The 57671-nt window shown below is 69.0% G+C and carries 44 protein-coding genes and 2 pseudogenes (1 of these 46 running past the window's edge); 22 read left to right on the forward strand and 24 right to left on the reverse strand.

Features of this window, described 5'->3' with window-relative positions; genetic code table 11:
- Positions 1-261: hypothetical protein (locus R3F55_13650; GenBank protein ID MEZ5668457.1), on the forward strand; the 261-nt coding region annotated here is incomplete at its 5' end.
- Positions 262-272: 11 nt separating this feature from the next.
- On the opposite strand, the gene ada is transcribed toward R3F55_13650, so the two are convergent.
- Positions 273-1361: a bifunctional DNA-binding transcriptional regulator/O6-methylguanine-DNA methyltransferase Ada gene (ada, locus tag R3F55_13655; GenBank protein MEZ5668458.1), complete on the reverse strand. Its 1089-nt coding sequence runs from the start codon at positions 1359-1361 to the stop codon at positions 273-275.
- A 174-nt stretch (positions 1362-1535) separates the two neighbouring features.
- On the opposite strand from ada, the pseudogene R3F55_13660 reads away from it, so the two are divergent.
- Positions 1536-2297 (forward strand): annotated as a pseudogene (locus R3F55_13660) (SDR family oxidoreductase).
- An 8-nt stretch (positions 2298-2305) separates the two neighbouring features.
- Here the strand turns inward: R3F55_13660 and R3F55_13665 are convergent.
- From R3F55_13665 to R3F55_13685, 5 genes and pseudogenes are all read right to left on the reverse strand, one after another.
- A pseudogene (locus R3F55_13665) lies at positions 2306-3396 on the reverse strand (Gfo/Idh/MocA family oxidoreductase).
- 179 nt (positions 3397-3575) lie between these two features.
- Positions 3576-4742, reverse strand: coding sequence for an ABC transporter substrate-binding protein (locus tag R3F55_13670; GenBank protein ID MEZ5668459.1), 1167 nt, complete (start codon positions 4740-4742; stop codon positions 3576-3578).
- A gap of 67 nt (positions 4743-4809) precedes the next feature.
- A complete protein-coding gene (locus R3F55_13675) occupies positions 4810-5667 on the reverse strand; it encodes an ABC transporter permease (GenBank protein ID MEZ5668460.1) in 858 nt (285 codons plus the stop codon).
- Positions 5660-6484 carry an ABC transporter ATP-binding protein gene (locus R3F55_13680; protein MEZ5668461.1) on the reverse strand — a complete coding sequence of 275 codons (825 nt, stop codon included), beginning with the start codon at positions 6482-6484 and terminating at the stop codon, positions 5660-5662. Before R3F55_13680 ends, R3F55_13675 begins: the two co-directional genes overlap by 8 nt.
- Positions 6485-6603: 119 nt before the next feature.
- Positions 6604-6951 (reverse strand): carboxymuconolactone decarboxylase family protein, encoded by a 348-nt coding sequence (locus R3F55_13685; protein MEZ5668462.1) that lies wholly within the window; start codon positions 6949-6951, stop codon positions 6604-6606.
- 176 nt (positions 6952-7127) lie between these two features.
- Between R3F55_13685 and R3F55_13690 the strand changes: the two genes are divergently transcribed.
- Positions 7128-7628: a DinB family protein gene (locus R3F55_13690; GenBank protein MEZ5668463.1), complete on the forward strand. Its 501-nt coding sequence runs from the start codon at positions 7128-7130 to the stop codon at positions 7626-7628.
- Positions 7629-7637: 9 nt separating this feature from the next.
- Here R3F55_13690 and R3F55_13695 read toward each other — a convergent pair whose 3' ends face one another.
- Entirely contained in the window at positions 7638-8156 is a 519-nt protein-coding gene (locus R3F55_13695; protein ID MEZ5668464.1) for an invasion associated locus B family protein, read from the reverse strand.
- 340 nt (positions 8157-8496) lie between these two features.
- On the opposite strand from R3F55_13695, the gene R3F55_13700 reads away from it, so the two are divergent.
- Together R3F55_13700 and R3F55_13705 are read left to right on the forward strand one after the other, a co-directional pair.
- Positions 8497-9024 carry a sigma-70 family RNA polymerase sigma factor gene (locus R3F55_13700; protein MEZ5668465.1) on the forward strand — a complete coding sequence of 176 codons (528 nt, stop codon included), beginning with the start codon at positions 8497-8499 and terminating at the stop codon, positions 9022-9024.
- The gene (locus R3F55_13705; protein MEZ5668466.1) at positions 9021-9653 is read left to right on the forward strand and encodes a ChrR family anti-sigma-E factor; all 633 of its coding nucleotides are present in this window, start codon (positions 9021-9023) and stop codon (positions 9651-9653) included. Before R3F55_13700 ends, R3F55_13705 begins: the two co-directional genes overlap by 4 nt.
- A gap of 22 nt (positions 9654-9675) precedes the next feature.
- On the opposite strand, the gene R3F55_13710 is transcribed toward R3F55_13705, so the two are convergent.
- Positions 9676-10236: an RNA methyltransferase gene (locus R3F55_13710; protein ID MEZ5668467.1), complete on the reverse strand. Its 561-nt coding sequence runs from the start codon at positions 10234-10236 to the stop codon at positions 9676-9678.
- Positions 10237-10307: 71 nt separating this feature from the next.
- On the opposite strand from R3F55_13710, the gene R3F55_13715 reads away from it, so the two are divergent.
- The 5 genes from R3F55_13715 (at position 10308) to R3F55_13735 (ending at position 17109) form a co-directional block, all read left to right on the forward strand.
- Positions 10308-11360 (forward strand): asparaginase, encoded by a 1053-nt coding sequence (locus tag R3F55_13715; protein ID MEZ5668468.1) that lies wholly within the window; start codon positions 10308-10310, stop codon positions 11358-11360.
- Positions 11357-13183, forward strand: a complete 1827-nt coding sequence (locus R3F55_13720; GenBank protein MEZ5668469.1) for a class I SAM-dependent methyltransferase — start codon at positions 11357-11359, stop codon at positions 13181-13183. Before R3F55_13715 ends, R3F55_13720 begins: the two co-directional genes overlap by 4 nt.
- Before the next feature lie 88 nt (positions 13184-13271).
- Positions 13272-13991: a glutathione S-transferase family protein gene (locus R3F55_13725; GenBank protein MEZ5668470.1), complete on the forward strand. Its 720-nt coding sequence runs from the start codon at positions 13272-13274 to the stop codon at positions 13989-13991.
- 89 nt (positions 13992-14080) lie between these two features.
- Entirely contained in the window at positions 14081-15694 is a 1614-nt protein-coding gene (locus R3F55_13730; protein MEZ5668471.1) for a long-chain fatty acid--CoA ligase, read from the forward strand.
- Between the two features lie 119 nt (positions 15695-15813).
- Complete coding sequence (locus tag R3F55_13735; protein ID MEZ5668472.1) at positions 15814-17109, forward strand: MFS transporter; 1296 nt, start codon at positions 15814-15816, stop codon at positions 17107-17109.
- 10 nt (positions 17110-17119) lie between these two features.
- On the opposite strand, the gene R3F55_13740 is transcribed toward R3F55_13735, so the two are convergent.
- Both R3F55_13740 and R3F55_13745 read right to left on the reverse strand, forming a co-directional pair.
- Entirely contained in the window at positions 17120-18208 is a 1089-nt protein-coding gene (locus tag R3F55_13740) for an aromatic ring-hydroxylating dioxygenase subunit alpha (GenBank protein MEZ5668473.1), read from the reverse strand.
- A gap of 40 nt (positions 18209-18248) precedes the next feature.
- Positions 18249-19217 (reverse strand): DMT family transporter, encoded by a 969-nt coding sequence (locus R3F55_13745; GenBank protein ID MEZ5668474.1) that lies wholly within the window; start codon positions 19215-19217, stop codon positions 18249-18251.
- Positions 19218-19344: 127 nt separating this feature from the next.
- Between R3F55_13745 and R3F55_13750 the strand changes: the two genes are divergently transcribed.
- Both R3F55_13750 and R3F55_13755 read left to right on the forward strand, forming a co-directional pair.
- Complete coding sequence (locus R3F55_13750; protein ID MEZ5668475.1) at positions 19345-21315, forward strand: acetoacetate--CoA ligase; 1971 nt, start codon at positions 19345-19347, stop codon at positions 21313-21315.
- Positions 21316-21621: 306 nt separating this feature from the next.
- Positions 21622-33273: a filamentous hemagglutinin N-terminal domain-containing protein gene (locus R3F55_13755; GenBank protein ID MEZ5668476.1), complete on the forward strand. Its 11652-nt coding sequence runs from the start codon at positions 21622-21624 to the stop codon at positions 33271-33273.
- Positions 33274-33471: 198 nt separating this feature from the next.
- Here the strand turns inward: R3F55_13755 and R3F55_13760 are convergent, their stop codons facing one another.
- The 3 genes from R3F55_13760 to R3F55_13770 all read right to left on the reverse strand — a co-directional run bounded on the left by R3F55_13760 (position 33472) and on the right by R3F55_13770 (position 36809).
- Positions 33472-34740, reverse strand: coding sequence for a HupE/UreJ family protein (locus R3F55_13760; GenBank protein ID MEZ5668477.1), 1269 nt, complete (start codon positions 34738-34740; stop codon positions 33472-33474).
- Between the two features lie 316 nt (positions 34741-35056).
- On the reverse strand, positions 35057-35818 hold the full coding sequence (locus R3F55_13765) for an SDR family NAD(P)-dependent oxidoreductase (GenBank protein MEZ5668478.1): 762 nt from the start codon (positions 35816-35818) through the stop codon (positions 35057-35059).
- Positions 35819-35846: 28 nt separating this feature from the next.
- Positions 35847-36809 (reverse strand): acetamidase/formamidase family protein, encoded by a 963-nt coding sequence (locus tag R3F55_13770; GenBank protein ID MEZ5668479.1) that lies wholly within the window; start codon positions 36807-36809, stop codon positions 35847-35849.
- 309 nt (positions 36810-37118) lie between these two features.
- On the opposite strand from R3F55_13770, the gene R3F55_13775 reads away from it, so the two are divergent.
- The 4 genes from R3F55_13775 to R3F55_13790 all read left to right on the forward strand — a co-directional run bounded on the left by R3F55_13775 (position 37119) and on the right by R3F55_13790 (position 41179).
- On the forward strand, positions 37119-38033 hold the full coding sequence (locus R3F55_13775; GenBank protein ID MEZ5668480.1) for a substrate-binding domain-containing protein: 915 nt from the start codon (positions 37119-37121) through the stop codon (positions 38031-38033).
- Between the two features lie 139 nt (positions 38034-38172).
- Positions 38173-39219, forward strand: coding sequence for an ABC transporter permease (locus tag R3F55_13780; GenBank protein ID MEZ5668481.1), 1047 nt, complete (start codon positions 38173-38175; stop codon positions 39217-39219).
- Positions 39220-39270: 51 nt separating this feature from the next.
- Complete coding sequence (locus tag R3F55_13785) at positions 39271-40362, forward strand: ABC transporter permease (protein MEZ5668482.1); 1092 nt, start codon at positions 39271-39273, stop codon at positions 40360-40362.
- A gap of 28 nt (positions 40363-40390) precedes the next feature.
- Positions 40391-41179, forward strand: coding sequence for an ATP-binding cassette domain-containing protein (locus R3F55_13790; GenBank protein MEZ5668483.1), 789 nt, complete (start codon positions 40391-40393; stop codon positions 41177-41179).
- Between the two features lie 43 nt (positions 41180-41222).
- Here R3F55_13790 and R3F55_13795 read toward each other — a convergent pair whose 3' ends face one another.
- On the reverse strand, positions 41223-42035 hold the full coding sequence (locus R3F55_13795; protein ID MEZ5668484.1) for a hypothetical protein: 813 nt from the start codon (positions 42033-42035) through the stop codon (positions 41223-41225).
- A 232-nt stretch (positions 42036-42267) separates the two neighbouring features.
- Between R3F55_13795 and R3F55_13800 the strand changes: the two genes are divergently transcribed.
- Entirely contained in the window at positions 42268-43539 is a 1272-nt protein-coding gene (locus R3F55_13800; protein MEZ5668485.1) for a hypothetical protein, read from the forward strand.
- A 90-nt stretch (positions 43540-43629) separates the two neighbouring features.
- Positions 43630-44220: a transglutaminase-like cysteine peptidase gene (locus tag R3F55_13805; protein ID MEZ5668486.1), complete on the forward strand. Its 591-nt coding sequence runs from the start codon at positions 43630-43632 to the stop codon at positions 44218-44220.
- Between the two features lie 18 nt (positions 44221-44238).
- On the opposite strand, the gene R3F55_13810 is transcribed toward R3F55_13805, so the two are convergent.
- From R3F55_13810 to R3F55_13840, 7 genes are all read right to left on the reverse strand, one after another.
- A complete protein-coding gene (locus tag R3F55_13810) occupies positions 44239-45261 on the reverse strand; it encodes a TAXI family TRAP transporter solute-binding subunit (GenBank protein ID MEZ5668487.1) in 1023 nt (340 codons plus the stop codon).
- A gap of 141 nt (positions 45262-45402) precedes the next feature.
- Positions 45403-46497: an exo-alpha-sialidase gene (locus R3F55_13815; protein MEZ5668488.1), complete on the reverse strand. Its 1095-nt coding sequence runs from the start codon at positions 46495-46497 to the stop codon at positions 45403-45405.
- A gap of 25 nt (positions 46498-46522) precedes the next feature.
- Positions 46523-46792: a MoaD/ThiS family protein gene (locus R3F55_13820; protein ID MEZ5668489.1), complete on the reverse strand. Its 270-nt coding sequence runs from the start codon at positions 46790-46792 to the stop codon at positions 46523-46525.
- Positions 46793-46915: 123 nt separating this feature from the next.
- Positions 46916-48067, reverse strand: a complete 1152-nt coding sequence (locus tag R3F55_13825; GenBank protein ID MEZ5668490.1) for an enolase C-terminal domain-like protein — start codon at positions 48065-48067, stop codon at positions 46916-46918.
- Positions 48068-48376: 309 nt separating this feature from the next.
- Positions 48377-48619, reverse strand: coding sequence for a hypothetical protein (locus tag R3F55_13830; protein MEZ5668491.1), 243 nt, complete (start codon positions 48617-48619; stop codon positions 48377-48379).
- Between the two features lie 230 nt (positions 48620-48849).
- The gene (locus R3F55_13835; GenBank protein ID MEZ5668492.1) at positions 48850-49683 is read right to left on the reverse strand and encodes a phytanoyl-CoA dioxygenase family protein; all 834 of its coding nucleotides are present in this window, start codon (positions 49681-49683) and stop codon (positions 48850-48852) included.
- Between the two features lie 8 nt (positions 49684-49691).
- Complete coding sequence (locus R3F55_13840; protein MEZ5668493.1) at positions 49692-50651, reverse strand: phytanoyl-CoA dioxygenase family protein; 960 nt, start codon at positions 50649-50651, stop codon at positions 49692-49694.
- 565 nt (positions 50652-51216) lie between these two features.
- On the opposite strand from R3F55_13840, the gene R3F55_13845 reads away from it, so the two are divergent.
- The 3 genes from R3F55_13845 to R3F55_13855 all read left to right on the forward strand — a co-directional run bounded on the left by R3F55_13845 (position 51217) and on the right by R3F55_13855 (position 53852).
- Positions 51217-51558: a hypothetical protein gene (locus R3F55_13845; GenBank protein ID MEZ5668494.1), complete on the forward strand. Its 342-nt coding sequence runs from the start codon at positions 51217-51219 to the stop codon at positions 51556-51558.
- Positions 51555-52745 carry a hypothetical protein gene (locus tag R3F55_13850; GenBank protein ID MEZ5668495.1) on the forward strand — a complete coding sequence of 397 codons (1191 nt, stop codon included), beginning with the start codon at positions 51555-51557 and terminating at the stop codon, positions 52743-52745. Before R3F55_13845 ends, R3F55_13850 begins: the two co-directional genes overlap by 4 nt.
- Positions 52746-53315: 570 nt before the next feature.
- A complete protein-coding gene (locus tag R3F55_13855) occupies positions 53316-53852 on the forward strand; it encodes a HEAT repeat domain-containing protein (protein ID MEZ5668496.1) in 537 nt (178 codons plus the stop codon).
- Positions 53853-53967: 115 nt separating this feature from the next.
- On the opposite strand, the gene R3F55_13860 is transcribed toward R3F55_13855, so the two are convergent.
- Positions 53968-54102, reverse strand: a complete 135-nt coding sequence (locus tag R3F55_13860) for a hypothetical protein (GenBank protein ID MEZ5668497.1) — start codon at positions 54100-54102, stop codon at positions 53968-53970.
- Complete coding sequence (locus R3F55_13865) at positions 54099-54947, reverse strand: hypothetical protein (GenBank protein ID MEZ5668498.1); 849 nt, start codon at positions 54945-54947, stop codon at positions 54099-54101. The genes R3F55_13860 and R3F55_13865 overlap by 4 nt, the downstream gene beginning before the upstream one ends.
- Positions 54948-55255: 308 nt before the next feature.
- Here R3F55_13865 and R3F55_13870 point away from each other — a divergent pair, with 308 nt between their 5' ends.
- Positions 55256-56821 (forward strand): FGGY family carbohydrate kinase, encoded by a 1566-nt coding sequence (locus R3F55_13870; GenBank protein MEZ5668499.1) that lies wholly within the window; start codon positions 55256-55258, stop codon positions 56819-56821.
- A 23-nt stretch (positions 56822-56844) separates the two neighbouring features.
- Here the strand turns inward: R3F55_13870 and R3F55_13875 are convergent, their stop codons facing one another.
- Positions 56845-57671 carry the 3' end of a hypothetical protein gene (locus R3F55_13875; GenBank protein MEZ5668500.1) on the reverse strand. Its footprint extends 958 nt past the window's final position, so the window shows 827 of its 1785 coding nt (coding positions 959-1785); the start codon falls outside the window, past its right edge; its stop codon occupies positions 56845-56847.

Consider the following 57671-nt stretch of genomic DNA (forward strand, 5'->3'; position numbering starts at 1 on the left):
GACCCGCGCGACCGCATCCTGTCCGACGCGCGGCGCTGGCTGATGACCTATCGCCGCCACATGCGGATGGAGGAGACGGTGCTGTTCAGCGCCGCCGAACGGGAGATGAGCGCGGCCGACTGGGCCGGGCTCGGCGACCGCGCGCTGATGCTGACCGATCCCGTGCACGCCCAGGCGGCAGCCGACCGCTTCGCTGCGGTGCGCGAGCGCATCCGCCAGCTCTCCGGCACCGGCCGCGGCGGCGTGGCGATGGCGTCGTAGGTGCGGCGCCCTCAGCCGGCCGCCGACTCGCGGTCGAGCAGGGCACGCTTGCGCTCGATGCCCCAGCGATAGCCCGACAGCGCGCCGTCGGTGCGCACCACGCGATGGCAGGGTATGGCGACGGCGATGGCGTTCGCCGCGCATGCCTGTGCGACGGCGCGCACCGCCTTCGGTGCGCCGATGCGCGCGGCCACCTCGGCATAGCTGGCGGTCGTGCCGGGCTCGATCTCGCCGAGGGCCCGCCACACCCGCTGCTGGAACGCGGTGCCGCGCACGTCGAGCGGCAGGTCGAGGCCGAGCCGCGGCGCCTCGACCAGGCCGACGACCTGCGCAACCACCTGCTCGAATGCCGCGTCGCCGCCGATCAGCGTCGCCTTGGGGAACCGGTCCTGCAGGTCGCGGACCAGGGTGTCGGCGTCGTCGCCCATCAGGATCGCGCAGACGCCCCGGTCGCTGGCCGCGACCAGGATCTGGCCGAGCGAACACTGGCCGACGGCAAAGCGGATCCGGGCGTCGGTTCCGCCCTTGCGGTAGGCGCTGGGCGGCATGCCGAGCAGGGCATCCGCCTGGGCATAGAACCGGCTGCTCGCGTTGAACTTGGCGCCGTAGATCGCCTCGGTCACCGTCGCGCCGCGGCCGAGTTCTTCGCGCAGCAGGCCGCCGCGGTGGGCGGCGGCATAGGCCTTCGGGGTCAGACCGGTGACGGCCTTGAAGATGCGGTGGAAGTGGAACCGGCTCATGCCCGCCGCCGCCGCCATCTCGGCCAGGTTCGGCAGCTCTTCCGACGCCTCGATCAGCCGGCAGGCGCGGGCCACCGCCGCGGCGTCGCGCGCGGCACGCGGCGCCTCGTTCGGCCGGCAGCGCTTGCAGGGCCGGAAGCCGGCGCGTTCCGCCGCGGCGCAATCGTCGTGGAAGGCGACATTCTCACGCCGCGCCGGCCGCGAGGCGCAGGACGGCCGGCAGTAGACGCCGGTCGTCCGGACCGAATAGACGAACGCGCCGTCCGCCCGGGCGTCGCGGCTGCTGACGGCCGCCCAGCGGCTCGGATCGTCGGCGAAGGCGGTGCGCTCCATGGTCTCGGTCGCTGCCCGGCTGTGCATTCTGCTTACTCCCGTTTGCGGCATCGATGCCATGGCGACGGGTCTAGCCGATGCCGTCCACGCGCCGCATTCCGCTCCTTGCTCGGCAATCCGCCGATTGCCCGCCAAGAAGCGGGATGCCGCGGCCCCGCGGTGCGGTCAGCCTGCCTTCGCTTCATGGCGACGGAGGGAAACATGGGCAGGCTTGCCGGACGTGTGGCGATCGTGACCGGTGCGAGCGCCGGCATCGGCGCCGCCGCGGCCCAGCTGTTCGCGCACGAGGGCGCGCGCGTGGTGGCGGCGGGCCGTGACGCGGACAGGCTGGACGGGATCGTAGCGGCGATCGGCCGTTCGGGCGGCCAGGCGGTCGCCTTCGCCGGCGACATCGCCGACGCCGCCGTCGCCCGCGATCTGGTCGACACGGCGGTCCGGGCCTTCGGCGGTCTCGACGTCGCCTTCAACAACGCCGGCACGCTGGGCGCGCTGCGGCCGATCGCCGAACTGACGCCGGACGAATGGCAGCGGACGATCGCCGTCAACCTGACCGGCGCCTTCTTCGCCGCCCGGCACCAGGTACCGGCGCTGCGGGCGCGGGGCGGCGGCGCGCTGATCTTCACTTCGACCTTCGTCGGCAGCACCGTCGGCCTTCCCGGCATGGCGGCCTATGCCGCGAGCAAGGCCGGGCTGATCGGCCTGGTCCAGGTGCTGGCGGCGGAACTGGGTCGGGACGGCATTCGCGTCAACGCGCTGCTGCCCGGCGGCACCGACACGCCGATGGGGCGGCAGGTCGCCGACACGCCCGAGGCGCGGGCCCATGTCGCCGGCCTGCACGCACTCGGGCGCCTGGCGACGCCCGAGGAGATCGCCCGCTCCGCGCTCTACCTCGCCAGCGACGATTCCGCCTTCACCACCGGCACGGCGCTGTTGGCCGACGGCGGCGTCTCGGCTCCGCGGCTGACCGCCGCTCAGCTCAGATCGACCGCGCGCTGCGTATCGATGCTCTCCTGGGCCGCCAGCACGATCTTCAGGCTGTCGACCGCCGCCGCCATCGATTCGCCGAGGTCGAGATCCTCGGTGATCGCCCTCAGGAAATAGGCCTGCTCGCGATTGCACAGTTCCTGGTGGTCGGGCTCGTCGGCCATGTTGATGATGGTGTCGGGCTTGCGGAAATGGTTGTTCGCGTCGATCTCGGCATGATGGACCCGCAGCGTTGGTCTTGGATGCTGGTCGATGTCGGCCGAATCCGAGATGGCGTCGGTTTTTGCGTCCTGCTGGCCCTCCTGGGCGACGACGATGGACACGGCACCCTTGGGGCCGACCACATCCTTTCACGAAATAGGCGATCTCGCCTCATCATCGGGCCCCAGCCGGCCTCGTACCAGCCGACCGAGCCGTCGTCGAACGTGACGTGGAGGTGGCCGTAGTTCTGCACCTTGGTCTCGGCGCTGAGCTTGGCGCCGATGCCGTGGACGCGGACCGGCTGCGCGCCGGTGAGCTGGTACATCACGTCGACATAGTGCACCCCGCAGTCGACGATCGGCGTCAGCGATTCCATCAGGCTCTTGTGCCAGTTCCAGGCCGGGCCGCTGGACTGCTGGTTCAGGTTCATGCGCATGACCAGCGGCTTGCCCAGGGTCTTGCCGACCTCGACCATCTTGGCCCAGGACGGATGCACCCGCAGGATGTAGCCCAGCACCAGCTTGCGGTTCGTTTCCTTCGCCTTGGCGACCACGGCCGCCGCATCGGCGTTGTTGGTGGCGATCGGCTTTTCCATGAACACGTGGGCGCCGGCGTCCATGGCGCGAATCGCATAGTCGGCGTGGGTGTTCGGGTAGGTGTTGATCGAAACGGCGTCGGGCCGGGTCGCCGCCATCGCCTCGTCGAAGTTCTCGAAGCGAGGGATGTCGGCGAACGCGGCCGGCAGGTCGTTGCGGCCGCGGATCGACCGGCTCATCAGGCCGACCAGCTCGAAGCCCTCGTTCTGCGCATAGGCCTTGGCGTGGCTCAGGCCCATATTGCCGACGCCGACCACCAGAACCTTGACCCTGTCGGCCATGATGTCCTCCTCCCCTTCGATGACTTATGCCCGTCAGCCCCCGGGCCCGGTCCGGGAGCGTCGTTCCGGCAATGTGCCGACACTTCGAACGCCCCGGTCCGGGCGCCGGGGTCGACGGGTCCGAAGCGAGGACGCGGCGGCGCGTGCGCGCCGCCGCCGAGCGATGGCCTGATCGGCCGTCAGATGTTCACCGCGTTGGCGAAGAACTGGGCGCGGATCAACTCCAGATCGACCTCGGCCATCTCCTCGGACAGCTGATAGCCGGCGGCGTCCGCCGCCACCTTGTCGCGGTCGAAGGTATTGGCGCCGGCGATCAGGCTGTTGTCGATGACCGCATCGAGGTCGATGTCGACCGTGGTCTGGCCCAGCGCCTTGGTCGTCTCGAAGAACTTCGACCAGCGGGCGGGATCGTGCCAGCCCCAGCCCTCGCGCTCCTCCCACTTGCCGCGGAAGACGTTGGCGAGCTGCATCATCGACTCGGTGCCGAAGCGCGGGCCCAGGCTGCTCTTCACGATCGGGAACTGGTTGAACACGATCTCGGTCGCGGCTGCCGGGTTCTGGTGGCCGAACTCGAGGCCCATGGCCCAGCCGCGCAGATAGTCCTCGATCAGCTGCCGGCTCGCCGCATCCTCCATGTCCGACCGGCGGACGACGAACGAGTTCGCCGGGAACGGCGACGATTCCAGGCCGAGCCAGTACTCGAACTGCAGGCCCTTGCCCTGCCAGTCGGCGCGCAGGCCCTCCCAGGACAGGGCGGCATCGCCCTCGCCGCGGGCCAGCAGCGTGCCCCATGCCGGCCAGCCGGCCTCGACGTGATTGACCTTGCTGACGTCGACGCCGACGGCGGCGAGGATCGGATCGGAGATCGCCTGCCAGGCGGCGCTTCCCAGCAGAACGGTCTTGCCCTCGAGCTGCTTCAGATCGGTCAGGCCCTCGCCCGGCCGGAAGGCATAGTCGAACACGTCGACCGCACCCATGTTGAAGACCGAGACCAGGTCGAGGCCGTTCTCGATCGCGAACGAGAACACGCCGGGCGAGGGATAGCCCATGTCGGCCTGGCCCTGATCGACGAACTTCACCGTGGCGGTGCCGTCGGACGGTCCGGGCTCGAGCGCCGTCTCGATGTCGCCGAAGTAGCCCATCTCGCGGGCGACCCAATAGGGATAGTCGTCGAGCACCTCGACGGTGCCGCGCGGAGAAATCCAGGTGAACGGGCCACGCTGGGCACGCGCTGTCCCGGCCATCCCGCCGAGCGCGGTCAGGCTGACGGCGCCGGTGGCGGTGACCTGCAGGAAATTGCGCCGGCTCACCGAGCCGAAACTGCCGGGTCGGTCAATCCCTCTCATCGATCTCCTCCCTTCGTCATGCAACGGCCGCGTTTGCCGGGGCCGGTTCGGCGCGGGCGGATCCCGCTCACGCCTGCCAGTTGGCCCACTTCTTGCCCATCAAGAAAAAGCCAACGTAGATCAGGATTCCCAGGGTCGCGAGGATCAGCACCACCGCGAAGAACTGCGGCATCTGGATGTTGGCCGCGAACACCTGCAGCCGGTTGCCCAGCCCGAAGCCGCCGCCGACCATTTCGGCGCCGACAGCGGTCAGCAAGCCGAAGATCGCGCCGATCATCAGGCCGACGATGATCATCGGCATCGCCATCGGGATGCGGATCTTGAGGAAGATCTGCAGGGTCGACGCACCGAACGAGCGCGCCAGCGCGATCTTCGCCAGGTCGACCCGGCGGAAACCGGTGGCCGAATTGATCATCACCATCGGCCCGGACGCCAGCGCGACCACGGTGATCCGCGGACCGTAGCCGAAACCCATGTTGAACATCAGCAGCGGCACCAGCGCCAGCATCGGCGTGGTGATCAGCAGCAGGATGTAGGGCGCGATGATCTTTTCCGCGAACGGGAACTGGGTGATCACCGCCGCCAGCACGATGCCGACCGTCGCGCCGATCGCATAGCCGCTGAACAGCTCGAACAGCGTGTCGAGCAGATGCGGCCAGATCAGGCCGAAGTCGGAAACCAGGGCCGTGACGATTTCGCTCGGCCGCGGCAGGACGTACTGCTCGACCTCGAAGACGGTGATCAGCAGCTCCGCGCCGCCGACGATCAGGACCGCGACCAGGATGATCGCCATGATCTCGAACGTGGTGCGCTTGCCGGCGCCGCTGGTCAGCGCCGACCAGTTGGTGACGCCGACGCTCTGGTCGACCGAGTCGCCCTGCTTGCCGAATTCCGGGATTTCGTCCTTCAGATGCGCGTCAGCCATGGCGGGCGGCACCCTGTTCGGCGGGGCGCGGCGCCGGCGCGGCGGTCCCGTGCTGGATGTAGGTCTTGATCTCGTTCACCATGTCGAAAAAGTCGCGTTCGCCCATGATCTCCAGCGGCCGCGGGCGCGGATAGGTCACCTCGAAGGTGCGGGCCAGCCGTCCCGGGCGCGCCGACATCACGAAGATGCGGTCGGACAGGAACACCGCCTCGGCGATGTTGTGGGTGATGAAGACGATGGTCTTGCGCGTTTCGAGCCAGATCTGCTCGACCATCATGTTCATCTCGTCGCGGGTGAAGGCGTCGAGCGCGCCGAACGGCTCGTCCATCATCAGCACCGACGGGTCGAAGGACAGCGCCCGGACGATCGAGGCGCGCTGCTGCATGCCGCCGGACAGCTCGCGCGGGAACTTGCGTTCGAACCCGCCCAGGCCGACCCGTTCCAGCAGGTGGGCGATTCGCGCGTCGTCCGGCCGCTTGTGCTTGATCTCGAACGGCAGCTGGATGTTGCGCAGCAGGTTGCGCCAGGGCAGCAGGTTGGCCTCCTGGAACACCATGCCGATCTGCGGATGCGGCCCGCTGATCCTCTCGCCGTCCAGCAGGACGCTGCCCGCGGTCAGGCTGTGCAATCCGGCCATCGACCACAGCAGCGTGGTCTTGCCGCAACCGCTGGGGCCGACCACGCAGACGAACTCGCCGTCGCGCACCTGAATGCTGAAGTCGTCGAGCGCATGCAGCGGGCCCGACGCGGTGTCGTAATACTTCGTCGCTCCGTCGACGACCATCTTCGGCCGCACGCCGGACCCATTGCCCTTCATGCCGTGCCTTCTCCCCCAAGACCCAGGCGGCCGAGCCGGCCAAGCGGCCAACTTATCGGCAACCGAATCGTTTTGGAACAGGTCTTGTCGCCGGCGTTGCCGGGGCGATCCCGGTGCGGTCAGGCGGCGCCGGCGAACTGGTCGAACGCCTCCAGCGCCTGCGCGCCATAGATGAAGGACGGCCCGCCGCCCATGTAGATCGCCATGCCGATGGTCTCCATCACCTCGGCGCGGCTGGCCTTGTGCCGGCAGGCCGCCTTGGCGTGAAATCCGATGCAGCCGTCGCAGCGCACGGCGATGGCGATGGCGAGCGCGACCAGCTCCTTGGTCTTGGCATCGAGCGCGCCTTCGGCGGTGGCGGCGGCGGCCAGCGCGGAAAAGGCCTTCGTCGTCTCCGGGATGCCCTGTCGGACCTTGGCCATCTCTTCCGACAATGTGGCGGTCAGCGCGGTCCAGTCCTTGTGCATGGCGTGCCCTTTCGCGGCAGGGGATTGCGGACGGGAAGGGACATTAGCGGCCCGCGGCGCGACCGGGCCGCCGGTCCGCCGCGGTACGACGCCGCAGGGCGCCGCCGACGTGCGTCCGCGACAATGGCGGTCCCGGTGGCCTATCGTGGCGGGGCAGGATCGACGGAGGAACCGGTATGGACCCGCTCGCCCATTTCCACAGCTTCGCGCGCTACAATGCATGGGCCAACCGGCGCCTCTATGCCGCCTGTGCCGAGCTGCCCGCGGCCGAGCTGGCGGCGCCGCGGGTCACCTTCTTCGGCTCGATCCTGAACACGCTGAACCACGTCCTGGTCGGCGACCGGATCTGGGCGGCGCGCATCGAAGGGGCCGACCCCGGCATCAAGGCGCTCGATACGATCCTGTATGCCGATTTCGCCGACCTGCGCACGGCGCGCGAGCAGGAGGATGCCGGCCTGATCGCGCGGATCGACGCGCTCGACGCGCACGATCTCAACCGCGACATCGTCTATCGGTCGACGACGATGGTCGAGAACCGCTCGCGCCTGCACGAGATCCTGGCGCACCTGTTCAACCACCAGACCCACCATCGCGGCCAGGTCCACGCCTGCCTCAGCGGCACGGCGGTCAGCCCGCCGCCGCTCGACCTGATGTTCTTCCTGCGCGAGGGGCGCTGAGCCGGCGTCTCAGTTCACGCCGCAGGAGCGCCCGATCTCGGCATAGGCGGCGCTGAAGCCGCGCAACGAGAAGGTGTCGCGGGTGGCGCCGCCGCCGGATGCGGTCGCGGTCACCACCAGCTCGATCCCGCGGATCATCGCGTTGACCATCTCGCGATCCTTGCCCTCATAGGGCCAGGCCAGGTCGGTGCCCCAGGTCTTCAGCTCGAACTGGCCGCCGCCGATGTTGGCCATGATGGTGCCGGACTCGCTGGGCTCGAAGCCGAAGTCGACGCTGACGATGCCGACCTCGTTCCGCCACGGCCGGTGGGTAACGTAGATGTGCGACGGCTCGTCGCCGGGGCCGCTGTGGCTCTTGGCCTCGCTGACCATGAAACAGGTCTGGCCGGTGTTGCCCTGGCCGTCCTGATCCTCGTAGTGGTAGGCGGTCCAATCCGTGAACGTCTCGATATACTCCTGCCCGGCGGCAGGCGACGCGGCGGCGCCTGCGGTCGCGAGAAGCAGGGCAGTCAGGGTCGGACGTGGCATGTGACGGGTTTCTCCGTGTTGAGCGCCGCCTGGGGCCGGCAAGTCGGATGCGCGGGCGACATTATCGTGCCGCCGCAGGCAAGGGCAATTCGGTCGATTTGAGAATTTTTCTAAAGCGCATCATCCAACTCGAACATCGCAACGTAATATCAGTGTCATGTCGTGCGTTCCGTCTCGGCGAACTCTGCAATCTACACGCGATGCGTGCATTGGTCGACTTGTCTCGCTCGGCGATTCCGCGATAGAGTTTTGTCGCACGAATTCTAGCGAAGCGAATTTGGCCATAGTTAGGCAGCCGTCCGAGACCTCCCCGACATCGCAATGCGCCTGGGCGCGAGAGATGCGGGCGATTGCGGTCGACAGGGACAGGCAGGCGTTCAAGCGCGTCTTCGACTACTATGCGCCACGGGTGAAGGCCTATGCGGCACAGCTTGGCGGCAGGATCGACGCCGACGAGCTGGTGCAGGACGTCATGCTGACCATCTGGCGGCGCGCGGCCTTGTACGATCCCGACCGCGCCGTGCTCAGCGCCTGGGTGTTCGCGATCGCGCGGAACCGGCGGATCGATCTGCTGCGGTCGTCGAAGCGCGCCCAGCTCGATCCGCGCGACCCCGCGTTCCACCCTGCTGAGCAACCGGCTGCCGACGACCGCCTGGCCCGGACCGAGCGGCTCGAGCGGCTGACCGCGCTGATCGAGGAGCTGCCCGTGGAACAGCGCGACCTGCTGAAGCGTTCCTATTTCGACGACAAGTCGCACAGCGCCTTGGCGGACGAGCTCGGACTGCCGCTCGGTACCGTGAAGTCTCGGCTCAGGCTCGCGTTGGCGCGGCTGCGCCGGGCAATCGAAGAACCTGACGAGGCTCGATGAAGAACCATCCCTTCGACGACCTGCTCTTGGAATATGTCTGCGGTGCATTGTCGCCGGCCGCGGAACTGGTCGTCGCGACCCACTTGACCATGTGCACGCGGTGCCGCGAGCACGTGGCCGATCTCGAAGCGATAGGCGGCTCGATGTTGGACCGCATCACGCCGGCCGAAGTCGACGACGCCGTACATGACCGCGTCATGGCCGCCCTCGACGACGAGGGCGACGACCTTTATGTGGCGGGCGGCGCCGTTGCGCCGATCGACGGTTTCGATCTGCCGTTGCCGCTGCGCGCCGTGCTCGGGCCCGACATCGGCGCCTTGGCGTGGCAGCCGAACGGACCGGGGGTCGATTCCGTCAGCCTCGACATCGATGCCGCCGGCGGGATCGCGGTGGTGACGCGAATCCAGCCGAATGCCGGCACGCCGACCCACAATCACGTCGGCGAGCAACTCGGCCTGGTGATCGACGGGTGCTACACCGACGAGTTCGGCGAGTTCGCGCGCGGCGATTTCCTGGTCTTTGCCCGGGAGGCGATCCACACACCGCGCAGCGGGCCGGACCGGGTCTGCCTATGCCTGACGGTGACGATCCCGCGCACCGGCGACGGGTCGGACGACGAGCCGGCATGACCTCCGGCTGGCGCGTTCCCCGCTAGTCGGGTTTCGGCCGTTGCGGGCGGCGCCGTCTGCGACGCACCCAGATCGGGTCGCCGAACTCCGCCGTCGGCAGCGCTTCGGTCGGCCCGCCGCTGCGGACGGGACGCGGCGCGAACCGCCCCTGCGACAACAGCCTGTCGTACATGACGATGGCGCCGGCCAGGCCGACGTTGACGCAGAAGCGGGTCGGTATCCGGACCAGATGATCGCACAGGCCGGCCAGCTCGGCCGACAGCGCGCCGCGCTCCGGCCCCAGCACATAGGCCGCCGCGTGCGGATGGCGAAAGGACGGCAGGTCGACGGCACGGTCGCACAGCTCGACCCCGACCAGCGCGCATTCGCGCGGCAGCCGCAACGCCGCGACATCGGGAAAGTCGAACACCGGCAGGCTACCGGCGCCCTTCGACGTGTCGCTCCTGCTGCCGTGCTGGCGCACATAGGCCGCGCCGACGGTGAAGAAGAAGCTGCCGCCGAAGGCGTGGGTGGTGCGCATCAGAGCGCCCGCGTTCATCGCCTTGCTGATGCCCTCGGCGCCAATTCCGAAGTAGCCCCGCATCGGCGCTAGACTTGCACCGCGTGTCGGGCCATAGCAAGGTCCTCGATCCTCCGAGTTGACAGCGGGTTGCCATGGCCCTTGCCCACGCTGCGGCGCCGACCGGCGTTGCGCCGATCGTCGAAGTGCTCCGCGGCGGCGTCGTCGAAAGCCGCCACTTCGGTGCCGCGGCGGTGGTCGCCGCCGACGGGCACGTGGTCGGCGCCTGGGGCGACATCCAGCAGCCGGTATTTCCCCGCTCGGCCATCAAGCCGATGCAGGCGCTGCCGCTGCTGGAAAGCGGCGCGGCCGACGCGTTCGATCTCGACGCGCGCGAGATCGCCATAGCCTGCGCTTCGCACTGCGGGTCGGCCGGGCACGTGCGCACCGTCGCCGCCATGCTCGGCCGGGTCGGCCTCGACGCCGCGGCACTGGCCTGCGGTGCGCGCACGCCCAGCGACCGCGACGAGGTACGGCGGCTGGCGCACGGCGACGAAGAGCCGGGGCGGGCGCACAACGGCTGCTCCGGCAAGCATGCCGGGATGATCCTGGTCGCACGCCACCTCGGCGCGGCGTGGCAGGGCTATCACCGCATCGAGCACCCGGTGCAGCAGCGCGTGGTCGGTACGCTGGAACAGATGACCGGGCTCGACCTGTTCGGGGCTGCGCGCGCCATCGACGGCTGCAGCCTGCCGATCTGGGCGCTGCCGCTCGGCAATCTGGCGCTGGCAATGGCGCGCCTCGCCGATCCGGTCGACCTGTCCGAGGCCAGGCAGGCGGCGATCGACCGGATCTGGCAGGCACAGGCGAGCGCGCCCGAAATGGTGGACGGGCCCGGCGGTTTCGTCACCGAGGCACTCCGGCTGGGCGAGGGACGGCTGCTGGTCAAGAACGGGGCGGAGGGCGTCCACGTGGCCAGTCTGCGCGAGGAGGGCCTCGGCATCGCGGTCAAGATCGCCGACGGCGGCGACCGCGCCGCGCAGGTGGCGATCGCCGCGCTGGTGCTGCGCTATGGCGAGCCGGGCCGGGCGGTGCGCGCGCATCTGCGCGCGGCCGCCGGTCCGCCGGTGCTGACCTGGGCGGGCGAGAAGGCGGGCGCGATCCGGCCGGCCGAGGGGTGGCTGGCACGGCGGGGCCGGCGCTCATGAGCGCCCTGCGCGGCCTGAGCGGCCGCATCCTGAACGGCCTGGAACGCGACGGCCTGGCGGTGAGCGTCGGCCGCGACGGCACGCTCGATATCACCGCCAACGGCGAGCTGGCGCGGCGCGGCGTCACCGACGTGCGCGCGATGATGGACATGATCGCGCCGCGGGCCGACACGCCGGCCAAGGTCCGGCTGGACCTGCTCAAGCGTCTGCTCGGCGAGCTGCCGCCGACCAACCGGCTGCGCCGGCGCAGCGTGGCCGAAGAGCATTTCACCAGCGATGCCGCACTCGCCGCCACCTTCCTCGGCCCGCCGGAGTCGAGCTGGACCCTGTCCGGCTTGAGCGAGCGGCTGCGCCGCGACGGCTTCGCCATCACCGGGCTCGATCCCGACGAGGCCTACACGCCGCCCGACTTCGACGACCCGGACCTGCAGGCCGCGGTCGCGGCGCTGGCGCCGGAGACGCGCTGCCGCTTTGCCGAGCTGTTGCTCGGCGGCGACGACCCGATCCGGCTGACCGCGCAAGCCCGCGACTTCGAATTGCCGCTGTGGCCCGATCCCGGCCAGGGCGACGCCGGCCGGCGCGACGCCCTGGTTGCCGCCCAGTATGAGGACTTCCCCTATCCGGAGCGCGATCCGGCGGCGGAGCCGGAGAAGATCGACCCGGCCTTTCCGAGCAACCTGGCCGAGATCAACCATTATGTGTTCGGCGGCCGGCGCGACCTGCGCCAGCCGTTCCGCGTGCTGATCGCCGGCGGCGGCACCGGCGACGCCGTCGTCATGCTGGCCCAGCAGATGGCGGACGCGGGCGTGCCGGGCGAGGTGGTCTATCTCGACATGTCGGCGGCCAGCCGCGCGGTCGCCGAGGCCCGGGTCGCCGCGCGCGGCCTCGACAATGTCCGCTTTCACACCGGCTCGCTGCTCGATGTCGCCACGCTCGGGCTGGGTACCTTCGATTACATCGACTGCTGCGGTGTCCTGCACCACCTGGAGGCGCCGGCCGAGGGCCTGCGCGTCCTGGTCGACGCGCTGGCGCCCGACGGCGGCATCGGCATGATGCTTTACGGCGAGCTCGGCCGCGTCGGCATCTACGATGTGCAGGACATGCTGCGCATGATCGCGCCGGCTGAGACGACACCCAGCGCACAACGGGTGGCGCTGGCCAAGGCGCTGGCCGACGCGCTGCCGCCGAGCAACTGGCTGGTGCGCAACGGCCAGATCGTGGACCACAAGCGCGGCGGCGACGCCGGCGTGTTCGATCTGTTCCTGCACAGCCGCGACCGCGCCTATCGGGTGCCCGAGGTGCTGGCGCTGGCCCAGTCCGCCCGGATGCGGGTCACCGGCTTCCTCGAGCCGGTGCTGTACGACCCGCTGCAGTGGCTGCGCGACGCCGATCTGCGCCGTCGCGTCGGCCGGCTGCGGCCGTTCGAGCGGGCGACGTTCTGCGAGTTGCTGCTGGGGTGCCAGAAGAAGCACATCTTCTATCTGGTTCGCGTCGACAACCCGGTGACGGCGCCTGCGCCGGCGGCGGACGCGGTGCCCGTGCTGCGCGGGCTCGACGGCCCGGCCGAGGCGCGCAAGCTGCGGCCCGGCGCGACCATCAGCGCCACCCACGCCGGACTGAAGATCAGGCTGACGGTGCCGCCACTGGGCCCGGCGATCATGGCCGGCATCGACGGCCGGCGCACCGTGGGCGCCATCTTCGAACTGGTCGGCGAACGCCACGCCGGGCTCGGCTGGCCGGAGTTCCTGCGCCAGTTCCAGCACATCTACGACGGTTTCCACGGCATCAACCGCCTGGTGCTGGCGTTCCCGCCAGCCTCCTGACAAAGGGCTGTCAGGAGGCCCCCGCTAGGGTCCCTCCATCGCTGCGCCGCGGCAGTCTCGCCGGCGCCTCACGATGGGAGCGGATGCCATGTTGATTCTATGCCAGTTTCCCAACCCGCCGATGATCCCCAATCTCGGACCGTTCTGCATGAAGACCGAATGCGTGCTGCGCATGCTCGACCTGGACTACCGGGTCGAGCTGGTGACCGACTTCGACTCCGCGCCGCGGCACCAGGTGCCCTACCTCATCGACGACGGGCGCAAGATCGGCGATTCGCGCGTGATCGTCGACCACCTGCAGCGGCGCGCCGGGATCGACCTGGAGGCGCATCTCGATGCGGCCGCACGGGCCGCCGCCCAGGCCTGCCGCTCGATGCTGGAGCAGGATCTCTATTTTGCGATGGTCTATTCCCGCTGGGTCGACGAGGCGGGCTGGGCCAGCGCGCAGCCGCTGTTCTTCGGCAGCCTGCCGGAGGCGGTGCGCGCCGCGGTCGCCGACGGCCTGCGCGCCGACGTGATCGCAAGGCTGTACCAGCAGGGCATCGGACGGCACGAGAAGGCCCAGGTCTATGCGTTCGGTATGGAATGCATCGATGCCGCGGCCGGCATGCTGGGCGACACGCCGTTCCTGTTCGGCGAGCGGCCGGGCCTGACCGATGCCGCGCTCTATGCCTTCGTCGCCAACCTGGCGGTCCCGCTGTTCGACAGCCCGTTGCGCCAGCGGGTGCTCGGCCACCGCAACCTCGTTGCGCATGCCGAGCGCATGCGCGCGCGGTATTTCCCGGATTTGTCAGCCATGGCGGCGTGACAGCGCGCACAGGCGCCGGCGAGCCGACGCTTGCCGGCGCCCCGCCGCTGCGCTGATATCGGTGCGCAACCGCCTGGGAGCGCACCGCCGTGCAGCCTCGCCCGCAGAACCTCGCCTATATCCTCGAACATGCGGCCCGCGTGCACGGCGACCGCGAGATCGTCTCCGCCGCGGTCGAGGGCGGCATCCACCGCACCACCTACCGCGAGACGCTGGGCCGGACGAAGCGGCTGGCCAATGCGTTGCGCCGGCTCGGCGTCGGGCCCGGCGACCGCGTCGCCACGCTGGCGTGGAACGGCTATCGCCATCTGGAAGCGTGGTACGCCATCGCCGGCCAGGGCGCGGTCTGCCACACGGTCAACCCGCGCCTGTTCGCCGACCAGATCGCCTTCATCCTCGACCACGCCGGCGACCGGGTCGTCCTGATCGACCATACCCTGCTGCCGGTGCTGGAGGCGGTGGCCGACCGCCTGCCGGCGCTGGAGGCGGTGGTGGTGATGACCGACGCCGCGCACATGCCGGCGACCGGGCTTGGCAACGTCCATTGCTACGAGACCCTGCTGGCGGAAGCGGCGCCGGCGTTCGACTGGCCGGAGCTGCCGGAGGAGACGCCGTCCTCGCTGTGCTACACCTCCGGCACCACCGGCAATCCGAAGGGCGTGGCCTACACTCACCGGTCCAACCTGCTGATGGCCTATGCCTGCAACTCCGCCGACGCCTTCGCGCTGTCGGCGATGTCGACCGTGCTGATGGTGGTGCCGATGTTCCACGCCAACAGCTGGGGGCTGGTCTATGCCGCGCCGATGGTCGGCGCCAAGCTGGTGCTGCCCGGCCCACGGCTGGACGGCGCCAGCATCCACAGCCTGATCGAGGCCGAGCGCGTCACCTTCTCGGCGGCAGTGCCGACGATCTGGACCCTGCTGCTGCAGCACCTGGAGGCGACCGGCGGACGGCTGGACAGCATGAAGGAAGTCGTGATCGGCGGGTCGGCGGTGCCGGCGGCGATGATCCGGACCTTCGCCGACAGCTACGGCGTCGACGTGCTGCACGCCTGGGGCATGACCGAGCTGAGCCCGATCGGCACCGTCAACCGGCCGACGGTGCAGGTGCTGGCGCTGCCGGCCGGCGAGCGGCTGGCGATCGCCGCCAAGCAGGGCCGGCCGCTCTACGGCGTGGAGATGCGGATCGCCGACGACAACGGCGCGTCGCTGCCGCACGACGGCCGCAGCGCGGGCAGGCTGATGGTGCGCGGCCCATGGACGGTGGAGCGCTACTACCGCCACGAGCGGTCGGCGCTGGACGCCGGCGGCTGGTTCGACACCGGCGACATCGCCACCATCGACGGGTTCGGCTACATGCAGGTCACCGACCGGGCCAAGGACGTGATCAAGTCCGGCGGCGAGTGGATTTCGTCGGTGGAACTGGAGAACGCCGCGATGGGCCACCCCGACGTGGCGCTCGCCGCGGTGATCGGCCTGCCGCACCCGACCTGGGACGAGCGGCCGCTGCTGGTGATCCAGCCCAAGGCCGGCCGCACGCCGAACGGCGCGGAGATGCGCGCGTTCCTTGCCGACAAGGTCGCCAGATGGTGGCTGCCCGACGACACGGTGCTGGTCGAGACGATTCCGCTGGCCGCCACCGGCAAGATCAACAAGCTGAAACTGCGCGAGCAGTTCCGCGGCCATCGATGGCCCGCCGCCTGAGCCCGGCGTCCCGTTAGGCGGTTTTAATCGGCCTAAAAAGAGATAACCGGGCCGGCATCCAATCCAAAGCGGCCGATCCCTAGCTTCACGGCAACATCCATTGCTCGTTCGGGACGGTCATGTCGACGCAAGCCATTCAGTCGCCGCTGCACAACCGCAGCTTTCGCGCGCTGGTCGCGGCGCAATTTCTCGGCGCCTACAACGACAATCTGTTCAAGATGCTGGTCTCGCTGATGGCGGTCGACGCGGCCGACACCGCGATCGGCTCCGGCGGCTACCTGTCGCTGACCGGGATCGTGTTCATCGTGCCCTATCTCCTGTTCTCCGGTTACGCAGGGCACGTCTCCGACCGCTTCGCCAAGCGCCGCGTGCTGGTCGCGAGCAAGGCGGCGGAGGTGGCCATCATGGGCCTGGCGATCGTCGCGCTGGTCGCCGGCGACGTCGACGCCATGCTGGTCGTGCTGTTCCTGCTCGCCGCCCAGTCGACCTTCTTCAGCCCGGCCAAGTTCGGCGTGCTGCCTGAGATGCTGCCGATGGGCCAGTTGGCCCAGGCCAACGGTACGCTGGAGATGGCGCGCTATGTCGCGGTGATTTTGGGCAGCGTCAGCGCCGGGGCGCTGCTGGTTGCCTTCCCCGACCGGCCGTTCCTGCTCGGCGCCATCCTGCTGGCGGTGGCGGTCGTGGGCAGCCTGGTCAGCCTGCGCATCCGTCCGCCGGCGGCGCCGCGCACCCGCACGGCCTTCAGCATCAACCCGTTCGGCTCGATCGGCCAGGGGCTGCGCCGCATCGCGGCCGACAAGCCGCTGCGCAACGCGGTCATCGGCATCACCTATTTCGAGTCGCTGGCGGCCTTCGTGATGATGGACGTGCTGCTGCTGGGCCAGGACGTGCTCGGCCTCGACGAGCTCGGTTCCGGCATGCTGCTTGCCGTCGCCGGCATCGGCATCGGCATCGGCGCCGCGATCGCGGGGCGGCTGTCGGCGGGGCGCATCAACCTGGCGATCACGCTGCCGGCGTCGGCGGGGGTGGCGGCGATGCTGCTGACCCTTTCGCTGTGCGAGCACGGTTTCGTCGACACCGCCGTGCTGATCGGCCTGGTCGGCGTGTTCGGCGGCATGTTCATGGTGCCGCTGAACGCCCAGCTTCAGCACCGCGCCGGCGACGCCGAGAAGGGCGCCACCATCTCGGCCAACAACGTGCTGAACATGTCCGGCGCGCTATTCGCCTGCGGCCTGCTGTGGCTGACCCACGACGTGCTCGGCATCGCCGCCGACGGCGTCATCCTGGTGGCCGGCGTGATCGCGACCGCGGCGGCGCTGGCGCAAATCCACTTCTCCGGCGGGCTCGGCGTCGCCTTCGGCAACTTGCCGCGGATGCTGCGCCGTCCCGCGGCGGTCGAGGCCGCCGCGGAGTAGCCGCCGCGGCTCAGCTGCGCCAGCGCAGCGTGGTCAGCTTGACCGGATTGGCGAACGGCCGTCCCTCCTGGGCGGCCGTCTGCCATTCGCGCTTCAGGCGGAAGTACCACTTGGCCTGGGTGTCGGCGTCGTTGATCAGCATCAGGGCCGGGTTGTGCGACAGGCCCTCCTGTTGCTTCACCACCACCTGCTTGTCCTGGTCGAGGAAGCGCGAGGCGAACAGGCTCAGCACCGGCTTCAGCGCCGACAGCCACGGGATCGTCCAGTAGAAGATCTGGTGCAGCTCTGTCTCGCGCGCGTTGATCGGGGTGACGGCGGTCAGCCCCACCACGGTGTGGCGGCCGGCCTTCATATGCTCGATGCGGATCGACGGCAGCTGGAAGCTGATCTCGGTGCTGATTTCGCCGCCCAGGATCTTGTAGCCGGCCGAGTTCTTCGACGGCGCGTGGCGGACCATGGCGAAGCCGCGCTCGGTCGGCGCGAAGTCCTTCGCCTTGGCGTGGATCGAGCGGCCGGACCGCCACCACCACGCCCGGTGCACGAACGGCCCGTGCGCCGGGTCCATCAGGCCGATGACGGCGTGGTCGACATGGCAGGGGAAATGCACCCGCTTGATCATCCGCGGGCGGGCGTCGGCGGCAACCGGTACCGCGGGCGGCGCGATCGCCGGCTCCACGCCTGGCGCGTCGACATAGACCCAGATGCAGCCGGCACTCTCGCTGACCGGATAGCGGCGCACCCTGATCTTCTCCAGGTCCATTGCCTGGCCCTCGACCAGCGACGGGATCAGGCTGCAGGCGCCCGATGCGCCGAACTGCCAGCCGTGATAGGGGCACTCCACCTGGTCGCCGACCATGCGGCCGTGCCGCAGCGGGATGCCGCGGTGCGGGCAGATGTCGCGCAGGGCGTAGACCGTGCCGTCGGGCTGGCGGGCGAACACGATCGGCTCGCCGACAAGTGTCTTGCCGGCGATGCGGCCCGGCGCCAGGTCTCGCGACGGCATGGCGAAGTACCACAGACCCTTCAGCAGCGCGTCCGGGTTGATCGGTTCCTCGGGCTTGCGGCCGGCCGTGCGTGCGGGAGGGGAAAAGTCGTTCATGGCGGTCGGGCGCAGTCCTGCTCGCGCGTCGCGTCGGGGCTCAGCCCGGATGATGCGCGCTTCCGCTATCCTGTTCGCGCGGCAAAGCGACGCGCTGGGATTCCGACAGCCGCGCCTCGCGCCGGGCGATATACAGCGTGCTGCCGACGATGATCAACCCGCCGGTGAGCGTCCATTCGTCTGGCCATTCGCCGAACACCACGATGCCGACGGCGACCGCATAGATCATCTTGATGTAGTCGAACGGCGCCACCGCGGTGGCCTCGCCCACGGTATAGGCCCGCACCACGCAGGCCTGTCCGGCGGCGCCGAGGGCGCCGACCAGGATCAGCAGGCCCCAATCGAGCAGCGTCGGCGCTTGCCAGACCAGGGCGGCCGGGATCGAGATCGCGCTGGTCGAGACGACGCCGAACCAGGCCAGCGAGGTCAGCGTCGATTCGCTGCGGGTCAAGATCTTGACCAGCGTCGCCGACACCGAGACGAACATGGTGCCGGCCACCACCACCAGCGACGCGACCTCGATCGTGCCCTGGCCCGGCCGCAGCATGACGATCACGCCGACGAAGCCGATCGCCGTCGCGGTCCAACGCCGCCAGCGCACGGTCTCGCCGAGGAACAGCACCGCCATGACGATCAGGAACAGCGGCAGGCCGAAGCCGATCGCGGTCACGTCGGCCAGCGGCAGATTGGCCAGGCCATAGAACATGCAGAACATGGCGCAGACGCCGATCAGCGCGCGGGCGAAGTGCATGCCCAGCCGCTTGGTCCGAAACGCTTGCAGGCCGTGCGGCAGGATCAACGGCAGCAGCACGGCGAACCCGAACAGGCAGCGGAAGAACGCCACCTGGAACGGGTCGTAGCGGTGGCCGAGGTCCTTGACCAGGCTGCCCATCGCGGTGAACAGCACGCCGCTGACCATCATCCAGACGGCGCCGCGGACATTGTCCGGCAGCGCAAGCCAGTACGCCGTCGCGTCCTTGCGCGCGGTTTGGATCGAGTTGCCGGACATCGAATCCCAGTCTCGGCCGCTGCCGCGGAAATCGCACCGCGTGGCGCGGGACGCGGCGACGGCACGCCTATCTGCTGCGTCAGCTTATGGTAGAAGTCGGCGGAGTGCGAAGAGGAGATTAGCGCAGATGGCTCCCACGGCAATGTCCCAGCGCCTGTGGACGCCCGACGCACGGCGCATCGCCGAGGCGCAGATGACGGCCTTTCGCACGGTCGCGGCGGCGACGGCCGGCCGCGACCTGCCCGACTATGCGGCGCTGCATCGCTGGACGGTGGCGGACCCCGGCGCCTTCTGGCGGCTGTGGTGGGAGCGGGCCGGCGTGGTCGGCAACGGGCCGGGCGGCGTGTCGCTGCGCGACGGCGAACGCATGCCCGGCGCGGCGTTCTTTCCCGAGGCGCAGGTGAATTTCGCGGAGAACCTGCTGCGGCGCGACGACGACGGCGACGCCATCGTGTTCTGGGGCGAGGACATGGTGCGCCGCAATCTCAGCTGGCGCGGCCTCAACGCCGAGGTCGCCGCGCTGGCGGCGGCATTGCGGGCCGACGGCGTCGTGGCCGGCGACCGGGTGGCGGGTTATCTGCCGAACATGTCGGAGACGGTCGTTGCCATGCTGGCGGCGGCGAGCATCGGCGCGATCTGGTCGTCCTGCTCGCCGGATTTCGGCCCGGCCGGGGTGATCGACCGTTTCGGGCAGATCGCGCCGAAGGTGCTGATCGCCGCCGACGGCTACTGGTACGGCGGCAAGCGGTTCGACTGCCTGGCCAAGGTGCGGCAGATCACCCCCAGCCTGAAAGGACTGCGCCGCGTCGTGGTGGTCGGCTATGCCGGCTCGGACACCGAGGCCGACGGCGCTGCCAATGCGGTGTGGTGGGACGACTATCTCGATGCCCATGCCGGTGCCGACCACGCCTTCGTGCGCCTGCCTTTCAACGCGCCGCAGTTCATCCTGTATTCCTCCGGCACCACCGGCGTGCCGAAATGCATCGTCCATGGCGTTGGCGGTACGCTGTTGCAGCACCTGAAGGAACACCGGCTGCACAGCGACATCCGCGCCGGCGACCGGGTGTTCTACTTCACCACCTGCGGCTGGATGATGTGGAACTGGCTGGTCAGCGCGCTGGCCCGCCAGGCGACGCTGCTGCTCTACGACGGCTCGCCGTTCCATCCCGACGGCAATGTGCTGTTCGACTTCGCGACGATCGAGCGGGCGACGTTCTTCGGCACGTCGGCGAAGTACATCGACGCGGTCGCCAAGGCCGGGCTCGCGCCGGCCAGGACGCACGACCTCGGCGCGCTGCGCACGGTCGCCTCGACCGGCTCGCCGCTGTCGCCGGACGGCTTCGCCTTCGTCTATGAGGCGATCAAGGACGACGTGCATCTGGCCTCGATCTCCGGCGGGACCGACATCGTCTCCTGCTTCATGCTGGGCGATCCGACCCAGCCGGTCCGCGCCGGCGAGCTGCAGGTACCGGGTCTCGGCATGGCGGTCGAGGTCTGGAACGACGACGGCCGGCCGGTGCGCGGCGAGAAGGGCGAACTGGTCTGCACCCGGCCGTTTCCGTCGATGCCGGTCGGATTCTGGAACGATGCCGACGGCAGCCGCTATCGCGCCGCCTATTTCGAGCGGTTCTCGGGAATCTGGACCCATGGCGATTATGTCGAGCACACCGCGGCCGGCGGCTACGTGATCCATGGCCGCTCCGACGCGACCCTGAATCCCGGCGGGGTGCGCATCGGTACCGCCGAGATCTATCGCCAGGTCGAGAAGCTCGACGACATCGTCGAATCGCTGGTGATCGGCCAGGACTGGCAGGGCGACGTGCGCGTCGTTCTGTTCGTGCGCCTGCGCGACGGCGCGCAGCTGGACGATGACCTGACCGGCCGGATCAAGGGGCTGATCCGCAGCAACTGCACCCCGCGGCACGTGCCCGCGAAGATCGTTGCGGTGGCCGACATTCCGCGGACCCGCTCCGGCAAGATCGTCGAGCTGGCGGTCCGCGAGGCCGTGCACGGCCGGCCGATCAGGAACGCCGAGGCGCTGGCCAACCCGGAGGCGCTGGACCTGTTCCGCAACCTGCCGCAGCTTGGCGCGCCATAGCGTTGCAGAAGATCGTCGCGGCCTACCTATGTATTGCGGCGCAATTCTCCGAAGAGGGTATGTAGTAGTTGTTGTGCAGGCATAAGTAGAAGTTGCTCACCTTTTGATCATGGTTAATTAAGCTGAATTAATTTCAACTTTAGTAATGAGTTAACGAAGATTTCTTCGGCGCGGCGGCGATCGCGCCGTGAATCTTTTCGGCCAGACCGCAATGGCCCCCCACGTTGCGCGGATGCCATGAATCAGCTGTTCCCGACCCCGCTCGTCTCCACTCCGGCGTCGTCACCCGTTTCGCGTCGGCTGCCGGTGTCAGCCACGCTGCTGTGCGGCACCGCCTTGTGCCTGGCGCTGGCGGCGGGCCCGGCGCTGGCCGGCCCGGAAGGCGGGGTGGTGATCGAGGGCGATGCGACGATCACCTACGGCACCAACACGGTGACTATCGAGCAGAATTCCGAGCGGGTGATCATCGAGTGGCAGTCGTTCGACGTGGGTGCGAACGAGAGCGTGAACTTCATCCAGCCGTCGGAGCTGGCGGCGGCGCTGAACCGGGTGCTGTCGGGCGAGGCCTCGGTGATCCTGGGTTCGCTGACGGCGAACGGCCAGATCACGCTGGTCAACCCGGCCGGCATCGCGTTCGGGGCTTCGGCGAACATCGACGTGGCGGCGATCACGGCGACGACGCTGGACATCATCAACACCAACTTCATGGCCGGCGACCTGGTGTTCGACCAGTATGACGACCGGTTTGCCGATGCCAGCGTGACCAACGACGGCACGATCACGGTGGGCGACCGGGGTCTGGCGGCCTTGGTGGCGCCGGGGGTGGCGAACAACGGCATCATCCAGGCGCGCACCGGTGCGGTGGTGCTGGCGTCGGGCACGGCGGCGACGATCGACTTCTACGGCGACGGTCTGGTCAACTTCGCGGTGACGGCGCCGACGCAGGCCGCGCCGGTGGACGCGAACGGCAACCCGCTGGACGCGCTGGTCAGCAATTCGGGCCAGATCTATGCCGACGGCGGCACGGTGATCCTGACCGCGGAGGCGGTGGGCGGGATCGTCGACAACGCGATCAACATGGACGGCGTGATCCAGGCGCGCTCGATCCAGGGCCGCGACGGGCAGATCGCGCTGGTCGGCGGCGACGGCGCCGGCGCGGTGCAGGTGGCGGGCACGCTGGACGCCTCGGGTGCGGAGGCCGGCACGGCCGGCGGCACGGTGCACGTGCTGGGCGACGCGGTGGCGCTGAACGCGGGTGCGGACATCGACGTCTCCGGCCCGGCCGGCGGCGGCACCGCGCTGGTCGGCGGCTCGCTGCAGGGCGGCGCCAATGTCGGCAGCGGCATCCAGTATGCGCGCCAGGATTCCGTCACCACCATCATCGCCGATTCCGGCTTCGACGCCGGCGGCTATGTCCCGACCAGTTCCATCGCCTATGTCGACGCGGCGGCGGAGATCGACGCCAGCGCCACCGACAGCGGCAACGGCGGCACCGCGGTGGTGTGGGCCGACGATGCCACTGCATTCTTCGGCATGGTCGCCGCACGGGGCGGCGCCAACGGCGGCGATGGCGGCCTCGTCGAGGTTTCTGGCGGCGTGCTTGGCTATGCCGGCAGTGTCGACACCAGTGCGGCCAGCGGCAACACCGGTTTGCTGCTGCTCGATCCGCAGAACATCGTGCTTGGCAGCATCAATCCGGCGTTGATGGCGGTCAATATCGGTCTCGATGCGCTTTCGGGCGGCGCATTCCCGATCCTCGTGGTCGACCAGCAGGCGCTGGCCAACACGCTGTTCTCAACCGATGTCCACCTTTGGGCCACGAACAGCATCAGCACCGCCGAAGACATCGACATCAGCACCGCGCGCAACGTCATCATCGGCGAGAATGTGATCACTACCGGATTCCCGTGCGCGATCATTCCGGGCGGTTGCCACATTCCGATATTCGGGGACGCGATCACCGGGAACGACCTTTCCCTGAGCGCGCCGACCGTCAATCTCTATCACGACGTTACGCTGGGCACCGGCGCGCTCAATGTCGTCGACGTGGCTGCGGGAACCAGCATCATCGGTCTGGGGCTGATTGCGGCGCCGGTCGACATCGAAGTGGCTGAACTCAATCTCGATGGCCGGATCCATACGCGCAGCTCCGTTGGCGGCGGCACCTCGCTTGCCTCGGATGCTCAGATCAATACCGACGCCGGCTTGATCAACGTGCTTTCGAACGCCGCGCTGATCAACCAGGGCGTCCAGTTCGCGCAGGCCGGCGCATTGGTCACCGTCGGTGATGGCGTCTACAATGAGAATGTGCTGGTAGACCGCGCCCTGACGCTCCAGGGCGACGGCTCGACCAATACGACGACGCTCAACGTCGGCTCCGGGACCGGGATCCTGGTCAGCGGCACCACCGGCGGCACCGTCAGCATCCAGGGCTTCCGGATCCTCGGCGGCGGCACCGGCCAGTACGGCATTCTCGCCGACGTGACGGCCGATCTCGACCAGCTTCTGGTCGACGACGTCCATATCGAGGGCTTCGTCGAGAACGGCCTGGCGGTGCAGGGCAGCCAGAGCACGCACACGGCCTCACCGATCGACTATGTCGGCATTTCCAACGCCGTCTTCATCGACAACGGCCGTACCGCGGGCGGGTCGGCCGGCCGCGGCGACCTGCAGCTGTTCTTCTTCAACGGCGACGCCGACCTGACCAATGTCGACATCACCGGCGGCGGCCAGGGCCGCTACGGCATCCAGATCCGCGGCGTCGACAGCGGCGTGTTCCCGAACGGCGTGCAGCCGATGGGCGACATCGCCTTCGAGAACGTCACCGTCGACGGCAGCTATCTGGCGCCGCTGATCGGCATCCAGGGCTATAGCGAGGTCGGCAACCTGACGTTCAACGACGTCACGATCGGCGGCGCGGGCTCGACCTCCGGCTGGGCGACGGGGCTGTATTTCGGCACCATCGGCTCGGGCGCGTTCAACCTGGGCAACACCAGCTTCGGCGAGCTGAACGGCGGCAATTCGCTGTTCATCCAGGTGGTCGGCAACGGCGGCACGCCGACGCCCGAACTGATCATCGACGCGACCGGCGCCCTGTTCGAGGGCACTCTGGCCGGCGATATGAGCGCGGCCGAGCTGGTCACGCTGGAGCAGCGGATCCTGCACTGGGCCGACGACACCTCGCGCGGCCTCGTCAACTTCGGCGCCGCCGTGGTCGACGGCGGCACCTACGCCAACAGCATCCAGCTGGCGGTCAACACGGCCGGGCTGATCAACGCCAACCAGGTGGTGGTCGGCTCCGGCACCTATGGCGGCTCGGTCGAGGTCTGGGTCGACGACCTCAAGCTCACCGGCATCGCCACGTCCGGCGGCACGCCGGTGATCGACGGCAACAGTGTCGACGCCTACAGCAACTTCGGCCCGGCCGGGGTCGGCGCCGGCCTGGTCGTCGCCGACGTGACCGGCACCTCCGGCAATGCGCCGGGCGAAGACGTCGACGGCGTCAGCGTCGACCCGTTCGTCTTCAGCGGCGCCGGCAACGGCATCGTGCTCGGCTCCGGCGCCAGCAGCGCGGTCGACAGCATCATCGACGGCAACAGCTTCACGGTGACCGGCAACGGCATCGTCCTGGCCAATGTCGGCGGCACCACCACGATCAGCAACAACGCGATCGACGTGGGCGACGTCGGCATCGCGGCCAGCGAGAGCCTGAGCGGCGACACGCTGGTCGTCACCGGCAACAGCCTGATCCGCGGCAACGACAACGGCCTGCGCTTCGACGCCAACGTCACCAATGCCATCATCCAGATCACCGACAACGCGCGGATCGAGGGTGACGGTACCGCCGACTTCAGCGACGCCATCGACTTCCGCCAGCAGGTGATCGACAGCACGGTCTCCATCACCGGCAACGACGAAGTGCTCGGCAACGACGACGGCATCCAGGTGATCGAGGGCATCCGCGGCGGCAGCTTCACCATCGCGGACAACGGCCAGATCACCGGCCGCAACGGCGACGGCATCAACCTGCTGAGCCTCAACGACGGCGCCGGTGTCGCGATCAGCGACGGGGCGGTGGTCTCGATCAGCGGCAATGCCATCGAGGGCAATGCCGACGGCGACACCAACAATCCGGGCGGCGGCGGCGACGGCGTGCTGATCTCCGGCGACGTGGTCGGCGCGGCGACGCAGGTCACCATCGACGACAACAGCATCGACGCGTTCGACGACGGCGTGCATTTCTTCGGCGCCGTCAGCGGGTCGACCGTGCACATCGGGCTGAACGCGATCCTGGCCCTCGGCACCGGCATCGATTTCGCCGACACCATCGGCAACAATGCCGACATCGACATTCTCGACAACACGATCGGCCTCGATGGAACCGAGGTGCTGAACGGCATCCTGTTCCAGCGCATCAACGCCGCGACGATCGACATCAGCGGCGGTACGATCGACAGCGCCGCCGGCAACAACGGCCCGATCGACGGCGACGGCATCAACTTCCAGCAGGGGCTGCACAGCGGCGCCAACGTCGCCATCGCCGGCGTGACCATCGTGTCCGACAGCGACGAGGCGATCGACTTCCACCAGTCGATCCGCAGCGGCGCCCAGGCGCACATCACCGGCGGCAGCTATACCGGCGGCAACAACGGCGTCGAGTTCGACCCGATCGCCGGCCTGGCCACCATCGATGGCGCGACCATCGACGGCACCGGCGCAGACAAGCGCGGCGTCAACCTGCTCGGGTCGATCACCGGCACGCTGGAGATCGCCGACAGCACCATCACCGGCACCGACGACGGCATCGGCTCCAACGACGACCAGAACAACACGGTCAGCGGCGGCACCTTCCGCGTCACCGGCAGCACGGTCACCGGCATCGGCGGCGACGGTATCGAGCTCGGCGACGTGGTGAACGGCGCGCTGGTCGAGATCAACGACAACCCGCTGGTCGCCGGCGCCGACAACGGCGTGCACTTCGTCGGCACGGTGAGCGGTTCGTCGATCGACATCAACGGCAACATCATCGATGCCGGCAACCAGGTCGGCTTGAACGGCGACGGCATTCACTTCGCCAGCACGGTCACCGACTCCCAGGTCCGCATCGGCAGCGCGCCGGGCAACGGCAACGACATCACCGTCGGCAACGCCGTTGCCGGCGGCGGCACGCTGCACGACGGCATCTACTTCGGCGGCGAGATCGGCGGCAGCACCCGCGTGCTGATCGGCTGGAACGAGATCGACGTGCTCAACACCACCGGCGGGGCGGCGACCTCGTTCGGCGACATGGGCATTCGCTTCGACGGCTTCGTGAACACCGGCGTCGCCGGCCATTCCGGCATCGGCATCGTCGGCAACACGATCAGCGCCGGCGGCGGCCAGGAAGACCGCGGCATCTCGTTCTGGAATGGGATCGGCGGCGAATCGACGGTGCGGATCGCGGACAACGTGATCGCGGCCGGCGACGACGGTATCGGCGTGTTCGACACCATCGGCGGCAACCAGAACCAGTCGCTGCGCGGCAATGCCCGCATGGTGATCGAGGGCAACACCATCGGCACCAGCGGCGCGCGCGTCGGCCTGGCCAATAACGGCGACGGCAACGGCATCGACTTCCAGTCGGTCACCGGTGCGTCGCAGGTGGTGATCGACGACAACTCGATCTTCGCCAACATGAACGCGATCGAGTTCGACAAGGTGGTCAACACCACCTTCGCCGGGCCGGGCGCGGGCATCGAGATCACCGACAACAGCAACATCAACTCGCTGCGCGAGGACGGCATCCAGTTCGCCGGCGGCGTCAGCGGGTCGAGCGTGCTGATCCAGGGCAACAATGCCGGGATCTTCGCGGCCGACCACGGCATTTCGTTCCTGGCGGCGGTGACCAACGCCACCCTGAACATCCACGACAATATCATCCAGGCCAACCTGGACAACGACGCCGTGGGCGCGGGCATCTACTTCGGCGGCACGGTCGGCGGCACCTCGGTCGTCAACATCGGCAACGGCGGCAGCGCGCCCGGCAACCAGTCGAACATCATCGCGGTCAACGCCAATGCCGGCGGCAGCGTGGCCGACAACGACGGCATCCTGTTCGTGAACCAGATCGCCGGCGACGTCGCCATCACCATCGACGGCAACCGCATCGGCTATACCGCTCCGGCGCTGGCCGGTCCGCTGGCCGAGCAGGCTGTCGGCGACGACGCGATCGAGTTCCGCGGCGGCGCCGGCGGCAACGCCGAGATCGCGATCGTCGACAACTGGATGCTGGCCGAAGACGACGGCGTCCAGTTCACCGGTTCGGTCGGCGGCAGCGCCCACATCCTGATCGGCGCCAACACCGACGGCAACCGCATCGTCGCCGGCGACGACGGCATCTCGTTCCTGTCGACGCTGACCGGCGAGGCGCTGGTCGACATCGGCTACAACACCATCAACGCCGGCTCCGACGGCATCCTGTTCCAGGGCCACGTCAACAACGCCCAGGTCAGCCCGGTGACGGAGCAGGAGCTCTACATCCACCACAACGGCATCATCGGCGACGACAACGGCATCAACTTCGCCGCAGGAATCTCCGGTTTCCGCCACGACACCCGCATCGCCCACAACAGCCTGATCCAGGGCAACGGCGAGAACGGCATCCGCATCGCCGGCGGCATCAACGACGCCGAGGTGCGCATCCTTGCCAACCACGAGATCTATGGCGACGAGGACGGCATCGACTTCATCGGCTCGGTGACGAACAACGCGCTGGTGGTGATCGCCGACAACGACAGCGTCACCGGCGACGACGACGACGCGATCGACTTCGAGAATGCGCTCAACGGCGGCAGCGTCGTGAACATCCTCGACAACCACAACATCGTCGCGGGCGACAACGGCATCGAGTTCTCGTCGATCAACGGCGCCACGGTGCTGATTGCCGGCAACAACCACGGCATCCATGCCGAGAACCACGGCATCTATGTCGGCGGCGAGGTTGCGTGGTCGGACATCGACATCCACGACAACATCATCTGGGCCAACACCGATCAGGGCCACGAGGGTGCCGGCATCTGGTTCGACGAGCAGATCCGCCACTCGACGGTCAACATCGGCGACGGCGGCCGGACCTCGGGCGCGTCGAACATCATCCAGGTCAGCCAGGCCTATGACGACGACAACGAGGGCGGCCTCGACGGCATCCACTTCGACGACTGGATCGGCGAAGGCTCCGTCATCACTATCGACGGCAACCGCATCGGCTTCTACGCCGCCAGCCTGAACGCGCCGCTCAGCCCGCGCACCATCCCGGACGACGGCATCGAGTTCCGCGGCGACATCCGCGACGACGCCGCGATCGTGATCACCGACAACCAGATCAAGGCCGACGACGACGGCATCCGCTTCCGCGGCGATGTCGAGGACTGGGCGACCGTGCTGATCGGCGGCTGGAACGACGGCAACATCATCTCGGCCGGCGACGACGGCATCGAGTTCTCGGGCCGGATCACCGACCATGCCGCCGTCGAGATCGACCGCAATGCGATCGGCTACTACTGGAACGGCTTCACCCTGGTGCCCTATGCGGTCGGCGAGAACGGCATCAAGTTCGGCGATCGCATCAACGACTGGGCCGAGGTCGACATCACCCGCAACGACATCCGCGCGGGCGACGACGGCATAGTGTTCTTCGGCGATACCAGCAATGTCGGCCACGGCGACGAGGACATCTTCATCGCCTGGAACGACATCGTCGGCGGCGAGAACGGCATCCACTTCGCCGGCGACGTCGAGGGCGGCGCCCATGACGTGATGATCGCCTGGAACCACCGCGTCGAAGGCCGCGACGGCGACGGCATCGTATTCGACGAGGGCGTCGACGGGGCCTCCGTGCGGATCCTCGACAACCACTGGATCGAGGGGTCGCGCGACGGCATCGATTTCGACGACCTGGTGCAGGACGGTGCCTTCGTTCTGATCGCCGACAACTTCAAGATCCTCGGCAACCACGACAGCGGCATCGAGTTCTCCGGTGTCGTCGACTGGAACACCGACGTCGTCATCGATGACAACAGCTTCATCGTCGGCGGCAACAACGGCATCCACTTCGGACAGCCCGACTACGAACTCACCCGGCTCGCCTTCGGCGGCTTCGGCGGCGGCTGGTCGATCGACCAGGCCGAGGTCACGATCAGCGACAACTGGCTGATCCAGGGCGAGGACGAGAACGGCATCTGGGTCGAGGGCGTCCGCGGCTCGGGCTTCGGTTTCGATTGGGACAACCCCAACCTGGCCATCGTCGACAACCACCGGATCCAGGGCCACGACAACGGCATCCTGATCTCGCGGGTGATCGAGGGCGGCTACGACTGGTACGCCGACGCCTTCACCCTGAGCGGCTGGGCGGTGGAGAACGCCGAGGTGCTGATCGCCGGCAACCACGAGATCGAAGGCAAGTGGGACGACGGCATCCAGATCCAGGGCATCCACAGCAACCTGCCGCAGGGCGGCTATGACGGTCCGTCGGACTTCGCCGCGGCCTCGTTCGGCGGCGGCTGGCTGCCGGCGACCGAGGTGACGATCGTCGGCAACGGCGAGATCGAAGGCCACGACAACGGCATCAACCTGCGCCGCGGCTTCGACCTGACGGTGTGGGACTTCTCCTATGACGGCGGCGAGACCTTCCGCGCCGCCGGTCCGGGCAGCCTGGTCGCGACCGGCTGGGACATCGACGATCTCGGCGAGCTGGCAGACCTGCTGTCGGACGGCGTATCGATCGACCTCGCGGTCAGCGCCTGGGCGATCGAGAATGCCGACGTCACCATCGCCTGGAACGACGAGATCCGCGGGCGCCACGACGACGGCATCTTCGTCGGCGGCATCCGCGCGGTCGAGCAGGGTGGGTTCATCGGCGACAATATCGCGCTGTCCGGCTACGACGGCGGCTGGCAGCCGTCGCCGAGCGCGAGCCTGGTGATCGCCCACAACGACCTGGTCCGCGGCGGCGACAACGGCATCAACCTGGGCCGCGGCTTCGACTTCAGCCTCGGCCTGCGCACCGACTACGAGAACTTCGGCTACTACTATCCGTTCGACGTCAATGTGGAACTGGATGCCTGGGCGATCGACAACGCCAGCGTCCGCATCGTCCACAACGACCGGATCGTCGGCGACGACGAGAACGGCATCCGCGTGGCCGGCGTCCGTGGCGGCAACGGCGAGACGAATCGCCCGACCGTTGCCAGCATCGGCGGTTCCGGCGGCTTCGGCCCCGACCTGCTGATCGCCCACAACGGCCTGATCCGCGGGGAGGAGAACGGGATCGCGCTGGCCCGCGGGGTCGAGTTCGGCGGCTTCGCCTATGCCTACACGTTCGACGACTCCTCGATCTACGAGGGCTATTTCGGCCTGAACCTGTCCGCCTACGCCATCGACAACGCGGCGGTCCGCATCGTCGACAACCACAAGATCGAGGGCGAGCGCGACGACGGCATCTGGGTCGGCGGCGTGCGCGACGAGAGCGTGTCGCGGTCCAGCGTGGCGCTGGCCGACATGCCCGAGTACGACCTCGACCGCACCGAGCTGGCGATCAACGGCAACGACCTGATCGTCGGCCGGGACAACGGCATCGCGCTCGACCACGGCTATCGCCTCTATGCCAATGTCGGCTTCATCTACGACGCCGAGGGCGGCTACGACGGCGGCAGCTTCCTGGTCGGCGAGCCGCTGGCGGCCGCGTCCGGCGGCTTCGGGCCCGGCTTCGACGGGTTCGACCTGGGCGGTTTCGACCTCGAGGGCGAGCTGTCGATCTACAACCTCTACGTCGAGGGCAGCGCGGTCGCCATCGACGGCGCCGAGGTCGAGATCGGTCACAACGGCGCCATCGTCGGCCATCGCGACAACGGCATCCTGGTCCGCGGCGTGTTCGACCAGCCGGAGTACATGGACGAGAAGCGCAGCGCGCTGACGCTGGCCGGCTTCCCGGCATCGTCCGACTGGAACCTCGACATCCACGACAACGGCTGGATCGTCGGCGGCCACAACGGCATCCTGATCGACCACGGCTATGCCGGCTTCGTCGGGTACTACGAGTACAACGACTACTTCGGTGCCGGCTTCGAGGCCTGGGCGATCGCGGATGCCAACGTGCGCATCGGCAACAACTGGCTGATCAGCGGCCTGCACGGCGACGGCATCCAGGTCAACGGCGTCCACGGCTCCGGCGTCAGCGCCGACCGGGCCGGCGCGCCGACGTCCGAGGACGATCCGCTCGAGGGCACGGTGCTGACCGACCCGGCGCAGCCCAACCTGCTGGTCGAGCAGAACACCTCGATCATCGGCGGCCGCGACGGCATCCACTTCGGCACAGGCTTCGGCTTCGAGTTCGACAACCGCTACGACGATGTCGGCCAGATGTCGCTGTCGAACCTGTCGACGGCGTCCTTCGGCGGCTACGACGGCGGCTTCGGCTTCGGCGGGGGCTACGGTCAGAGCGTCGACGGCGGCCTGGTGGTGATCGACCTGAACGGCGCGGCCGACTATGTCGACGGCGGCGCGCCGTACGACCCGGAGATCCCGGTGGTGCTGTCGGAGCTCGACTTCGGCGACGGCTTCGCCGGCAATCTGGGCCGTGTGGTCGGCATCCACGACGACGGCATCGACTTCGCCGGTTCGATCGACTTCGGCTCTATCGTCCAGATCCAGCGCAACATGATCACCGGATCGGGCGACAACGGCATCGAGTTCGCCAACATCGGCGGCCCGCTGTCGGTGGACAACGAGCTGATCGACACGCTGGTCTATGACGAGGAAGAGCGCGAGGCGAGCTACGTGTTCGTGCACAACAACTTCATCGTCGACAACGGCCAGCGGCTGGTCGAGGAAGAGCCCGGCGAGGAGATCGAGGACCAGGTCGAGACGCTGTCGCTGGCCGGCGGCTACGACGGCTACTCTTACGGCCGCCTGACCGGCGCCGGGATCCTGTTCGAGCAGGGCCTGGGCGACCAGGGCTTCGCCGAGGTGTTCCAGAACTACATCGCCGGCAACGGCGGCCCCGGCATCCAGATCGGCTTCGATCCGGAGACCGGCTCGCCGACCAGTGCGGTCGCCACCTTCGGGCGCGGCTTCGGCGAGGAAGGCGGCTATGACGGTCCGATCTCGGCCGACGGCCTGCTGGTGATCCACAACTACCTGCCGGGCGCGGTCGACGCCTTCGACAACCGTCCGAACGGCGGCTTCGCCATCGCCAACTTCGCCGACGAGGGCCAGGTGCTGGCGCCGGAGAACTGGTGGGGCACCGCCGCCTCGCAGGCCGCCGTCAACGCGCAGAACTTCGGCGCGGTCGACGCCAGCCTGTTCCTGGCCGACGGCGTGGACAGCAACGAAGAGCGGTTCCCGGGCCAGACCGGGCTGGGGCCGTTCGCCTTCCAGCCGGGCGATGTGGCCAGCTTCGCCACGCCGTCGCCGGACACCCTGGCCTTCCTAGCCCAGGCTCTGATCCTGTTCCTCGCCCGCCAGACACACGACTCGCAGGCACCGGGTGATGAGCTCGGGCCCAGGCCGCGGTCGGATCGCGACGCTGACAACGTTTTCGACAACGTTTTCGGCGATCCCTACGCGTACTTGACCGAGGAAGGTGGATTGGCCAGCCTTGCCCCGGCGGCGGGTGGCGGCAACTGCACGCTGACCCCGGTCGACGGCGGCCTGCGCCTGGCCTGCGGCGGCGGTGGCAGCCAGCAGCAGACCGGCGAGCAGCAGGACCAGGGCGGCCTGCCGAACCTGGAGCCGGCGGCCGGTGGCGCGGCGGCTGGTCCGGCGCTCGACCCCGGCCTGTCGCTGCAGGACCTGCTGAACATGTGGCTGTTCAACTTCGGCAGCGGCCTCGACACGCCGGTGGCCGACGGCGCGGCCGCCCCGGCGACCGACCAGGCCTCGCTCGGTACGGCGACCGGCACCCAGCTGGCGATGCTGCGCTAGGGCATCCTGCGTGAATACGGGCGCAGAAAAGGTGCTCTAACCTGTTGGAAGCGATCGACGTGTCTCCGATCGGATGGCTTCATCCGATCGGAGGTCGATCTCGATCGACGTTTACTGTCCAATTCAGCCGGCCCGGTTCACGCGAACCGGGCCGGTTTCTCTTGGGTCGGCTTCAGGCGCGTCGCGGCCGGGTCGGCGTCAACCCCAGAGCGTGTCGGCGAGCGGGCCGATCCGTTCGATGGTCCAGACCGAACCGATCCAGACGGCGCCCGTGGCCAGCGCCCGGGCAGCGCGCCTGCGCCGGTCCGCGGAGCGCCGCCCGATCCATGCGAGCGCGGTCCAGACCACCGCGACAACGGCAAGCTGGCCGCCCTCGACCCCGACGTTGAAGGCGGCGAGCCGGACGGCCGCGCCCGGCGCATCGGCGGGTGCCAGGTCGGCGAGGGCGCTGGAAAAGCCGAACCCGTGCAGCACGCCCAGCGCGGCGGTGACCACGAAGGTGCCGACCCCGTGTTGCATCGGCCGCATGGCGGCGACGCCGGCATAGACGATCGTCAGTGCGATGCCGATCTCGACGGCGGGCACGAACCAGGGATCTGCGAGGCCGACGCCGAAATAGCCGGCGGTCAGCGAGACGCTGTGGCCCAGGGTGAAGCCGGTCACGCGCCAAGCCAGGCCGCCGAGCCTGCCCGCCCCGGCAACGAGGCAGAGCACGAAGAAAATGTGGTCGAGACCTTCGAGGATGTGCAGGGCGCCCTGCGCCGCGAAGCGCAGGCTGGCACGCAGCGGTGCCTCGTAGACGGTCACCGGCCGTTCGAGCAGCCCGTCGCGCTGCTGCGACCAGCTTGCGCCGCCGGGATCGTGCAGCACGATCAGGTTGACCGTCGCATCCGGCGCCAGAGTGCCAGGCAGCAGCCTGCCCTCGAGCGTCAGCAGCGATGGCGTGCCGGCATCGGGGTATCGCAGCGCCACGTCGACAAGCGCGGACGACACCTCGACCGCGCCGTCGAAATCAGGGTAGACCGGGCCGTCGAGCGCCGCACGCGCCTCGTCCAATGTGTTGAACGGCGGCACCCGGCCGCGCAGCTGCAGGCGCACGGCCAGCACCTCCGGCGCCAGCGCAACGCCGTTCTGGTCGCGGAGCACGTGCCCGTCGGCAACGAGATGGGCCAGCCCCTGCGGGTCGGCCCGGATCGCATCCGGGTCGACGAAATGGACCGCGGCGCCGTCGATGAGGCGGTTGGTGGTGTAGGGCGCGGGCAGGAATGTGCCGTCCTCTCGCTGCGGGCCGAGCCCGTCGGCGACGACCAGTGCGAAGCTGATCCGGGCAAAGGCGATCAGGCCGTCCCGATCCGTTGCCAGATGGACGACCCGGATGTTTGCACCGGTCATGAAATGGGCAGATGCCGGCATGCACCAGGCGGCCAGCAGGAAAAGGGCGGCCAGGATGGCCGCCAGCTTTCCCAACCCGGCCTCCCAGGCTCCGGCGCATGGCGACAGTCGGATTGACCGCCGAACCGCGCGATGCCATCGCGCTCGGGTCGAGAAGGGCATGGCCGGCTCCGTCAAGCCCTTCGGCCTTGCACCGTCGGGTCGATGGTGCAGGGTCCCGCGTCTTTCCGCGATGCGAGCGCCCGCGACCGGAGGTCCGGCGGCGGCGCTTGGATCCGGCCGGCCGTTCGCGCTGTCCGGTCCCGGCGCCATCGCGGTCGAGGTGGCCTGGCGACCGTGAGCCGGTCCGCCGCGGCCGCCCCGGAGCATGGCCGGAGCAGCCGCGGCCGGCTCAGTACTGCACGCCGCGGGTCAACGCGCCGTCGGCGACCAGGTTGCAGCCGGTGATGAAGCTGGCCCGTGGGCTGGCCAGCATCACCGCGGCATAGGCGATCTCTTCCGGCTTGCCCATGCGGCCGGTCGGGTTCAGCGCCAGCGCCTGCTTGAACAGGTCGGGCATGTTCTGCTCGATGTGATCCCACGGGCCGCCCTTGAAGTAGATGTTGCCCGGCGAGACCGAATTGGCGCGGATCCCCTTGGGCGCGAGCTGCAGCGCCAGGCCCTGGGTGTAGTGGATCAGCGCCGCCTTCATTGCGCCGTAGGCGCCGGCGGCGAAGTCGAGCTCGCGGCCCGACACGCTGGAGATCACCACGATCGACCCGGCCGGCGACTTCTCCAGATGGGGCATTGCCGCATTCACGGTGCGGATCGTGTGCAGCATGTCGATCTGGAACTGGGCGTTCCAGGCGTTCTCGTCCTGGCCGATGGCCAGCGCGCTGACGTTCGGCACCACGACGTCGAGCCCGCCGAACTCCGCGGCGACATCGTTGACCCATTGCGCCAGCGCCGGGCCGTCGCCGACGTCGAGGGCGCGGCCGCTGGCCCGCACCCCGCGCGCCGCCAGCGCCTTGACGGCGTCGTCGACATCGCCGGCGTTGCGGCCGCAGACGGCGACGTCGCAGCCTTCTTCGGCCAGCAGGTCGGCGATGCGCCGGCCGATGCCCTTGGAGCCGCCGGTGACCAGCGCCTTCTTGCCCTTCAGTTGCAGATCCATGCTTGTTTCCTCCCCTGTTCCGGCCGATTCAGGCCAGGTACCGTTTCGAGATGGCGGCGCCGACCGTGTATTTCGGGTCGACGAAATTGCCGAGGCGGACCCTGCCGCACTGGCTCAACATCATGTAGGCGTCCCACTGGTCGAAGCCGAAGTCGGCGACCATCCAGCGGACCAGCTCGCGATAGGCGATGCGGGTGGCGTCCTCCAACGGGCGGGCGCTGCCGATGGCCATGATCACCTGGTCGTTCTCCAGCCGCGGCCACTGGATCGTCCAGCCCTTGATCAGGTCGACCCGGATGGTCGTGGTCGAGGGGTATTCGACCGCGACGCCACAGACCTCGCCGTCGCCCTGGCAGGCGTGCGCGTCGCCGATGAACAGGCGCGCGCCGGCGGTGCGCACCGGCAGATAGGTGATGCTGCCCGGGCCCATGTCCGGCAGGTCCATGTTGCCGCCGTGGTTGTCCGGCGTCAGCGAGTTGATGCTGTCGATTTCCGGCGAGCAGCTGAGCGTGCCGATATGCGGGCGATAGGGCAGGGTGACGCGGTCGCTCCAGTAGACGTTGTGTTCGTCGACGTCGACCTTGCGCACCACCTCCGGCAGCGGGTCGTTCAGCATGGCGGTATAGTAGGTGCCGGTCAGCGCGCCGAATTCCTCGATCATGCAGCAGGTGCCGCGCGGGTTCGGGCCGCGCGGCGCCATGCTCTCGATGTGCACGGCCAGCGCGTCGCCCTTCTCCGCGCCCTCGACCATGATCGGCCCGTTCTGCGGGTTGACGAAGGGCATCCGCAGCTTGTCCTTCGGCTTGTCCGCCTCGGTCTTGATCGCGCCCTCGAAGGCGTCGCGGGTCTCGACCACGATGCGGTCGCCCGGCCTGACGGTCAGCACCGGCGCCGAATAGGGCCCGATGGTGTAGTGGAAGGTGCCCTGCACCGCCTCGGTCAACTGGTGGGTCGTACCGCCGACGCCTCCGGCGACGCCGCGCGCCTGCATGATCGAACCGGCAAGCCAGTCTGCTGCATGTTCCGGCGAATCCATCGCGCATTCCCTCCTCGCTGGCGGCCGCGGCGGCGCGGCGCGGATTATCAACCGATCCGCGGCGGCGCTGTAATCGCCGCCGTCGGTCCTGCGCCGCTGTTTTCTCGCCCGACTTGGCGCCCTTGCGCGCGGCTTGGCGGCGACCTAAGCTGACCCGACTAATAATTCGGCAACGACTGAATAAAGGGGAGGAAGGTCGTGCGGACAGGGACTACTACGCCTATCGGACTGCGTACAGCGCTTGCCATCGCCGGTTCTACCGCATTGGTCAGTATTTCCAGCGCCGTTACGGCACAGGAGCTGGCACCGGTAAAGGTCACTTTCATCCAGCATTGCTGCTCCGGCGCGACCTTCTTCCAGCCGATGCAATTCGGCGCGGAAGAGGCGGCCCGCCTGTTCCAGGTCGACCTGACCTATGTCAACGCCGACGGCGATGCCGCCCGTCACGCGGAGCTGATCGAGACCGCCATCGCCGAGGGGCAGGATGCGGTGCTGCCGACGATCACAGTGCCGGATGCGCTGGACGAGGCGGTGCAGAAGGCGGTCGACGCCGGCCTGATCGTCATCGCCCAGAACATCGACGATCCGCAGCATGCGGCCGGCAACGCCCGCCAGGCTTTCGTCGGTCAGGACTTCCTGGCGTCGGGCAACATCATCGGCCAGCGCATGATCGATGAGCATAACCTGGGGGCAGGCGACCATTGCCTGCTGCCGGTCGAGTTCCCCGAGCTGACCTATGCGATCGAGCGCGCGCAGGGCGTGCAGTCGGCGCTGGAGCCGGCCGGCGTGACGTCGGAGATCGTCGGCACCGGCACGGTCGATGCCGAGGCGCTGACCATCATCTCGCAGGCGCTGATCGCCAACCCGAACATCACCTGCATCATCGGGCTGGGCACCACGCCGACCACGGTCGCGCCCGACGCGGCGGCCGAGGCCGGCATCGACAGCATCCCCAACGGCGGCTTCGATACCAACCCGAAGATCATGGAAAACATCATGGCCGGCATCACGACGGCGACGATGGACCAGCAGCCGTTCTGGCAGGGTTTCCTGCCGGTGATGTTCGCCGCCTATGCGGTGCGCTATGGCCTGACGCCGCCGGACATCGACACCGGCAACAACCTGATCGACGCGTCGAACGGGCAGTTCGCGCTGGACTGGGGCGGCACCTACCGCTGACCCGCCGGCCGTGATCCTGCGGATGTGACTCCGGGCCGGGCGCGACCTCGGTCGCGCCCGGTGCCACTGCCGGCGGCAGGCCGGGGCATTCGGGACAGCTCGAGGCAGTGACCCAGACGACAGAAACCGACCTGCGGCGATGCGCCGCCGCGACCAGGGCCCGCCATGGCTGGTCGGCCTGAAGCGCTATCAGGGCATCAGCGTCGTGCTGGTGTACGGCGTGTTTCTTGCGGTCTGTTTTGTGTGGAGCGTCTCGACGCCCAACTTCGCCTTCGCCACCACCAACAACCTGACCGTGCTGCTGGCGCTGAAGATCCCGACCACGGCGATCGCGGCGATCGGCGTCGGCCTGCTGATGATCGCCGGCGAGTTCGACATCTCGACTGCCGGCACCTACACGCTGGCGGCGTTCATCGTGGCGATCCTGTTCGCGCAGTTCGAATGGCCGCTGATCCTCGCCCTGATCGGCGGGTTGGTCGCGGTGATGATCGTCGGCGCGCTCAACGGCTATCTGACCGCGTGGGTCGGCATTCCGTCGTTCATCGCCACCATCGGCATGATGTTCTTCCTGCGCGGTGTGATCCGCTTCGTTTCGATCAATCCGGAAAGCGACCAGGCCGACAGCATGCCGTTCTTTCCCTGCCGCACCTGCGAGCAGGCCGGGGGCAAGCAGACCGATGCGCTGACCACTCTGTTCACCGGCGAGATCGTCAGCCCGCTCTATGCCCAGATGGTATGGCTGATCCTGATCGGCTTTGCCGCGCACCTGCTGCTGAACCGGCACCGGCTCGGCAACCACATGTTCACCACCGGCGGCAACCGGGATGCCGCCACCGCCGTCGGCGTGAACGTCAAGCGAACCAAGCTGATCGCCTTCATCATCTGCGCCACCGCGGCCGGATTCGCCGGCATCATGCAGGCGACCATGATCAACGAGATCGAGCCGTCCTTCGCGGTGACCAGCGGTTTCGAGCTGAAGGTGATCGCTTCGGTGGTGGTCGGCGGCGTCAGCCTGATGGGCGGGCGCGGGACGGTGCTCGGCATGATCCTGGGCGCCGCGCTGATCGAGACGGTCGACAACGTGCTGGTGCTGATCGCGGCACCGGAGACGCTGTTCAAGGGCCTGCTCGGCGCCCTGATTATCGCCGCGGTCGTTCTGAACACCCTGGTACGCGGGCGGCGCTGACATGAGCGTGCACCGCGTCGCCCGTCGTACTGCGTGTCGGAAGCCGGGACGATGACCGCCGCCACCCACATGGTCGACGCGGAGGCGCGCTATCGGCGTGCCGGCTGGTTCACCCGGCTGCGCCTGCACCCGGCCGGCCCGGTGGCGCTGCTGTTCCTGCTGCTGCTGGCCGGCTGCATCGTCGCCTCGCTGATCTTCCCCGACGATTTCCTGTTCCTGTCGCAGCGCAACGCGACACTGCTGATGCGCGCCATCCCGACCTTCGGCGTGGTCGCGCTCGGCGTCGGCCTGCTGATGATCGCCGGCGAGTTCGACCTCTCCGTCGGCTCGGTCTTCGTCGCGGCCCCGTTCGCGATGGCGTCCTTCTACGACGCTTCCGCGCCGGTCATCGCCGGGTGGGGCTGGTTCGCGGAGGGCGAGGGCGCCTGGCTGACGGCGAACGGCGTCGCCTGGGCGATCTCGCTGATCGTGGCGCTGCTGGTCGCGACGGCGATCGGCCTGCTCAACGCGTTCATCACGCTCTACTTCCGCATCCCGTCGTTCATCACGACGCTGGGGATGCTGTTCATCGTGCGCACCGCCGCGCCCTACATCGTCAATCTCTATGGCGGGCGCACCTCGCTGACGATCAAGGTGCCGGAGGACTTCAAGGCAGCGACCTGGGACAACCTGTTCGGCTTCCTGCCCGCCTCGTTCCTCTGGTTCCTGGTGTTTGCCGCGATCGCCTACCTGCTGCTGAACCGGCACTTCCTCGGCAATCACTTCTTCGCCGCCGGCGGCGACACCAAGGCGGCGCAGTTCGCCGGCATCAACGTCGTGCGCACCAAGACCATCGCCTTCGTGCTCAGCTCGGTCTTCGCGACGATCTCCGGCATTTTCTCGATCACCCGCCTGGGCAAGGCGGAGACCAACCCGCAGCTGTTCATCGAGCTCTATGCGGTGGCGATCTGCGTGGTCAGCGGGCTCTCGCTGTTCGGCGGCCGCGGCTCGGTGATCGGCATCGTGTTCGGCTCGGCGGTGTACTACCTGCTCGGCAACATCGCCACCCACGCCCAGCTGCCGACCTATTACCTCGACGCCTTCGCCGGCATGATGATCGTGTTCGGCGTCATCATCAATCAGCTGTTCAGGCGACGGTTCTAGCCGTGGCCGCGACCGGAGGAGGCGCGCGATGAGCGTGGAAACCAGCGAACCGGCCGCTGCGGCCGCCACCCCGCGGACGGCCGGCGCGACCCCGCTGTTCGAGGCGCGCGGCATCTCCAAGACCTACGGCCATGTCAATGCGCTGATGAGCGTGGACTTCGAGGTGCGGCGGAACGAGGTCGTCGGCCTGCTCGGCGACAACGGCGCCGGCAAGTCGACGCTGATCAAGATCCTCTCCGGCGTGGTCACGCCGGATCGCGGCCAGTTCTTCCGCGAGGGCAAGCCGGTGGACATCAGCACGCGCCGCCGCTCGGAGGAAGCCGGCATCCAGACGATCTACCAGGACATCGCACTGGTCCGTTCGATGTCGATCATGCGCAACATCTACGCCGGGCGCGAGCCGCAGGGCCCGCTCGGCTTCATGCGCATGGGCGAAATGCGGCGGACCGCGGTCGAGATCCTCGACAAATACGTGCGCATCGCCGGCATCACCTCGCCCGATCTGCTGGTCGAGGAGCTGTCGGGCGGCCAGGCCCAGGCGGTGGCGATCGCGCGCGCGGTGCACTTCAAGCGCGACATCCTGCTGCTCGACGAGCCGACCAGCGCGCTGTCGGTGCGCGAGACCGAGAAGGTGCTGGCGATCATGCGCGAGCTGGCCGAGAGCGGGGTAAGCTGCGTCTTCGTCACCCACAATCTCTACCACGCGTTCCGCGTTTGCGACCGCTTCGCCATCATGGCGCACGGCCAGAACGTGAAGAGCGCGCTGAAGGCCGACACCTCGCTGAACGAGCTGACCGACATCATCATGACGCACTGAGCCGGCCCGCGGGGGCCGCCGCGGGCCGCTGCGCCGCCGTCCGCTACTGGGCGGTCAGGTAGCCGGCGTAGATCGTCTGGTCGACCTCGTTGGCGATGTACAGCCGATGGCGGCCGCCGAACGGTTCCGGGTCCCACGGCGTGTCGGGATGGTAGATGGTCCCGGGGTCGCCGATGGTGCCGTTCTCCGCCCAGACCTGGGGGATGTGCTCCATGTCGCGGAAGCCGAGATAGTCGAAGGCGATCGATTCCATGCCCTGTTTGGCGCCGACGCCGCTGGACACGGCGATCTCGTTGCCCAGCGGACCGATGACGACGATTTCGTCGTTCTGCCGGTCGACGAAGCAGTAGCTCCAGGGCGAGGCGGAAAGCCCGCTGATGCTGCGCCCGGGATAGTCGCGCACGCCGAGCAGCAGGCCGTTGGTCGCCCACAGCTCGGCCGTGGCGCCGCCGCCGCGCACGAAGAAAAACCCGTTGCAGGCCAGCCCTTCCGGCCGGTACAGCCCCGCCGTCGTCAGCGCCAGGCGCGTTGCGGTCAGCAGGCCGTCGGTCGGATCGAAGGCGAGGATCGTGTCGACGTCGTTGGTGGCCTGGCAGGCCCAGATCACGCGGCGGAACGGGTCGTAGGCCATGCCCGAGATGGTCTCGTAGCCGACCGGGCTGACGTGGCGGAAGGCCTCGTCGCCGCCGAATGTGTGCAGATAGACCACGTCGTCGTCGAACCCGGTCTGGGTCAGGAACGCCAGATAGGGGTCGCCGTTGCGCAGGCAAATGGTCAGGCCCGTGGCCGCACCGGTGGTGGTCACCGGGAAGGGGAAGCTCCAGGTCGTTTCGAAGCGAAGGCTGGGGACCGGCATTTCGTACTCCTGTGACTGGGGAACGGACGCCGTTGTGCCCGGCGGTTGTGCATTTGGTACGGACTGCGGCGTGCATTCATGCGCCGGCCGGTGTGTTCCCGGTCACAGGCGGCGCGGTGAGGCGCGGGCGCGGCGATGCGGCGGCGGCCGCTGGACAAGGCGTCGGCCAGCGGCTCTACTGGCACCCGCACTGCGTGCAGTGGAAAGCCGAACGCGGCGAAAGGAGCGCATCGTGGCCCGTGGGCGCCCCCGGCCCACCTCAGCCGAGCATCCGCAGCAACCCTCGCCGGCGGCGTGGGACGGCAGCGGCGACGCGCCCGGCCTTGCCGTGCCGTCGCGGGCGGCGGACGGCCGCGCACGCCGGGTCACGGCCGCGCTGGCCATGCTGGTGCTGACCGGACTTGCACTCGCTGCCACGCTGCTGCTGGTGCAGCGCCAGGCCGATGCCTTGCGGCAGCAGGAGCAGGCGTCGTGGGAAACGCGCCTGCTCGATCTGGCCACCGCGCTGCGCGACGGCCTGGAAGCCGACGGCGACGACGACGTCGCCGCGCTGGCGGAAGTCGCGGAGAGCCCGACCATCGCGCTGTTCCTGACCGAGATGCGCGAGCAGGGCGGCGACCTGGACCGCATCATGGACGGCCCGGAGCAGCTGGACTACATCCGCAACGACCTCGCCGTCGTGGCCGCCGAGCACGGCTATCAGGTCGGCGACGGACCGCCGGCGGTCGATGCGAACCTGCCGGAGCGCGCGTCGCCGGAGCCGGAGGCGGCGACGCCGGCGCCGGAACCGATCACCGACACCACCAGCCTGATCCTCGGCGAATTCGCCTTCGAGGGCATCGCGCTGGTCAACCTGGTCGGCGACACCATCGTCGCGACCGACGAGTTTCCGCCGCTCACCTACGACATCCGGACCTTCATTCTGGAGGCGGCACGCGGCCAATCGCACGATTCCATCGCCTATGACGCGCCCGACGGGCGGCCGCTGTTCATGAGTTTGCAGCCCGCCTACGGCTTTCTCGACAACGAGCGGGCGGAGTCGCAGCAGGGCTGGATCCTCGGCCTGCGCCTGCTGGAGGAAGTGTTCGACACCGGCCGGCTGCTGGGTCGCGAGGACCGGTTCGATACCCTGCAGGCGGTCGCGGTCCGCCGCCATCGCGACATGCTGACCGGTTTGTCGCCGCTGCGCGACGGCACGCCGGGCGCCACGCTGATGCTGACCGATGCGCAGGCGCCGGCCTGGGCGGAGGCGCTGCGTTCGCCGGGCACGTCCGGTCTGTTCCGCGACATCGGCGGTGGCCGGGTGATCGCGGCCAGCGCGGGCTTCCACCGCCTGCCGGTTGCGATCGTGACGTCGATCGACACCGGCGAGGCGCTCGCCGGCGCCGCGCGGCTCGGCAGGCAGGAATATCTCTATCTGGCGCCGGTGGCGCTGCTCGGCCTGGGCGGTTGCCTGCTGGTTTGGCTGACAGGCGGTGCCGGCCGGCGCGGACGCTCATCCTGATCGAAGAGGAGAAAACCGATGCGCTACCCGGCCCGTCGTCGCGCGGCAGCGGCACATGCGGCAGGACTTCCCGCAGCGGCTGCGCTGACGTTGGCCCTGGCTGCTCCGGCGCAGGCGCTGACGCTGTTCGATCCGTCGCGCGAGTTCGCGATGCCGGGGCCTGCGGCCTTCCCGAAATACGCGGAGATGGTGCAGCGCTACACCGCCCAGTACCAGCAGATGACCAGCGCCTGCACCACCGGTGCGTTTGCCCTGTGCGCGCACATCGCGCGCTGGGCCGACTTCATCAACCGCTCGGAGGGAATGAGCGGCATGCCGCTGTTCGAGGCGGTCAACACCTATTTCAATGGCTTCGACTATGTCACCGATCCGTCGAACTGGCAGACGGCCGACTACTGGGAGACGCCGCTGCAGTTCTACGATGTCTACGGCGATTGCGAGGATTATGCGATCAGCAAGTACTTCACGCTGCGCGGGCTGGGCGTTCCGGCCGCCGCGATGCGCATCGTCGTGGTGATGGACGAGAATCTCGGCATCCAGCATGCGATCCTGGCGGTGAACACCGGCAGCGACGTGGTGCTGCTCGACAATCAGATTTCCGGCGTCGTTTCCGCCAGCCGGGTGGCCCACTACACCCCGATCATGTCGATCAACGAGGTGGGCGCCTGGCGCAGCCGTTGACGGGCGGTCAGCCGGCGCTCAGGGCAGCGTGCGCAGGCGGTCCGGCACCGCGAGGCCGATCTCGTCGAAGTAGCGCAGCGCGCCCGGGTGAAGCGGGAATACCATGCCGCGCAGGGCTGTATCCGGCGCGATGGCGCGCGCGGCCGGATGCATGTTGCCGAGGAACGAGAGGTTCTCGAAGATCGCGCGGGTTATCAGATAGACGTCCTGTTCCGGCATGTCGGACCGGACCAGCAGGGCGTTCGGCTCGGCGAGCGTGGTGATGTCGGCCCCCAGGCCATAGGTGCCGGCCGGCACCACATGGGGTACCCACAGGTCCGTGAACGGTCCGTTGGCGCGGGCGATTTCCGCCTCGTCGAATTGCAGCAGGCGCAGATCGGCGCCGGCAGCGTTGGCGAGTCGCACCATGGCCGGCATCGGGATGCCGCCGAACATGACGATGCCGTCGATCCTGCCCTCGACGAACGCGGTGACCGCCGCGTCGTAGCCGCCGACGTCGACCGGGTCCAGCGCCAGCGGCTCGATGCCCAGATTGGTCAGGATCGCGACGGTCGAGGCGCGCGAGCCGGAGTCCCGCCGGCCGAAGCTCAGCCGCGCCGCGCCCACCGACGACAGATCGTCGACGAAGCCCGACTGCACCAGCGGCTCACGCAGCGCCACATGCATGACGTCGGGCCAGAGCATGGCGATCGAGCGCAGCGCCGCGCCGCTGTCCGGCTGCGCGCGCGGGTCGTCCGGCAGGTCGACGCCGGACGCGGCCTGGCGCGCGTGCAGGCCTTGAACCAGGGCCAGTGAGGCGGACCCGTCGCGCAACAGGTCGATGTTGGCGCCGGAGCCGGCGGTGGGCTGGACGCTGAGTTCGAACCCGGCGCGATCCCTCAGCAGCGCCTTGACCAGGGCCTCGATGGCCACGCCCACGGGATAGTAGACCCCGCCGGTGGTGCCGGTGGCAAAGGCATAGGCGCGAATGTCCTGGGTGGCGGCGGGTCCGGATGCCAGTCCGCCGGTCAGGATCGCCGCGAGGCAGAGCAGGCGAAGCATCGACCAACCTCCCCGGGGTCATCGACGGCACGCAGTCGTCCGGCCCCGTTTCCATAACATGGATCGCCGGAAAGGTTCAAAAAGGGTGGACGGACGGACCCGAATTTCGCGTTTCGCGAGCGCCTCGGCCGCGCGCCGGTCTCAGTCGCCGAAGCCGATCGCGTAGACGGGCGGCAGCCGGGCGTCCAGGGCGGCCCAGCTGTCGCCGCCGTCCTCGCTGAGCCAGACGCCGCCGCTGGTCGAACCCATGGCCAGCGTCCCGCCGGCGTCGTCGACGGCCAGGCCGTGGCGGTAAACCAGGTCGTAGGCATGGCTCTGCGGCAGCCCGCGGGTCAGGGTCTCGAAGCTGCGGCCGCCGTCGCGGGTGCGCGCGACCACCACCCGTCCGTCGGCGGGATAGCGGAACTCGTCCTTGACCGCCGGCACGAACCAAGCCGTGTCGGGGTCGGTTGGATGGGCGGCGACCGCGAAACCGAAGGCCGACGGCGGCGTGCCGCTGATCTCGGCAAAGGTCGCGCCGGCATCGGTGGAGCGGAAGCGGCCGCAGTGGTGCTGCACCCACATCACGTCCGGGGCGGTCGGACAGAGTACCAGCCGGTGCGGGTCCTGGTTGGTCTCGTCATAGGCCTGCTCCGGCGGCAGGAAGTCGGCCCGCATGCCGGTGCCGGCCTGCTTCCAGCTGGTGCCGGCGTCGCCGCTCTTCCACACCCCGCCGCAGGAGACGGCGAGCGTGATGCTGTCGCCATCGCGCGGGTCGATCACCACCGAATGGATGCCGGGCTGGTCCTTGCCGCCGCCGAACCACTTGGCGCGCCGCGGCTCGTTCCACAGCGAGTCGACCAGCTGCCAGCTGTCGCCGCGGTCGGCCGAGCGGAACAGGCCGCCCGGGATGGTGCCGGCCCACAACTCGCCGGGGCGCGCAGCGGGCCCGGCGACCAGTTCCCAGATCAGCCCGACCGCCGGCGCCTTGCTGCCGTCGGTCTCGTCCGCGCCCTCGACCTTGGGGAAGGCCGGGGCGGCCACCTCCTGCCAGGCGCCGCCGGCCTCGCGGCGGTGCAGCCTGGTGCCGAAATGACCGTTGTCGTGGGCGGCATAGAGCGCGCCGTCGCGCGTATCGGCCAGCGCGATCGAGATCGGCGTGCCGAGGAAATCGACGCGGTCAACGGCCCAGCCATTGGCGCGCCGCGCCAGCGTGAACAGCCCCTTGCGCGTCGAGACCAGAACGGACTTGCCCATGCGCGTGACCTCCCCTGTCGTCCGCTCAGCCGCCGGACAGCGCCTGCATGACATAGATTTCGGCGTCGGGCCGGACCTCATGGTCCAGCACAGCGTCGTTCATCACCCGCTCGCCGTCGACGAAGATCGCCACATGCTTGCGCAGCCGGCCCTGGTCGTCGAGCACATAGGTGCCGAGCTTCGGGTACCCGGCGAACACCTGGCCCAGCACCGCACCCACGGTATCGCCCTCGGCCGAGACCGAACCCGCGGGCGCGACGCGGCGCAGATGGGCGGTGAAGTTGACGGTGGCCATACGTTAGCCCCTTGCGCAAGCACCTATGTAAGCATGCTATGACGCTTGGTCATCGCATTTCCAGCTGAGATCGCCGATCAACGCCGTCGGCAGGCTCCTCGTGCTTGAGAGTTCGCGAGCCGCTCACGTGAATTCGTGGCGCTGGCGCGTGTGCGCCCGAATGTAGTGCCAGTCGTAGGTGACGCCCAGGCCCGGGCCGGCCGGCACCGGCACGCAGCCGTCGGCATCGACGCAGTCCAGCTGCTCGCTGTAGCCGCAGGCATAGACCGGCGGCACCGCGTTGGGGCAGTCGGGCCCGACCAGGGCGACCTCGTAATAGTTGGTGTTGCGCATCGCGCTCATCACCGCCCGGTGGGCCGGGCCGGAGGCGTGCACCTCGCAGTCGACCCCGAACGCCTCGGCCAGGTGGGCGATCTTCATCGCACCGGTGATGCCCATGTCGTATTCTGGGTCGGAGCGCAGGAAGTCGGTGCCGCCGGCGATCAGGAAGTCGGCCTTCGGCTCCAGCCCGCGGATGTGCTCGGTCTGCAGGATCGGCGTCTTCAGCATCTCGCGCAGCTTCTTGTGGGCGAAGGCGCTGGTGCCGGCGTCGCGGAACGGGTCCTCGTACCAGAAGAAGTTGGCCTCGTCGCAGGCGCGCCCGACATAGAGCGCATCGGCGAAGGTCCTAAGCTGGCAGGCCGGGTCGATCATCAGGTCCATCTCCGGCCCGACCCGGTCGCGCACGTGCAGCACGTTCGCCGCCTCCTCGCGGCGGTCGCCCTCGTGCCAGCCGTGGATCTTGAACGCCCGGTAGCCGATCTGCTTGCAGCGCAGCGCGAATTCGCCAAACGCCTCCTTCGACGCGAGCCCGCCGTTGCGGTCGCCATGATAGGTCGAGGCATAGGCCGGCAGCCGGTCGCGCCAGCCGCCGAGCAGCGCCGAAACCGAGCAGCCGTATTTCTTGCCGGCCAGGTCCCACAGCGCGATGTCGAGCGGGCCGTGGCCCATGTGATCGTACTGGCGCAGCTCGCGCTTCAGGTCGTCATAGATCGCCTCGCGCTGCTCCGCATCGCGGCCGAGCAGGCTCGGCGCCAGCATCAGGCTCTGGGCCAGCGCGGCCCGGGTGCCGACCCAGTGGGTGACATATTCGCCGCGGCAGCCGTCGCGGGTCTCGATCGCCAAGGCATAGCGCGACATCTCGGTGACCGCGCCCGGGCTGTACTCGATCGCCCCGCCGGGCGAGCCGCCGGCATGCCAGGCGCCGGTCGCGGCCGCCGCCTTCGACACGCCCATGTTCTTCACCGCGAAGGTGAAGTCGCAGATCTCGATCCTGGAAATGATGGATCCCGCCACGGCGCCCGCTCCCCTGGCCTAACCTAGTCGGCGCCGGCGTTGGGCCTCGGCACGGGCGGCGCGGCGGCATCGGTTGATGCCGGCTTGCGCGTCCCGGCACCGAGCCTAGGGCTTCGCGCGCGACGGCGCCAGACGCGGCAGGCGAGTGGGCATCAGACAAATGAAACGGCCGCCGGCGCGGTGCTGGACGGGGAGAGCAGCGCGGTGCCGGCGGCCGTGGGACGGCCCGCTGGGGACGGGCCGATGGGATCAGTAGCCGTAATTGGGCGAGTCGAAGGTCCCCGGCGGGGTCAGCAGGCCGCCGATGCCGCCGATGCCGGCGCCGACGATGGCCGCGCGGCCGGGGTTCTCGTCATAGGCCCAGGCGCCGAGGGCTGCCGCGCCCGCGCCGAGTACCGCGCCGCTGGCAATGCGCTCCGCCGGGGTCTGGCCGCAGGCCGCGACGCCGGATGCGACGGCCAAGACGGCGCCGATCATCGCAATCTTCCTCATGGTCTCATCCTTTCGCATGCCGGCACCGGAGTGGCGCCGTTCATGGCCAGGATGTGGGCGGGGTCAGCTGAAATCCGCAGGGCAGGCCCGTTATCTTTCGTTGAATCACGGGGCGTTTGCGGGGCGATTGCGGGCAGGGACCATGGCACGGCCGGGGCCGGAATGGGGCGCGGCGCCCGACCGTTCGGGATTCCGGGCTGTCGCGCCGCCGGCCTGCCGCCGCCGGTTGCTCAGTAGGCCGCGCCGGCGCCGGTATCGAGCACCTGCGGATAGGGATAGTCGACGCCGAGCAGGGCGCGCAGCGTGGGCGAGGCGCGGTCGATCACCTCCTGGCGCACGCTCCTGAGCTGGTCCTCCATCGGCTTGACGAACTTCGGCAGGAACTGGCCGAGCAGGCCGACGCGCGGCCTGTCGGTGCGGTTGGCGCCGGCGCCGTGCCAAAGCAGCCCGGTCATCAGCATGGCGGAGCCGGCCCGGCCGGTGGTCTGGATCATCTGGCGGTAGAATGCGTCCTTGTCCGGCCATTGCCCGGACAGCTGCGTGCCGGGCGCCACCATGGTCGCGCCGTTCTCCAGCGTGAAGTCGTCCAGCATCACGGTGACCTGGCAGTTCATCCGGAAGCTGGTGTTGATGTTGCGCGGGAAGGTGTGGCGGTCGTAGAGGTCCCAATAGGGATAGTCGAGGTGCGGCAGCTGGCCCTCCGCGCCGGGCCGCTGGATCCGCGCGGCATAGGAGCCGAGCTTGAATTCGCTGCCCAGGATCCGGGCGAACACCGCCAGCACGGTCGGGTGCTGCACCATGCGTTCGAACACCGCGCCCTTGTCGATCAGGTTCCAGACGTGGTCGGTGGCGGCGAGCACGGACAGCGCGTCCTTCTTGTCGACGTCCGGCGGCGGCAGGCTGGCCAGCTCGACGATCCGCGCCCGGGCCTCGGCCACGGTCGCGGCGTCGTAGGCGTCCTCGAGCACGTAGTAGCCCCTGCCGTTCATCAGCTCCTCGACGATCGCCTCGACCTGGGCGTCGTCCGCCACCGCCTGCTGCATCTCGTTATCCCCCGCCTGCATCCGCACTGCTACTCGATCCGCGCGCCCTCCGGCACCGGGTCGGGCCAGCGCGCCAGCCAGCCGCCCTCGATGTCCAGGCTCAGATCGCCGATGCCCTTGCGGCCGCGCCAGGCCTGCTGGCGCTTCTCCTCCGCCGCGATCCAGGCCTCCCAGTCCGGCCGCCAGCCGGGGTCGTCGGCCTTGCGCATGACGATCGGCTCGCTGTGGCCTTCGACGCCGTTGGGCAGCTTCGGATCCTGCCAGCGCAGGTCGACGCTCCAGCGCACCTTGTCGGAGAAATTCTCCAGGCTGCGGTGCGGCACCAGCTGGTTGAGCAGCAGCACCGAGCCGAACCGCATCTCGCAGGTCACGATGCGGTCGCGCGGCAGCGCGTTGTCGGGGATGAACAGGTACCAGCTCTTGGAGTGGCCGATCAGCCGCTCGCGGTAATGCTTGAACACCTGACCGGGCTTGTGGCCGCCGCGGATCACCTGCATCGCGCCGATGTTGGCGTCGATGTCCTCGAACGGAATCCAGGCGGCGGGCTGCAACGTGGTCTCCGCGCCGGCGAGCAGATAGGCGGTGTCCTGGTGCCACGGCACCGTCATCCGCCGGGTCTGCGGCGTCTTCGAGCGGATGTTCCAGATCGGGTGGCCGGCGATGTCCGGGCCGACGATCTGGCCGACCATGTCGATCAGCTTGTCGCACGACCACAGCCGGGCCAGCGCCAGCGGCAGCACGTTGTACTGATGCAGCAGCACCGAGGTCTCCGGGTGCTCCTGCTCGATCGCCGCCAACCGGTGGTGGAAGTCCTTGTCCGCGTGTTTCGACCGGATCTTGCCATTGGCATAAAGCTGGTCGGCGAACAGGTCGACCAGCTCGGCGATCGCATCCATCGTCGGCTGCAGCTCGGCCGGCTCGAACACGTCCGGCACGATAACGAAGCCGTCCTCATGGAACCGCTCAAGCTGTTCCGCGGTCAGTGCCATGGCTTTCCTCCCCGAACGCCACTTTGCGGACAGCTTACAGGTGCCGGCGATGGCGTCGAAACGTTTTTCTGGCGACGGCAGCGCCGCACTGCAACGCAGAACAGGCGGTTCGTGCGGACCCTTGACCCGGTTCCCGCCCTCGGACGGGCTCGCTGGCGGACGCGAAGCGCCGGTGCGACCCTTTGGCCGCGGCGGTGGTCTGCCTTGCGTGCGCGTGCGGAACCGCTCAGGCTGTCTGGGCGACAGCAGCCATTCGCGCGATGGCGGGTCGCAGCGGCAGTGGTGCGGTCCCGACCCCGGTCCCGGATTGCTCAAGCCGACACCAACTCCGGCGGTCCCCGCCGTCCAAGGGAAGGGAACAAGCATGGCGTATTACGTCGCCCCGGATGGAAACGACGCCAACAGCGGATTGGGTACCGACCGGCGCTGCGCTCGCTCACGCGTGCGATTGACCTGATCGCTGAGCGATATGGCGACACCGTGGACCTGCCGGAGACGGTCCACCCCGCCGCCGGCACCTATGCCGGCGAGCACGGCGAGGTCTTCCCCATCCTTGTGCCGCCCAATGTCGAAGTCCGCGGCGAGGGGCGCGCGAAAGCACGATACTCGGGAATACGACCTGGGCGCCGGGATCCAGATCTGCCTCGATCTTCGCGGCACGCTGTCCGATATCGCGGTCAGAAGCAGGCGCTCCCTGGAGGCGGTCTGCGATCGCGCGGTCGTCACCAACGACCCGGATGCGGTTGTCGAACGCGCCGCAGTCTATTCCGGCTATTTCGAGCGGGCCTATTGCGTCACGGACGTGGCGTACGACCTCCAGATGTCCGTGGGCGAAGCTGATGAGATCGCGGGCGAGCTCTTCCCGCTGGTCCGCGCCTGCGCATCGTCGGCCGACGGACCTACATGACCAGTTTCTTCGCGTTCGGCGGGCGGATCGAGGGCTGCGTGTCGACACAGCATGCTCGCGGGAACCGGTTCGTGATCGCCTCGCCGGGCCACACGATCTTTCAGAACAACGAGCTCGACCATTGCGAGTTCATCGTGACCTGTACCCGCGAGGAACCGCGCGCACCGGACGAGGCCATTCCGCTGATCTCCGAAAACGGGTTCACCGCGGACCTGGTCTACAGCCGCAACGAGACCGACTGGTTCCAGTTCGCGACCATCTTCGTTGCCGGGGATCTGCTGTGGCGCGCCAACAGGATCCAAGCCAACAGCATGCTTGTCTCGGCCGCGGCCTGCTTCGAAGACAATCCGCTGATCGCGGCCGCGCAGATTAGGATTGGCGCGTTCGAGCCCCCGGTCGGCTATCAGAGCCGTCCCGTCGCACCAGTTTTCGTCAACAACGACATCCGGCAGATCCCGTTCCTCAGCCGGGGCCCCTACGCCTATTGCTGGGGCCCTGAGGCACCTGCGGAACTGGCGTGGCAACCGCCGAGCCTGATGTGGATCGGCGCCGACGCGCGTCCGGTCTTCCAGGACAACGCGTTGCGCACCGTCGTCGGGTCCATCTGCATCCAGGATGAGGCGAGGCCGGACTTCGGCGGCGGTGGCCAGAGTACGGGTGGCAATCGGTTCGAACGTGACGAGACCACGGCGTGCCCATGGTTCTACGCCGACGTGCTGATCGATGTCGGCGAAGGCAACACCGCGACACTGCAAGCGCGGGACAACACCTGGTTTCGGGACACGGTCGAGGTCGATCTGAAGAGCGGCACGGTCGAGTGCAACCTGGCCCCGACGACTTCGTCCTTGGCACCTATGACTGAGTTGAAAACGAGCGGAGTGCCTGATGGCGTTGCGCAGGTTCCTGCCGATAGATCTGCCGGTGGTGGCGCACCGCATCTTCGGAGCCAGCCATGGCGAAGGCACCGTCTGGTCCGCGGAAGACCCGATCGCGGCGGCGCTGCCGCAGGACGACGCCGGTACGATGGTGTCCGATTACAACATCATGCGCGCCCGGAAAGCTCCGAGCGGCGGCGCAGGGACGCGATCTTCCCGCGGGCGGAGCCGGGTCGTTCCGGCACCCCGGGCCCGGTACCGCCGTTCGATCGACCAGATACGGGATCTGTTCGACCGGGGCGGGCGGTCTGAAGCCAGCGGCGAGCGATCGGTCAACGCCATCTGGGCGCAGGCTCAGATCCATTTCCGCCTGATCGCCATCGTCGATCATGCCGTGCGCAGCGACGACGCGCTGCTGATGGGCGGCTTCCAGAGCTACGCGCGGCGGCTCAATCAGGTCGGCGTGGTCAACGCCTATTTCGTCAGGGCGCTGGACGGCGCCGCTGGGTATGGCGTGTCGACACCGTGGCCGCACGACGCCGCCAAGGCGCCCGCCTATGTGGTGATCGGCGACCGCGAGGAGACCGCCTTCGACTGGGACGATGCCGTCTGGATCCTGGCGCACGAGCTGGGACATTCGTTGTCGCTGCCGCATGGGGGCGACAGCGGCAACCTGATGTGGCCCTGGGTCGGCGCATCGGGCGAGGGGCTCAGACCCGTGCAGGCCATGCTCTGCGCGCGACTACGCCAAGCGATATGCGCATGGCATACGGGCCTTCGCGCCGCCAGCCCGGCCTTCGCGGCGTTGCTGGCGGATGCGAGTCGGAGCCCGCCACATGAGGGCCTACATGGACACTTCCTGGCGCTTCGGGAGTTGACGCTATGGCGCGAGCCACCCGGAAATCCCCTGACCGGCGAGCGGCGGTGCTGCAGTTTCTCAGCGCCACCGAAATCGACGACAGCATCGTCAGCGGCCTGTTGCGGATCGAGGGCGCAAGGGCGGTGCTGGCCGGTGTCGCCAAAGGCGAGATCGGCGCGTCGGGCTATCAGGTCGGCAATGCCATCCACGTCCTCGGCCGCCTGCGGGAAAGCGATGCAATTCCCCATCTCCTGTCGGTGCTGGAGAAGGCGGACGCTCCGCAGCGCCTGCGCGCTCTGGCAGCCCTGGCCAGGATCGGACCCGACGAGCGGGCCGTTGCCGCGCTCAAGACCGTCGCGCGGGACCGGAAGGCGGAGCCAGCGGAAATCGCCTTTGCGCTGCGCGCGCTCGAACGAGGCGCCGACAGGTCCCTGGCTGACGAATTTGCGAAGCAGCCTCCGCGCCACGGTACCGACTCCGGGGTATCCGAATCCCTGGCACGTCTGGTCGCCACGGCGCGCCGGCGACCTGTCGGGCGCGCAACGGGCAAGCCCGCGTAGGCCCCGGGGCGCACACAAAGCGTGAGAAACAGGGCCGGGCGGTGCGCCAGTCACGCGAAGGGCGGCTTGCGCCGCCCTTCTCTTCGCTTCTCTCCGGCGCGGCTGCGCGCCTGGATCAGCCGGCCTTCAGCACGGACTCGGTGATCTCGCTGTCGTCGGCCAGCGGACGCTCCGGCTGCAGCTTCAGCTTCTTCAACTCGGCATGATAGGCGGCAACCGCCTTCTTCGGCTTCACCGAGCCGGCGATCACCCACGCATCAGGCGCACCAGCGGCACCGGCGCCACCGCCAGGTTGATCTTGCGCCCGAACAGCGCGACCCGGCCGCCGTATTTCTGGGTCTGGTGGACCAGCTCGAAGGTATCGCGGGTGGTGCCCTTGCCGCCGCCGAGGATGCCGACGACCAGCCGCGACGGATCGTAGCTGGCCAGTTCCTCCAGCGCCGCCGGACCGTTGTAGACCATCTTCAGGAAGGCCGGAAAATCGGCCGAGGTCACACCGGCGAGCGCGCGCACGATGCAGTCGTTGACGAAGGTACCGAGGTCGACGCCGTCGCGCAGGCCCACGTCGAAGGCCGGGTTGAACACCTCGAGGAAATGCTCCAGGCCATGGCCCGCCGCTTCGGCGCGGAACTTCTTGTATTCGACCAGCTGCTCCAGGTCGCGGTCGCGGTCGTTGGAGAAGGTGACCGAATAGAGGCCCAGGCTGGCGATGCCGCGCACCCTGCTGAGGTCGAGCGTGCGGAACGGCCGCGAGGCGCTCTCGCGATAGGCGCCGCCGCGCTGCGACCAGATGCAGGTGGTGTCGTTGTAGCGTACGGCCGGGGTCACCCCGGTGCGGGCGAACACGCCCTCGTGCGCCAGAATCTCGCAGGTCGAGGCCGAGCACAGCAGGATGTCGAGCAGGCCGCTCTCCGCCATCTCGGTCATGGCGTCGAGGTACTGGCGGCGGTTCTTCAGGCCCTTGCCGGACGGGTCGGGCCCGGGCGCCGCCCGGCCGAAGCCCATGTCGCCGTCCTTGGCGTCGGCAATGATGAAATCGGCCGGCGTGTAGCGGCCGGCACGGATGTTGGCGAGCTTCGCGTTCAGGGAGGCCATCGGTCATCTGCTCCTGGGCCCGATCGGGCCCGCGGTCGGTGGGATTGAAAGGCTGGCGCGGCGGCGGGTCGAAGCGGACGTCCCGCCCGAACGGGCCGGACAATGGCGCAATTGCAGGCAGATTGCTACTGTTGTATCGCCGCACGAACAAATGAGACGTTCGGATTTGGCCGGGGCCGCCAGGTCCCGATGCCGGTTGCCGGCGCGCGCGTCGACATGCTTTCTAGCGTGGCGCGACTTGGGTCGGCGTCGCGCATGGCGGAGGGGAGGCCGCAACCGATGATGGACCCGAAGAGCGAGGCGACGACGTGAGCGCGCCGTCCGCGCCACTGCTGGTGGGACTCGACGCCGGGACCACACGCGTCCGCGCCCTGGTGTTCGATGCCGAGACCTGCCGGCCGGTGGCCGAGGGCTCGCAGCCGACGCCGATGGACTATCCGCATCCGGGTTGGGCCGGCTACGAGACCGAGGCGCTGTGGCGCGCTGCGGCCGCGGCCATTCGCCAGGCGCTGGCCGGCGTCGACGACCCGCGGCGAATCGTCGGCATCGGCACCTCCAGCGTCGGCGAGACCGGGATCGGCCTCGACGCGGCCGGCGAGCCGACCGCGCCGGCGATCGCCTGGTTCGACAAGCGCTCGCACGCCGAGTGCGAGGACCTGCGCGCCCGCCACGGCGACGATGCGCTGACGCTGAGGACCGGCATGCGGCTGGACCCGATCGCCGGACTGCCGAAAATGCTGTGGTTCAAGCGCAACCACCCCGACGCCTTCGCCCGCACCGCCCACTGGCTCACGGTCGCCGACTATCTGAACTACCGGCTATCGGGCGTGGTGGCGACCGACTACAGCCTGGCCTCGCGCACGCTGGCGCTCGACATGCGCAGCCTGGCCTGGGCCGACGATCTGATCGACGACGCCGGCATCCCCCGCCACCTGTTCCAGCAGGTGCTGCCGTCGGGCGCGCGGCTCGGCCCGCTGACGCCGGAAGCCGCTGCTGCCACAGGCCTGCCGGCGCACTGCGTTTCCGCGGTCGCCGGCCACGACCATCCGCTCGGCGCGCTGGCGGTCGGCGTGTTCACCCCGGGCACGCTGATCGACTCGCTCGGGACCTCAGAGGCCTGCCTGTTCGCGATCGACCGGCCGATCGACGAACCGGCGATCTTCGCCCAGGGCTTCGAGCAGGAGGTGTTCGTCGTCGACCGGCCGATGTACCTGGCGCTGGGCGGCCTCTACACCTGCGGCGCCGCGGTGGAGTGGTTCCGCAAGAACCTGGCCGGCGGCGCCGACTTCGATACGCTGAACGCCGGCGCGGCCACGGTGCCGCCCGGCAGCCTGGGCGTCACTTTCCTGCCGCACCTTCGGCTCGGCACGCCGCCGAACCTGGACAACCGCTCGCGCGGCGCATTCATCGGGCTGAGCACCGATGCAACCCCGGCCGTGTTCTATCGCGCGCTGCTGGAGGGCGTCGCCTTCGACCTGAAGAACCTGGCCGATGCGATGGGCGCGATCCCGCGGATCCTGGCCGGCGAGGCGGCCGGGGCGGGCGGCATCACCGATGCGATCAGGCGCATCCGCATCATCGGCGGCGGCTCGAAGAACGAACTGCTGCTGCGGATCAAGGCCACCGTCTACGACCGCACCCTCGACGTCGTCGAGGTGCCGGAGGCCGTCAGTCTCGGCGCGGCCCTGTTCGCCGGCATGGCGGCAGGCGTCTATGCCGGCCTGGACGCGGCGCTGGCCGCGGTGCCGCAGACGGTGCACCGGATCGAGCCGGTGCCGGAGTGGCGCGATCTCTACCGCCAGCGCTTCCGCGAGGTCTGGCAGCCGGCGGTAAAGGCGCTGCAGCCGCTGCACTGGGCCGCGCGCGGCGGCTGACGCGACAGCGACGGGTCCCTGCCTCAGTTCGACGAGGCCGGCGCGCCGGACGCGTCCGCGGCGGGTTGTTCGCTGCCCTGCCGATCCGGATCGGGCGCGGGCGGTGCAGCGGCTGCCTGCCGGTTGGCCGTGCACCGGTCCCCGTCGAACTCGCTGACCACCGGCAGGCGCGCGGTCGTGGCGGCGAGGGCGTTGGCGAAGCCGAACAGCTCGAACGCATCGTCCCAGCTGCGTGCCGGTTCGCTGACCGAGAGAACCAGCGACACCCCGCCCTGCAGCCGCGGCATCAGCGAGCCGAAGGCGCCGCCGGGCATGACGACGGTGCCGGTGCCGCGCTCGACGCGCCAGTTGGTGCGAGCGATGGCGTGGGGCAGGTCGTCGTCGACCGCCAGTGTCAGCACCGCCGCCTCGGCTTCCGGTGCCGGCAGGTCGGGGCCGGCGGTGTAGCGCCATTCCAGCCGCGGCTGCGCGGCGGTGCCGGTGACGTCGATGCGCAGGTCGGACGGTTGCCGTTGGGTCGCCACCGAGCGGGTGCTGAGCCGGCATGGCGGGCCGTCGGCCGGGTCGCGGCACGGATCGCAGGCGGCCTGCCAGGTGCCGTAGGTCAGCGCGAACGGGGTCTGGTTGCCCAGTGGCGCGCTCGGCCCCTGTTGGTCGGCATCGGGTGGCAGCGGCGGCAGGATCGGCAGCAGGTAGTCGTGCGCCGCCCAGCCGGTGACGCCGCGGAAGGCGACCAGCACCCAATCGCCCTGGCGCTGGCCGCGGTCGAGGATGCCGTCGGCGCCGCCGGGGATCGTCCCGACCACGGGCGCGTCCGGTGCCGGGTTGGCGCGCATCAGCAGGTTGGCGG

Source organism: Alphaproteobacteria bacterium, assembly GCA_041396705.1.
Taxonomy (GTDB): Bacteria; Pseudomonadota; Alphaproteobacteria; order CALKHQ01; family CALKHQ01; genus CALKHQ01.

Coding starts and splice junctions, on each gene's coding strand:
- ada (MEZ5668458.1), bottom strand. CDS start 1,361: ATGCACAGCCGGGCAGCGACCGAGACCATGGAGCGCACCGCCTTCGCC.
- R3F55_13670 (MEZ5668459.1), bottom strand. CDS start 4,742: ATGAGAGGGATTGACCGACCCGGCAGTTTCGGCTCGGTGAGCCGGCGC.
- R3F55_13675 (MEZ5668460.1), bottom strand. CDS start 5,667: ATGGCTGACGCGCATCTGAAGGACGAAATCCCGGAATTCGGCAAGCAG.
- R3F55_13680 (MEZ5668461.1), bottom strand. CDS start 6,484: ATGAAGGGCAATGGGTCCGGCGTGCGGCCGAAGATGGTCGTCGACGGA.
- R3F55_13685 (MEZ5668462.1), bottom strand. CDS start 6,951: ATGCACAAGGACTGGACCGCGCTGACCGCCACATTGTCGGAAGAGATG.
- R3F55_13690 (MEZ5668463.1), top strand. CDS start 7,128: ATGGACCCGCTCGCCCATTTCCACAGCTTCGCGCGCTACAATGCATGG.
- R3F55_13695 (MEZ5668464.1), bottom strand. CDS start 8,156: ATGCCACGTCCGACCCTGACTGCCCTGCTTCTCGCGACCGCAGGCGCC.
- R3F55_13700 (MEZ5668465.1), top strand. CDS start 8,497: ATGCGGGCGATTGCGGTCGACAGGGACAGGCAGGCGTTCAAGCGCGTC.
- R3F55_13705 (MEZ5668466.1), top strand. CDS start 9,021: ATGAAGAACCATCCCTTCGACGACCTGCTCTTGGAATATGTCTGCGGT.
- R3F55_13710 (MEZ5668467.1), bottom strand. CDS start 10,236: ATGCGGGGCTACTTCGGAATTGGCGCCGAGGGCATCAGCAAGGCGATG.
- R3F55_13715 (MEZ5668468.1), top strand. CDS start 10,308: ATGGCCCTTGCCCACGCTGCGGCGCCGACCGGCGTTGCGCCGATCGTC.
- R3F55_13720 (MEZ5668469.1), top strand. CDS start 11,357: ATGAGCGCCCTGCGCGGCCTGAGCGGCCGCATCCTGAACGGCCTGGAA.
- R3F55_13725 (MEZ5668470.1), top strand. CDS start 13,272: ATGTTGATTCTATGCCAGTTTCCCAACCCGCCGATGATCCCCAATCTC.
- R3F55_13735 (MEZ5668472.1), top strand. CDS start 15,814: ATGTCGACGCAAGCCATTCAGTCGCCGCTGCACAACCGCAGCTTTCGC.
- R3F55_13740 (MEZ5668473.1), bottom strand. CDS start 18,208: ATGAACGACTTTTCCCCTCCCGCACGCACGGCCGGCCGCAAGCCCGAG.
- R3F55_13745 (MEZ5668474.1), bottom strand. CDS start 19,217: ATGTCCGGCAACTCGATCCAAACCGCGCGCAAGGACGCGACGGCGTAC.
- R3F55_13750 (MEZ5668475.1), top strand. CDS start 19,345: ATGGCTCCCACGGCAATGTCCCAGCGCCTGTGGACGCCCGACGCACGG.
- R3F55_13765 (MEZ5668478.1), bottom strand. CDS start 35,818: ATGGATCTGCAACTGAAGGGCAAGAAGGCGCTGGTCACCGGCGGCTCC.
- R3F55_13770 (MEZ5668479.1), bottom strand. CDS start 36,809: ATGCAGGCGCGCGGCGTCGCCGGAGGCGTCGGCGGTACGACCCACCAG.
- R3F55_13780 (MEZ5668481.1), top strand. CDS start 38,173: ATGCGCCGCCGCGACCAGGGCCCGCCATGGCTGGTCGGCCTGAAGCGC.
- R3F55_13785 (MEZ5668482.1), top strand. CDS start 39,271: ATGACCGCCGCCACCCACATGGTCGACGCGGAGGCGCGCTATCGGCGT.
- R3F55_13790 (MEZ5668483.1), top strand. CDS start 40,391: ATGAGCGTGGAAACCAGCGAACCGGCCGCTGCGGCCGCCACCCCGCGG.
- R3F55_13795 (MEZ5668484.1), bottom strand. CDS start 42,035: ATGCCGGTCCCCAGCCTTCGCTTCGAAACGACCTGGAGCTTCCCCTTC.
- R3F55_13810 (MEZ5668487.1), bottom strand. CDS start 45,261: ATGCTTCGCCTGCTCTGCCTCGCGGCGATCCTGACCGGCGGACTGGCA.
- R3F55_13815 (MEZ5668488.1), bottom strand. CDS start 46,497: ATGGGCAAGTCCGTTCTGGTCTCGACGCGCAAGGGGCTGTTCACGCTG.
- R3F55_13820 (MEZ5668489.1), bottom strand. CDS start 46,792: ATGGCCACCGTCAACTTCACCGCCCATCTGCGCCGCGTCGCGCCCGCG.
- R3F55_13825 (MEZ5668490.1), bottom strand. CDS start 48,067: ATGGGCGTGTCGAAGGCGGCGGCCGCGACCGGCGCCTGGCATGCCGGC.
- R3F55_13830 (MEZ5668491.1), bottom strand. CDS start 48,619: ATGAGGAAGATTGCGATGATCGGCGCCGTCTTGGCCGTCGCATCCGGC.
- R3F55_13835 (MEZ5668492.1), bottom strand. CDS start 49,683: ATGCAGGCGGGGGATAACGAGATGCAGCAGGCGGTGGCGGACGACGCC.
- R3F55_13840 (MEZ5668493.1), bottom strand. CDS start 50,651: ATGGCACTGACCGCGGAACAGCTTGAGCGGTTCCATGAGGACGGCTTC.
- R3F55_13845 (MEZ5668494.1), top strand. CDS start 51,217: ATGTCGAAGTCCGCGGCGAGGGGCGCGCGAAAGCACGATACTCGGGAA.
- R3F55_13850 (MEZ5668495.1), top strand. CDS start 51,555: ATGACCAGTTTCTTCGCGTTCGGCGGGCGGATCGAGGGCTGCGTGTCG.
- R3F55_13855 (MEZ5668496.1), top strand. CDS start 53,316: ATGGCGCGAGCCACCCGGAAATCCCCTGACCGGCGAGCGGCGGTGCTG.
- R3F55_13865 (MEZ5668498.1), bottom strand. CDS start 54,947: ATGGCCTCCCTGAACGCGAAGCTCGCCAACATCCGTGCCGGCCGCTAC.